The organism is Coleofasciculus sp. G2-EDA-02 (assembly GCF_040226375.1).
In the GTDB taxonomy this organism is placed as follows: Bacteria; Cyanobacteriota; Cyanobacteriia; order Cyanobacteriales; family Coleofasciculaceae; genus Coleofasciculus.
The window spans coordinates 1-57,671 of sequence record NZ_JAVKEW010000019.1; the positions used below are offsets into that span (position 1 = coordinate 1).

The following is a 57,671-nucleotide window of genomic DNA, read 5'->3' on the forward strand; positions in this document are numbered from 1 at the left end:
GAGACGTTGCAGCCGCTCAAGTAGTCTGTATTCGTGGACTTGCAGCCGTGGGACACACGGTCAAGATGCTTTCTGAGGGTAAATTCACTGGAATCCCTATGACGGAAGAATCCCCGCTCTTATAGGGCGGGGAGTGTCAAAAACACAGCATCACCTGTCCAATAGCCGTTAATATGGTCAAAGGTTTTTACCTGACGTCCATACAGAGGGTTGCCAAGTGTTACAGTTTGTGATTCAGGATTGATAGATAATAAGGCAACAGCGTGTAAAAAGATGACGCCATCCACATCTTCATTAACACTGAGAACAGCAGGTTGATTGATGGTTATCAGATCCGCTATAGTTAACTGACGCTGATAGTTTGGCGCGAATCCTAGCTGACGCATTGCCCGAATTTCTGCTAAAACAGTCGTTCCCAATCGATTGGTATGCGTCAGTTGAACCACATCCCGCTCTGATAAACTGGGATATAAGCCTACCCAACGAGCCAGAGTCGCAATGCTAGCAGGGGCGCAGGTGTGAGAGGTGGTTTGTCGCACCACGCCCTCAACCACAAAGGGTTCGCCCAGCATTCCTGTGACAGGGAGTAGGTAATAGCTAAATATAGCTAATGGCAGTATCATGCCAATAACGGTAGCTATTAATAAAGGTAAAGGTTGAGACGTTCCCCGACCAAATCCGACAAAAAACACAACCAATCCCAGAGCAAAACATCCTAATCCGAGAACAAATAGGTTTAGATATTCTGCAATATAAAGTAAAATAATTGTCGGAATCCAGTGGGGTAATGGCAGATTTGTGGCAAAAATGGCTAAATCTGTAACCTTGACACCTTGTAGCAGAATCAGTGAAGCCAAACTTGTCGCGATCGCAGCCATCCCAAATAGAATGATATGAACCAGTCGCTGATGATGTTTCAGGGCGTTGTCGATGGTATCTAAGGTGATGCCCCCCATTACCAAACGATAGGCTAAATTGGCACCAATAATGGAGGAGATGACGCAAATCAAGGCAATAAAGACAGTGTAGGAATCGGATTGGATTGCCCAAATCGTGAGAGATATCGCCATCCCATAAGCAGCGAGAAATAGGTGAGGGGGTTTGATCGAAGTGTTCATTATCTTTGAGAGAACAGCAGCTTGTCTTAAGCCCAATTTCACTCACCAAAGAAAGCGGCTGTATGGGTAGTAAATCTGTGGCGAGTGGAGTCTACTAACTTATATTTCTAACTGGGTTAGGCTTATGCAAGGCTGATGACTAGGAAACAGGGAACAGGGAAAAGTGACAAAGGACAAATGATAAATGACGAGTGACCAAACTGCGGTAGGCTAGAGTAGGTGACTCTTTATACTTGTTTGACGCGATCGCTCTATGTCCTCCACTGTTACCAGTCCTGCTCGCACGATTCGGATCGGTTCCCGCAAAAGCCAATTGGCTCTGGTGCAAACCTATTGGGTACAGGAACAACTACAAAAACACTACCCCGATCGGCACTTTGAAGTCCAGACCATGAGTACCCATGGGGATAAAATCTTGGATGTGGCACTCTCCAAGATTGGCGATAAGGGACTCTTTACCAAAGAATTAGAAGTAGGGATGCTGAATCAGGAGATTGATTTAGCCGTGCATTCCCTCAAGGATTTGCCCACCACGTTACCAGAAGGATTAGTCTTGGGGTGTGTGACACAACGAGAAAACCCAGCCGACGCTTTAGTGGTTCACGCCAAACACCAAGACAAGCAACTGGATACCCTTCCCGAAGGTGCGGTGATTGGCACATCATCCCTGCGGCGTTTGGCACAATTGCGCCACCATTTCCCCCATTTCGCGTTTAAAGATATTCGCGGAAATCTCAACACCCGACTCGCCAAACTCGATGCTGGGGAGTTTGACGCTTTGATTTTAGCCGCCGCCGGGTTAAAACGATTGGATATGAGCGATCGCATCCACCAAGTTATACCCTCCGATATTTCTCTACATGCCGTTGGACAAGGAGCCTTGGGCATAGAATGTCGAGGGGAGGATCAAGAAATCTTGAATTTACTCAAAGTCATTGAACATTCCCCCACCACGCAACGCTGTTATGCAGAACGGGCATTTTTACGGCAACTCGAAGGCGGTTGTCAAGCACCCATTGGCGTAGATACACAGATCACGGGGAATACCCTCATCCTCACAGGTATGGTTGCCAGTTTAGATGGGAAAACCCTGATCAAAGATACCATGACCGGCGATGGGACTCAGGCGGAAGCATTAGGGATTAAACTCGCTCAACATTTACGTCAGCAAGGAGCGCAAGAGATATTAGACGAAATCTTCGCTCAAACGCGGTAGGATAGTACGCCTCGTGCCCTCCCCCTCGTTCCCAGGCAAAGCCTGGGAATGCCCTTTGAGGCTCTGTTCCCCCTCGTTGTTCCCCCTCGTTCCCAGGCAAAGCCTGGGAATGCCCTTTTAGGCTCTGTTCCCCCTCGTTCCCAGGCAAAGCCTGGGAATGCCCTTTTAGGCTCTGTTCCCCTTTTAGTTCTCTAAGTAATTAATGGTTCATTCAACTAACAGAATACAATTAAAATCTTGGCAATATGATTAACCAAACCTTGAGATAGATGCATTTCAAGTTCTCCTTGGCTTATAGTAGAGTATTATCCCGACAAAAACCCGGTCAGAGCCATGTTTAAAAAATTTCTAGCCAGAGTAGGAATTGGCGCCGCCACCGTTGATACTCGCCTATCGACAGAATCCTTGCTTCCAGGCGAAATACTCAAGGGAGATGTTCATATTACCGGTGGAGATAGTTCCCAAGACATTGATGATATTTACCTCTACGTCGAGACTGAATACAAACGGGAATATGAAGAGACGACAGCGACAGAAACCTGCGAATTAGTCAAGTATCGCCTGAGTGAACGCTTCAAGTTGCAACCCAAAGAAACCAAAGTTATCCCCTTTTCCTTCCCACTTCCTTATGAAACGCCACTGACGCTGGGACATCAACCCGTTTATGTTCGGACTGGGTTGGATATTTCCCTGGCAATTGATCCGAAAGACACCGATTATATCGAGGTGCGTCCCCATCCCTTAATGGAACTGGTGCTAGAAGCCGGCAAAAATCTGGGGTTTCAACTTCATAAAGTAGATTGTGAATATAATCCTTACTTAGGCGGCAATGTTCCCTTTGTCCAAGAATTTGAATTTCGACCGATTGGTCGGTATCAGGGATATTTAGATGAACTGGAAATCGTGTTTTCCCTGCAATCAGACACCTTATTAAATGTTTTCCTAGAAATCGACAAACGGGCGCGGGGTTTTGGTGGTTTTCTGCAAGAAGCGTTTGATCTGGATGAACGCTATGCCCAGGTTCAGATTTCATCAGATTATCTGACAGGTCCGGTGACGGATGTTGAGGCTATTTTAGCGGGTACGATTCAAAGTTACTTAAGTTAATAGCCGAATGCAAAAACCTTCTAGAGACGCCAATCCATGTAGAGACGTTGCATGCAACGTCTTATTTTAAGTTAACGGGTTCGACAGGTTGGGAGGAAATCGTAGCAGTCATTACCCGAAATCTGCCAGAGTTAGACGGGCTAACGAAACCGGTTAAAGGATGACCGCGACTGTCAACTGTAGCGGATGGCGTATCAAGTGACGGTGTAATTGAGGTTGGGGTGGTTGAGGAATTGTATCGGTGAGGCTAAAAGACTCATTCACGAGGCTCACAGCGTTGTTCACCTAGGCTAAAAGACTCATTCACGAGGCTCACAGCGTCGTTTACCTAGACTCAGAGACTCATTCACGAGGCTCACAGCGTCGTTTACCTAGGCTTAGAATGTTGTTCACCCAGGCTCACAGCGTCGTTTACCCAGACTCAGAGACTCATTCACGAGGCTCACAGCGTCGTTCACCTAGGCTTAGAGCGTCGTTCACCCAGGCTTAGAGCGTCGTTCACCCAGACTCAGAGTGTTGTTCACCCAGGCTTAGAGCGTCGTTCACCCAGACTCAGAGACTCGCTGGTGAGGCTAATGGTGTTGGGCGCACGTCGGTTCTGGTTGGGCGCACGTCGGTCATGCGTGTCAACTTAAGCCACAACCCTTACCAATTATTGTTTCGAGCCGTTCGACACAAACTGGGGCGTTTTGCTTTCTCCCTAAGCTATTACAGGAAAAAGACCAATCCGCAAGAGCATTCTCTTGCTCCCCCTGCTTCCCCTGCTCCCCCTGCTCCCCCTGCTTCCCCTGCTTCCCCTGCTCCCCCTGCTTTTGGCGCTTAAGTTGACACCAATGCACGTCGGTGCGCCCCTACGCGCCAGGATAATTACGCTCCCACAGACGCCCCGGCAATGCCAATCTATTCTAGGAGTATGGGTACGGTAAGATAAAAGACTACCGATCGCACAAAGACCTCTCGATTCATGACCTACTACATCGCGCCCAGCTTCCGGGATAAACTGGCGGTTCACATTACCAAAAACTATCTAGAGTTAGAAGGGGTACGGGTTCCTCTAATTCTAGGCATTCATGGACGCAAGGGAGAAGGCAAATCCTTCCAATGCGAGTTAGTCTTTGAACAAATGGGGATTGGTGTCATCCATATCTCTGGCGGTGAATTGGAAAGTCCGGATGCAGGTGATCCGGCGCGTCTGATTCGCCTGCGTTATCGAGAAGCCGCCGAAATGATCAAGGTACAGGGGAAAATGTGCGCTTTAATGATTAATGACTTGGATGCAGGGGTAGGACGCTTTGACCGCACCACTCAATACACGGTCAATACTCAACTCGTCAGCGCCACATTAATGAATATTGCAGACCATCCCACCGACGTGCAACTCCCTGGTAGTTATGACGCCAATCCCCTGCATCGCGTCCCAATTATCGTAACTGGGAACGACTTCTCCACCCTCTATGCGCCTTTAATTCGAGAAGGTCGTATGGAAAAATATTACTGGGAACCGAATCGAGAGGAACGCATTGGTATTATTGGCGGGATTTTTGCCGCAGATGAACTATCCCGACGGGATATAGAACAACTGGTGGAGCATTTCCCCAATCAAGCCATTGACTTTTTTAGCGCCTTGCGATCGCGGATTTATGACCAACAGATTCTCCACTTCATCCATGATGTCGGACTCGATAAAGTTTCCTTTCGCGTAGTTCGCAGTACAGAAGCGCCTCCTGAATTTGAAAAGCCGAATTTTGATATCTCTCACTTAATCGAATTCGGTCAGGTGATGATCGGCGAACAAAAACAAGTCGAGGAGATGGGATTAGTTCGAGAATATAATAAAGCACTGCGCGAAAGCCCTGCCATAGAGATACCTCCAGCACGGCAATTAACAGGTCAAAATAACACCCAAACACACAGACAAGGAAACGGTTTAGCACAAGAACCCCGCACCCTTGAACGTCGGGACAGTTCAAGAGATGAAGCAATTGCCGAGACTAGAGTCAACCCCAAGACACCTCAACCCTCAGAACCCACCACACCCTTAGATTTAGGTATCCAGCAGCAGATTCGCGAACTCTTAGCCCAAGGCTATCGTCTCAGTTTAGAATATGCCAATGAGCGGCGCTTTCGCACCAATGCCTGGAAAAGTGATGGCACATTCCAAGGAGATGAAGCATCAGAGGTGATCCTGACTTTAGCCGAACGCCTTGCTGAGCATAATAATGAATATGTGCGGTTAATTGGTATTGACCCCAAAGCCAAGCGGCGAGTTCTGGAAACGGTTATTCAGAAACCAAGTTAGGATGAGGGAACCCTTTACGACCTTTGAGGGCATGATTTGTAGGGGCGGGTTTATGTGCTTTCGTTTCGCTATTGATGATCACCTTACTTCAAACCCGCCCTTTCTAAATGTAGGGGCGGGTTTCACTACTATCGTTTCTTCCCTCACAAGGGATGCGACTCGCGCCCGCCCCAACCTAGGTATAAGGGCGGGTTTTGTTGATCACTTATTGGTGACAAACCCATTGAATGGCTCGCGCCCGCCCCTACAATTGACAAACTCATTGAATGGCTAAACCCCCCCCAACCTAGGTATAAGGGCGGGTTTTGTTGATCACTTATCAGCGACAAACTCATTGAATGGCTAAACCCGCCCCTACAATTGACTTAATTCCCCAGCTTCCCTCAAACACGCTAAATTGTAATGTAGAAGTTCTCAGGCAACGTCATTCTCCCGAACAACCCGATGAACGATGAACAATGAACCATGAACGCTAAACCAGGCACAAGACACCCGATTTAATACCATCCACGAGGAAATGAATTCTCCCAAACCTCCCCAACCGCCGAAAACCATTCTAGGTCAGTTGACTCAGGCTGTTCAGACGATTCAAGCCAAAGTTAACTTTGAAGCACTGGCGCTAAAGCCGAATGCCAAAGTGCCAGAACTGTGGGTGCAAGATGCAGGTGCGGATAAGGCGGAAGTATACCCCCTACTCGGCGATCGCTATTTGCTGGGGCGCAGTTCTAAATCCTGCGATATTGTGGTGCGAAACCCAGTGGTGAGTCAGATTCATTTGTCATTGGAACGCTATGGGCGATCGGGTAGAACGTTTATTCTCAAAGATGAAAATTCCACTAATGGTATTTATCGCGGTAGACGCCGCCTACCGTGTTTAGCCTTGCGCCACGGGGATATTCTTACCATTGGTCCACCGGAATTAGCCGCCTCGGTGAAACTACAATATGTTGATCCGCCGCCTTGGTATATTCTCGGTATTCGTTACAGCCTCTATGGGGTGGGTGGATTAACCGCGTTAATTGCCTTAATTATTGGGATTGAATGGTTAAAAGTCCCGGTGCGCCCCCTACCCAGTGGGGTTCAAGGACCCGTTGTCGTCTATTCTCGTGATCAGGTTCCCTTGCGTCAACCGCGTACTGAGGTTCACCGAGAACTAAAACGGTTATCGGATTTTTCACCCTATCTACCCAAAGCTTTAGTGGCTTCGGAAGATAGCCGTTATTATTGGCATTTTGGTGTCGATCCTTATGGAATTTTGCGGGCGTTAGTCCGGAATATTCGCGGGGGTGGAATCAAAGAAGGGGCGAGTACGATTAGTCAACAGGTTGCTCGCAGTTTGTTTACCGAATATGTGGGACGAGATAATAGTGCTGCCCGGAAACTCCGGGAAGCGATTGTGGCACTGAAGCTGGAGACATTTTACAGTAAGGATGAGATTTTAAGGACCTATTTAAACCGCATCTATCTAGGGGTAGAAGCTTATGGGTTTGAAGATGCTGCCCAATTTTATTTCGATAAATCGGCAAAAGATGTAACCCTTTCCGAAGCCGCCACGCTGGTGGCGATTTTGCCAGCACCGAATAGTTATAATCCGGTTCAGGATTATGATACGGCGTTGGGGTTGCGAAATCGGGTAATTAGCCGGATGCGGGGAATGGGAATGATTAGTGATGAGGAAGCACAACGGGCAAGGCGATCGCGAATTGAGGTAAGCCCTCAAGCCCGTGAATTCCTCAATAGCACCAAAGCCCCCTATTTCTATAATTATGTGTTTGAGGAACTGCGGGATTTACTGGGTACGGAGTTGGCGCAAGAAGGGAACTTTATTGTGGAAACAACGCTAAACTTGCAGACTCAGGCAAAGGCAGAATCAGCGCTGCGTAGTTTTGTTAGTACCACGGGTTCGCAATTACGCTTTTCTCAAGGGGCGATGGTGACTCTAGATACCACAGATAGCTCGATTCGGGCGATGGTGGGGGGTGTTGATTACCAACAAAGCCAGTTTAATCGAGCAACTCAAGCCCAACGACAACCGGGTTCGACATTTAAACTGTTTGAGTACACCGCCGCCTTAGCCCAAGGGATTCCACCGGGAAAAACCTACTCCTGCGCCCCAGCTTATGGTTTACGTGGGTGTGAACGTTCCGGGGGTGCGGTGAATATGTACACGGGTTTGGCGCAATCAGAGAATGTGATTGCGGTGCGGGTGGCAATGGATGCTGGATTAGGGAATGTGGTAGATACGGCGCGACGATTAGGAATTCGCTCAAAGCTTGAGCCGGTTCCCCGGTTGGCAATTGGACAAAGTGAAGTGAATGTGTTAGAGATTACTGGATCGTATAGCGCGATCGCGAATGATGGGGTGTGGAATCCTCCCCATGGGATTAAACGGATTCTCGATAGTGGGGATTGTGCCGATCAGAATGATCCGAACACCTGTCGGGTAATCTATGAATTTGAGGAAAATGGGGAAGGGGGGGTTAAAGCGGTAGCCCCTGCGGTTGCCCAGACAATGACCACGATGTTGCGGGGGGTGGTGCAAAATGGCACAGGCGGTTCCGCCGCGATCGGTTTAGGAGAAGCGGGGAAAACCGGAACCACGGATCGGTATGTAGATTTATGGTTTATTGGTTTTATACCCAGTCGGGAGTTAGTCACCGGGATTTGGTTAGGCAATGACGATAACTCACCCACACGGGGAAGTAGCGCCCAAGCCGCACAATTATGGAATCGGTATATGCGGGAAGTGGTGCAGTAATTGTTCGTAGTAGGCACTTTAGTGCCTTAATTGTAGTAGTGTGGCACACCTAAAATGGTGGATTAGTATTGTAGGGGCGCACGGTGTGCGCCCAATTTCACCGTCAAATCTATTCCACAATTTTAGCTGTGTCAGTCCAGTAGGTTCGTAGTAGGGGATGGGATCACCTAATCTTATAAGTTTTCTGGGTATAAGGCTAATCCACTAAATTAGGTGTGCCACGCCAGTAATGCGAGCATCTTGGTTCTCATGTAGGGGCAATCCGCTTGCACAAATTGATAACTCCAGAAACAGGGCGGGTTTACATACGTTACCAGTTTTTGAAGGCATGTTATCGGTAAAACCCGCCCCTACAGATGTTCGGGTCGATATTTATTCAATGTAGAGACGTTGCATGCAACGTCTCTACAGGGTTTTATTCTGTTGGGTAACGCTTACGCTCTACCCAACCTACTGGAGGAGGATACAACTTTTATTCCATTTTAATGGACTTGAGCTATGAGCCAAGAATTTGAATTCTTGGCGGAGGCTGGGGCTGACTGAAAATGGTGCAATAGGTGAATTTTAACAGGTTTCAATTGGATAATGTAAATTGATTTTACTGCTAATATTATATTCTATCTAGCTCCTTTTATTCTCTAATTGTGCCAATTTATTCTGAGCAAACTCCCTAACTTTATCATCAGGATCATCTTCGGCTCTGTCGCGCAGCAAGGGTAGAGTCTGGGGATGTGTGGGATATTGTTTGATAATGATTTCAATTGCTAATTGCCGAGGATTTATTTGCCTGTCTTTCTCTCGCACAAAGGGATCATTAATTTGATAAATGCTTGTGGTTATATCCCTTCGGATAAACGATTATGGGCGAAGCATTTGGGGAGTAACCTGATCCGACACATCCTCAAATTTTGCACCCTACATTTCTACGCCCCTACATTTCTACGCCCCTACACCCCTACATTTCTACGCCCCTACGCCCCTACGCCCCTACATCCCTACATTTTCGGCTAAATAACGCCCGATAAACGGGTTTTCCGCAGGATATTGTATAGGTTTCTCGTTCGGTGGGAACGGGTAGAGGATTCGTGGCTAACCATTCGCTTCCTTGAGGTTGAAAGGCGGGATTCTCGGTAAAGCGATCGCGCATTTCTTTGGCTACGGTTTCCACGTCAGATTGAATCAGGGTTTCGCCCCCTTCTTTTAAGTATTTTGCCAACGTATTCACCAATTCTGGCTTAACCACACGGCGTTTTTCATGGCGTTTTTTGAACCACGGATCAGGAAATTGAATCGTCACCCGCTTTAATACTCCCTGGGGTAAAGATTCTAAAATCGGTACTAATGAGTTATCGACATTGCAAAATATAAAATGAACATTACTTAATCTTAACTCAGCCACGGATTCTTGGGCTTGCTCAACTAAAGGTTCCCGAATTTCTAATCCCAGAAAATTCCAATCCGGTTGCCGGGTTGCCATTTCTAGCAAAAACTCACCCCTAGCACTTCCTATATCCAGATGCAGCGGTTGCATGGGTTGATTGTAAACCTTTTCCCAGTGGGGAGGCGTTATCGGAGTTAGGTATTTTTTACTCAATGGATTGACATGTTGGCGCACGCGAATTCTCGGCAATTGTTTCACCTCCTTTTTTGACATTTTAGATCAGGGGATTGGGGATTGATTTTTTCGGGGCGGGTTTGATGATTCCCAAAGGCAAATATACCCGCACAACGCCAATTGTAGAGACGTTCCATGGAACGTCTCTACATTTATTAACCAACGGGAAGTTCAATAATAAACTCGGCGCCCTTTCCCGGTTGGGACATACAACGTAATTTCCCCCCGTGTTTTTCCACTACAATCTCATGACTAATCGATAATCCTAACCCGGTTCCTTTGCCAAAGGGTTTTGTCGTGAAAAAGGCTTGGAATAGCTTTTCTTGAATCTGTTCAGGGATACCGGGTCCATTGTCAGAAATACAGATTTCTACTCGCTGGTGATCAATCACTCCGGTACGAATCCAGATAGTGGGAGGAGTTGAGGTTTTGTCCCTATCTGAAATTCCCGCTGAATTTTGCTTTCTAAATTCTGCTTCCTCTAACGCATCAATCGCATTCGCCAAAATATTCATAAATACTTGACTCAGGCGTCCAGGATAGCATTCAATGGGCGGTAATTTGCCGTATTCTTTAATCACTTGAATCCCTAAATGTTTCCCGGAGGGTTTGATTCTATGTTGCAAGAGAACCAGGGTACTATCTAACCCCTCGTGCAAATCAATCATCATCATTTCACCCGCGTCGAGGCGGGAGATATTCCGCAAGCTTTTAATGATTTGGCAAATGCGTTCGATGCCCAATTCCATCGATTGAAATGTTTTGGGAAAGTCTTTGATCAGAAAATTTAGGTCAATTTCTTTCGATTTAGCTTGAATTTCTGGAACTGGATTCGGATAATGTTGAGTATAGAGGTGCAGGAGTTGGAGTAAGTCTCTGCTATATTCACCCGCACAGCTTAAATTACCATGAATCGAACTAATGGGATTATTAATTTCATGGGCAACGCCGGTGATCATTTGTCCCAAACTAGACATTTTTTCACTTTGAACCAGCATGGCTTGGGCTTGTTGCCAATTGTTTAGGGCTTGGGCAAGTTGATTCGTCCGTTCTTCCACCCGTTGTTCCAATTCCTGAGTTAATGTTTGCAAGTCGGCTTCTGCTTTAGCTCGTTGTTCAACTTCCTGGATCAGTCGTGTATTTTGTTCTTCTAGGGTTTTAGTTAAGGTTCGCAGTTTCAAATGCACCTTAACTCGTGCTAATACTTCTTCCTGCTGAAAGGGTTTGGTGATATAGTCTACTGCGCCTAAATTTAAACCCTTAACTTTATCAATTGTATCCGTCAGAGCCGTCATAAAAACGATGGGAATCTCTTGAGTGGCGGGATTAGCTTTCAGGCGACGGCAGGTTTCAAATCCGTCCATTCCTGGCATCATCACATCTAGCAAAATTAAGGTTGGTGGATCGTAGGCAATCTGTTCAAGTGCGGTTTCTCCATCAAGGGCAACGGCAATTTCAAAACCAGCGCTGGTCAGGGTTTCTGATATGATTTCTAGATTGTTGGGACTGTCGTCAACAATTAAAATAATCGTTTTAGTTAAGTTGTCTATTGGGTTGTTGGGTTTTTCTATCCGGTTTAACGTCATCGAATTAGAGTTAATCATGGATATAATTTATGATGGCTAGCGACTTGTGGACTTGGCTTAGTGAATGCACCTATTTTTGGCGATAAAATCCCTTATTTTTTTGAGCTGAAACCCTTTAGCGAGTTGGCGAATATATTGAGCAAATGGAGCAAACTTCTGATCTGATTGTTCGATACGATCAATTTTTTCCAGTATAAGATTAATGCGACCTTTCATGGCTAAATCCCAGAGGATATCTAGTTCCTCTTCAGGAAAAATAATCGCTTCGGGTTTGCCCATTTTTTTGGACTCAGTTGTTGTTATATTAACAGCCACTGACTGACTACCATTCCCTGATGCGGACTCGTAAATCCATGTCAGTCCCAAATGTCGCTGTAACGTCCGCAGCAACTCATCAAGTTGAACGGGTTTGGGCAGAAAATCATTGCCCCCGGCTGCCAAACTGTGATGCCGATCCATTTCAAAAACACTGGCTGACGATACTACAATTAGCATATTTTCCCCGTTTTGGGACTGGCGAATGTGTCGCATCATCTCAAAGCCGTCCATAATCGGCATGAGTAAGTCGGTAATGATCAGATCTGGCGATGCTGTCATGGCGATATCCAATCCTTCTTTACCGTTATTCGCCTCAATCACCTCAAATCCTAAAGGTTCGAGTAAATTGACGAGAACTGAACGATTTTCCCACCGATCATCGACGACGAGAACTGTGCGTGATTTGCCCTGATAGCTAATAATTCTACCCTGAGTGGGGGTGGTGGTTACCTGCATCCATTCTTTGGCTTCTCTTAAGGCTAGATCTACGGTAAATACACTCCCTTTGCCTAATTCACTTTGGACTTGAATTGTACTTTCCATTAGCTGTACAATTTTTAGGCTAATTGCTAAACCTAGTCCAGTTCCCTCTGCCTGAAGTTTGCGATCGCTCACTTGCTCAAAGGGTAAAAAGATGCGCTGCAACTGTTCGGGACTCATACCCACTCCTGTATCTTCGATTTGAAACCGAATTCGGTGATGGGGATTGGTGAATTTTTTGGCTTGACTAGATAATAAGTCTGTGCTAATTTCATCCTTTAACCCAATGCCTGGATTGTCTTGACTCTCTACATATCCGACTTTAAAGGTAACGCCTCCGGTATCGGTAAACTTAATCGCGTTGCTGAGTAAGTTAATCAGAACTTGTCTCAGTCGCTTTTCGTCTACGTGCACACCGGCGGGGAGGGGTGAAGTCGGTTGATAGATAAAGGAAATGCCTTTCCCATCCGCCCGGATACGGCAAATTTCCACAACACCACGCAGGAACGAGGGAAAATAAATATCGCTATGATGAAGTTCCATCTTCCTGGCTTCAATTTTCGCTAAGTCGAGAATATCATTAATCAGCATCAAGAGATGAGAACCGCACTGATGGATGATGCGAATACCATCAAGTTCGCGATCGCTCATTGTTTTTGAACGTTGAAGAATTTGGGCATATCCTAACACCCCATTCAGTGGCGTTCGCAATTCATGACTCATATTTGCCAGAAATTCACTCTTAGCTTTATTCGCCGTATCCGCATCTTCTTTTGCCATTTTCAGTTCTGCTGTGCGTTGTTCGACGCGCAATTCTAGTTCCGCTTTGGCATTTTCTAGGGCGGTAAAAGATTCTTGCAACTGCTGCGCCATTTGGTTAAAGGATTTGGATAAAATCCGCAGTTCATAAATCCCTTCAACTTTTACTTTTTGATCAAGTTCCCCAGTCGCGATCGCGTAAGACGCCGCACTTAATCGTAAAATGGGTTGACTAATCCAACGAGAGGTAAATAATCCCAACAGGGTGGCGAAAATCAACGCCCCCACACAGAGCCGAATTGTCAGGCGTGTGTTGGCGTGGATACGTGCCATAAATTCATCTTCTGGCACCACGACAACAATTAACCAATTCAGTCCTTTATTATCTTGAAAAGGCAAAACTTGCACGAATTGCTTCTTATTATCTAGCTTAAAATCTAACTGATACTCCCCTTTTATATTCTCAAAGCTGCCAAATTTACCCACCAAAAAGTCAGCCGTCGCCTTAATCAGCGGGTTTTCACTGGTAATCGAGTCATTCCGCTCTGATTTATGATGATCACTAGATACAACCGTATCCTCACTCATTGATGTGGCGACTAATGTTCCCTTCCCCTTGGGTTCTAAAATAAACGTCTGTCCAAATTGACTACTTTTCAAACTTTTTAGGAATTCCCCAATATGAGACAGAGACAGAATCGTACTGGTTACCCCCAGCAACGTATCATCCTCGTGGTACAGGGGCATACTCGCCGCAATTGCTAATGTATCTTCATGTTCATAGCGGAAAACCTTACTCCAGGTTGGCTGACCGGCTTTTACCGCCTCTTTGTACCAAGGTCGATTTCGGTGATCATAATAGATACTCTTTCCTAATAACGTTGTCCGATTTCCTTGCCGATCCACCTGATAAATATCTTTGGTATAATTAATAGACTGGTGAATTTGAAATTCCTCCTTCTCTTGCCGCACCACTTCAATATATTTACCATCTTCTGTCGCGATGGCAGTAGCACTGACGGGAAAAACTTGCATCTGATGCCAAAACATTTTCTGGCAATAGATTAAACTGCCGAATTCTAACTGAGTCAAACAAGTCTGATTGGCATTCAGTTGATTGAACCCATGGGGTATTTGCAAATAACTGTCGAGTTTCTGTTGAATCCGGGCAGCAATTTCTTGGCGTAAATTACTGGCAAGTTCATTAACCGCTTCTTCTCCATTGCGTAAGGAAAGCCAGCCCGTTAATCCTACAGCAGCAGTAATTTGCACTAGGAAAGGAACGACAAGGACGAGGCGCAGGGGCATTTTGAAAGAGGGTTTTGGCAAAAAATTGGGTAACATCCGTCACTGTTAGTTTATGAGCAATGAGTGGATTGATGACTCAGATGCTACCCTAACCTGTCAAGATAATCTTTTTACCAGCTCCCCGACTTCTTGAAGAAGTCGGGGAGCTACTTTAATGAATTTTCATCAGCTTAATCTACTCCTTCAATTGGGGCAAACCCCTGACGCTGGATATTTTCGGTAATCGTGCGCGGTTCTAAAAATTGGAGTAAATAATCTGGTCCTCCCGCCTTAGAACCTACCCCTGATAGTTTAAACCCGCCAAAGGGTTGGCGCGAAACAATTGCCCCCGTAATTGTGCGGTTAATATAGAGATTGCCCACTTCAAACTCTGTAGATGCTTGGTCAATATGAGACGGTGTGCGGGAATATAATCCTCCCGTCAGGGCATATTTTGTCCCATTTGCCACAGCCAGGGCGTCTTGAAAATCTTTGACTCGAATCACCGCTACAACCGGACCAAAGATTTCTTCTTGGGCAATTTTGGCATCGGGTGAAACGTTAGTAAAAATAGTTGGACTAACAAAATAACCCGTTTCCGGGACTTCACATTCCACCGCAATTTCTGCCTCTTGCCGCCCTTTTTCAATATAGTCCTGAATTCGATTTCTGGCAGTAGCATCAATCACCGGTCCGACTTGTGTACTGGCTAATTCAGCCGCACCAATATTGAGCGATCGCGTGGCTTCGATTAATCGTTCCACTACGGTATCATGGATAGGGTCGAGGACGATTACCCGTGAACAGGCAGAGCATTTTTGACCACTATACCCAAATGCCGACTTCACCACTCCTGCCACGGCTTGATCCAGATCCGCACTCTCATCCACAATAATGGCATTCTTACCCCCCATCTCCGCAATCACCCGTTTCAGGTGAGTTTGACCCGGTTGTACAATCGCAGCATCGGCATAAATCCGACATCCCACCTCTTGAGAACCGGTAAAGGCGATTAAATGAGTATCTGGATGCTTCACCATATAAGCCCCCACCTGGGAACCCTTACCGGGAACATATTGAAACACTCCCTGGGGAATTCCAGCTTCGACTAATATTTCTGCCAGTTTCGCTGCAATCACGGATGAGGTTTCGGCGGGTTTAAGCAGGGTACAATTTCCCGTGACTAACGCCGCTACCGTCATTCCTGTCGCAATTGCCAAGGGGAAATTCCAGGGAGAAATAACGACTGCAATTCCTCTGGGTTGGTAGACATAGCGATTGGTTTCCCCAGCCACATCATAGATATACCCTTGGTTCAGCCGTTCCATTTCATCCCCATAGTAACGGCAAAAGTCGATGGCTTCTGAGACTTCCGCATCGGCTTCTCGTAAGGCTTTGCCGACTTCTAAGCATATCCAAGCAGAGAGTTCTTCCCGGCGCCCTTCCATTAACTTAGCCGCTTGACGCAGAATATCCGCCCGTTGTTTTACCGGGGTGCGACGCCATCCGGGAAAGGCGGCTTTGGCGGCGTTTAATGCCGTTTCGGCTTGTTCAATGGAGAGTAACCCAACTTTACCGATAATTTCACTAGGATTGGCGGGATTAACGGAGTCAACGGTTTCGGTTGTGGGTTGATAGTCGCCGTTAATTAAGGGATAGTAGGTTTTTCCTAGTTGTTGGCGCACAGTTTCCAGGGCGGTTTGGGCTTTTTCCCTGGCTTCGGCTTGGGCATAATCGGTATCGGGGGCGTTGGGGAATTGTAGAGACGCGCCAGGGAATTGTAGAGACGTTGCATGCAACGTCTCTACAGGTTCCTCGGCGATAACCGGGGGTGCGATTAATTCTTCAACGGGGCGTTCTTCTAAACTTTGGCGGAGGAAGGAACTATTGGCGGTATTTTCTAGTAAGCGACGAATTAGATATGCCATTCCGGGTAAGAGTTCCCCGTAGGGCGCATAAACCCGCACCCGATGACCCCGTTGCACTAAGGCTTTTGCTAGTTGATCCCCCATTCCGTAGAGGACTTGCATTTCAAAGTTGCGACGGGGGATATTTAATTGTTCAGCAATGGCGATGGCTTTGGCTTGCGATCGCACGTTATGTGATCCTATGGCAGCATAGAGATACTGGTGATTTTCTAGCAACAGTTGGGTCATTTCCTCGAAATTGGCATCGGTGGCGCTTTTTTGGTTATATACGGGTTGTTGCCAATGGTTTTGTAAGGATTTAATCGTTTCTTGATCCCAATATGCCCCTTTGACTAGACGCACGGTGAGGGGGTTGCCACGTTGTTTTGCCCAGGTGATAATATCGTTTAGATCCCTTTTACTATCTTGTAGATAGGCTTGCAGGGTGATGCCTAAGTCGGTGCGATCGCGGAATTCCTCTTCTATCAACAATTCCTTGAGAATGCCCAGAGTCATGTCTTTATAGACATACTGTTCCATATCAAAGTGAACCGCCGCCCCCAATTCCTTTGCACGACGTAACAGAATCCGGATGCGATCGCACACCCGTTTTTTGCTACCCTCTGGATCTAGGGGGTCAAATTGGGAATAGAATGCGGTTAACTTAACCGAGACTTGAACTCGTGATAATTCTTCCCCATCCGCTTCGTCAATTTCCGACACCGTTGACCAATTTTTCGCTTCCTGGGTAAGTTGTTCCATCAAATCCAGATAGCGTTCCAGATAAGACTGGGCTTCGGCTTCGGTAATCACGGCTTCCCCTAGTAAATCTAGGGTAAATGCCATCTTATCCTTCCGCAGGCGTTCAATTGTTTTAATTGCCTGCTTAATTGTTGCCCCAGCGATATACTTATTTGCCAGGGTTTCCACGGCGGTGGATACTGTTGAAGCCGCCAACTGTCCCGGCATGGAGTCAGGATTAGCAAAATTGAGTAAATTTTTCAGTGCGGCGGGGAGTTCTACAGATTCATCCCCCAAATATTCTTGCAAATGACGGGCAACTTCTGTCTTACTTCCCAGGGCGGGTAAGGCATCAATGAAGCGAAAAAGCTGCACCCGCAAACCTGGATTACTCATCGCCCAGGCTAGGAGTTTATCATCCCAGCGCATTTGATCACGCATTTGGGCAAAAAAGGAGCGTTTTTGCCGAGTGGCGTCTAGGAGGTGTTTGGCGATTTCGGTGGTTTGGGTTTCGTAGATGCTATTGGCGACTTGTACAACCACGGGCGGGTAGACTCCTAATTCTGGGCTAAAGCATTTATCTGGAACTCTTTATTATATCCGGCTAGAGCCAATCGTGCACGGACTCTCTTGCTCCCCTCTCCCCTCATTCCCCCCTTTCAAAGGGGGGCTAGGGGGGATGGAGAGGGGCTGGGGGTGAGGGGTTTAGCTTAAGTTGACACTGATGGGTTACCAAGCCCGTACAACGTTTTGTTTTAATCCCTGATAGGGATTATAGAGGATTGCGACTCCAAAATTTCCTCCCTCCGGCTTGGGGGGACAAGGTTTCAATCCCTGATAGGGATTATAGAGGATTGCGACTCTAGCTCATACCCAGCTAAAACGAATGAGATTGGTTTCAATCCCTGATAGGGATTATAGAGGATTGCGACTATTGTATTAGGGAAAGCGACGGGGTTCTTGATTCGTTTCAATCCCTGATAGGGATTATAGAGGATTGCGACGTCGGTTTTTACGTCCAGCAGCCACGGATTGATAGATGTTTCAATCCCTGATAGGGATTATAGAGGATTGCGACGGGATTAGCCCGGTCATGTCTTGTACGAATAATTGTTTCAATCCCTGATAGGGATTATAGAGGATTGCGACAGTCATTGTCGGAAACGCTTTTGTCAAGTCGCAACTCGTTTCAATCCCTGATAGGGATTATAGAGGATTGCTACGGGGGGGAGAATCATCCCACTCCCCATCCTTTTGGTTTCAATCCCTGATAGGGATTATAGAGGATTGCGACCAAAATATTGACGAAGAGGATGGCTTGGATTGAAGCTGAGTTTCAATCCCTGATAGGGATTATAGAGGATTGCGACGATCTTTAGACCATACAGTAGAAATTCGGCAAATGTTTCAATCCCTGATAGGGATTATAGAGGATTGCGACTAGGAATAGTGTTATACCCATTCGGTTTGAAGCTGGTGTTTCAATCCCTGATAGGGATTATAGAGGATTGCGACGTTTAATTTTTTCAGGTTTTTTGATTTATCAAGACAAAGTTTCAATCCCTGATAGGGATTATAGAGGATTGCGACTTCCAAATTGCAGATTCAAAAATTGTTGTGCGAGGTTTCAATCCCTGATAGGGATTATAGAGGATTGCGACGCAAATAGAGGAGATACAGCGATCGCGGGCTGAAAGTTTCAATCCCTGATAGGGATTATAGAGGATTGCGACTCATTAACGGAGGAATGCAATGGAAGACATATTGAGTTTCAATCCCTGATAGGGATTATAGAGGATTGCGACTTCTTGAGTTCGCCGCTAGTAGGATCTAAAAATTCGTTTCAATCCCTGATAGGGATTATAGAGGATTGCGACGAATTTATGGAAATCTTGCTTAAAAGTTGATTATGTTTCAATCCCTGATAGGGATTATAGAGGATTGCGACACTCTGCGGTTATTTTTGTAATGTGTTTAAGTTTAGTTTCAATCCCTGATAGGGATTATAGAGGATTGCGACTGCAGACCTCTGAAACGCTTGCGGTATTTAGTTTTCAAGGTTCGATGGCGACTACCTCCTCTAAATATAGCATTTCAGCCCTCGGTTTTGGCAACCCCTCTCCCACAAAAACGCCTCAAATCCTTTCTGAATAAGCCTTTCAGCCATGGCGACCACCCCCTGATCCGCGAAAAAGGCTGTATCCCTTACCCCATAAGGATTACAGCCTCAAATTTTGACTCCTCAAAAAAAACACCTACTGGTAGTCGCATCAGACAAAGAAAATCGAATTATCCTGAAGCGGTTCGCCGCCGATGCGCTCAACCTTTCCTTGACAACAGCCACAGAGGAAATAAAAGCAAATACTGTCCTAGTCTAGCTTAATCACCTGTCAGACACCAGACGCGATCGCAACTTAGCCTACTCGGTATCACTCAAACTGCACTCCAACACACTCTACTGCATCCACTGCCCCATACCCACCACTTGACAAAAAAACGTAGGGGCGCATGGCGTGCGCCCATAAAATCGACATGTTAGTGTAAAGCCAATCAATTTAAAGTCAGCTTAGTTAACCCCTTTAGTTCAGTGATATTCAACTCCTCTTACTTGTGCAAAATAGCCTCTTTCAATGTTGAGATGCGCTCAAGTACGCTGTTGATTTCCTCTTGTGTGAGTCCATATTCAGCCAGTGATTCAGCCAAGTGATTGGCTATTGCTTCAAAGTGTTCGGCTTGTAAGTCTAATCCAGCGTGAGCTCTTTCCATTGAGCGTCCACTGTATTGATTTGGCCCCCCCAACGCATGGGAAACAAAAGCGGTTTGATGACGCCGTTGCTTTTCCATATCGGTGTGAGCAAAAAAGTCATTAACGATGTCGTCTGCTAAAACGCGCTTATAAAAATCATCCACAATTTGAGCAACAACTGGCTGTCCACCTAGCTTTTCGTATAAGTTGAGGGTTGGTGATGTAGGCATATTCGTTTCTAAAACTTAGCAATTTACACTTAGTATTTTATCACGGTGTTGAATGACTTTACATCTCTCTAGGGTACAGCAATAGCGGAGTGACGTATCTTGCTGTAAGTTGGATTAAAACAACTATTCTTATATTAATTTAAAAGAATAAAAAAGTCCAGATTATAGAGACATGCATATCATGTCTCTATAATCTGGAAATAAAAGGCTTTCCTAATGCTGTCTTGGGTATCATTCCCCCCGAAAGACCCAAAGTAATGCTTTATCCGTTGGCTGAGTTTTGATGAGGAAGAACTAACTCGGAGTTAGAATTACCAGACTGAGAATTTCCGGTTGTATCCGTTGGTAGAGGAGAATTGCGGAACATTAATGTATAGATATCAGTGGGCATTTCGATATTTGCCTGTTGCAGTGCTTCTTTTATACTTTGACTGACTTGAGATGTCATCGTCAAAAACCCTAATCGCCGCGAATCCACCCAAAAGCGTACTTCCAGATTCACCGTACTCGCCGCTAACTCCATTACTAAAATTTCGGGAGGCGGTTCTTTTTCTAACCCTGGAAGTGCAGACAGAGTAGTTTTAATTACTTGTTTAGCATGGCTAATATCGGCATCATAGTCAATACCAACCATAATCGAACTACGACGGCGTGGCGAAGCCGTATTATTAATAATACTGGCAGAAAATACTTCTTGATTCGGAATATACACTAACCGCCCATCATAGGTTCTCATCGTGGTTGCCCGGAGGTCAATCTGAGTAATCGTACCCTCATAATCACCAATAACCACCTGATCATTAATACCAAAAGGTCGGGCAGCGAGTAAAATTACCCCAGAGATATAATTACTCAAAACATCTTTGAGACTGAAACCAATCGCCACACTGGTGAGTCCCAACGCCCCTAATAAGGCACCAAAGTCTAGTCCCAAAACCCCTAGGGCAATGACTGAACCCAGTACCCAGACTCCACCATAGCCCAAGCGTCCAATCAGAATTTCTGTACTGCGATCGCCTTCCGTTTGTTGCGCCCAACTAAAGCCAATAAACCGCACCCCTTTCGCCACTCCCCAGGTAATCCCAACCACAACCAGCGCCCCTAATAAAGAGGGGAGATTCGTTATAATATCCCGTAAAAGTTGCCGTACTGTTCCATAAAGACGCTGTCCCACATCAATTGCTAGAGGCGGTTTTTTAATTGCCTGCTCCAGTTGTTCTGCCCATCTTTCGGCTAAGGCTTCCACAGACAAACCAAAATCTTGGGCATCTTGCTGAGTAACAGTCATTAATACTCGATTATTCAATCGCAACGTTGCCACTTGGCGAGGGTCATCTGGATTCACTGTCACCTGTCCCAAAGTTTCCGATTGTGCCAAAAGACTATTAATCCGCCGATTGATAATTTTTGCCCGTTCTCTTGCACCCAAATCCGCAAGGCTACCCACTTGGAAAACAGGTTTACCTCGAACTAAAATATCGGAAAAATAGACTTCACTATCAGGATTACCCAGGGGTGAATTCGCGGACGCTGGTATAGGAACCATCTCGTCTTGGGCGACACTCCGGTGAGGACTAGCCAAGAAAAGAAATCCAGTAGCAAAGACGACAAGGGTGAATCGACGTGAACCGTTAAGTAGGATTTTCATAAGAAGGTCAGTTTTCAGCCAAAACAGATTACATGACCCATCCCTCGTTTGACTTCTAGCTACAGACAGGTTATAACTCAGTCCGCGCAGGCGGACGAAAGTTTGTGTAGCAGCGATTTCAATCGCCTCTTGCTCGTTGGGTTTCGTTCCTCAACCCAACCTACAAATGTGACATGCTTCCCTGTTCACAAATTGACAATGGATAATGAACAATGGATAATGACCCCTCCTTAAAAGAAGAGGATTGAAATTCAGGAAAATCTTTTTTAATTTCTTCGTAAACGAAGAGGTCTTAGACCCAATTAATCAATTGTCAATTATCAATTATTAATTATCCATTGATAAGGATTCAATTCCGATGCCAACGAGTGACACCACCGGGTTGATCAATCAGCGTAATCCCTTGGGCTTTCAGTTCATCCCGGATGCGATCGCCTTCCCCAAAATCCTTCCGTTTCCGCGCCTCAGTACGTTGCTGAATCAGCGCCTCAACCTCCGTATCACTTAACCCACTCGTCGATTCCTGACTGATTTCCTCCCCTTGCGCCTCAAGTCCAAACACCTGCGCCAGTTCCACCAATGTATGCCATTGAGCCTCTAATTCCTGGGGCGATGTCCGGGTTTTCCCTTCATGCACCAAAATATTCCCCTCACGCCCCAACTCTTTTGCCAGTTCAAATAATACAGCTAACCCCTCCGCAAAATTAAAATCATCATCAACAGCGGCTTGGAAGCGTTCTAAAACAGAATTTTGCCGTTTATCAGAGTCTTGCCACCCCAGTTGTTTACCATACTGATCACCAAAGAGCAATCCATCTTTCAACGTATGCCAACCATTCGTCGCCGCCGCCAAAGCATCATCGGTAAAATCTAAAGGCTTGCGATACTGTGCCTGCAGGACAAACAGCCGCACCGCCATCGGATCAGTCGCGCGATCAAGTAAATCCCGAATGGTAATAAAATTACCCAAAGATTTAGACATCTTTTCACCATTCACAATCACCATCCCCGTATGTAACCAGTAACGCGCCAAAGGTTGACCTGTCACCGCTTCCGACTGGGCAATTTCATTCTCGTGGTGCGGAAAAATTAAATCAGATCCCCCCGCATGAATATCAATCGTTTCACCCAGATTGTCCCGAATCATCGCGGAACACTCAATATGCCAGCCAGGACGTCCCGCCCCCCAAGGGGATTCCCAGGCAGGTTCTCCGGGCTTAGAACCCTTCCACAGAGCAAAATCAAAAGCGTCTTTTTTCTTCGCCGCCTCTGAATCCTCTACCTCAACTCGCCCACTAGCCCCCGCTTGCAACTCATCTAACTTGCGTCCAGACAACTTACCATACTGATCAAAACGACGCACGGCATAATAAACATCTCCGGCGGCGGGGTAGGCGTAATTTTTTTGTTCTAAATCAGAAATTAGTCGTTTAATCCCATCCAGACAATGCGTCGCCCGGGGATAGGCATCCGCATCATTCACATTCAGCCGCGCCATATCCTCAAAATACGCCTGAATGAAGCGTTCAGAGACAGCCTCCATCGATGTCCCCTCTTGTCGCGCCCGATTAAGGATTTTATCGTCAATATCGGTAAAATTCTGCACGTAGTTCACATCATAGCCGCGCCATTGTAGATAACGACGGGCAGTATCCCAGATAATGCAGGTTCTAGCATGACCCAAATGGCAATAGTCATAGGTGGTGATGCCGCAGCAATACATCCGCACCTTATCAGTCTCTAAGGGGGCAAATGGTTCTTTGCGACGGGTGAGAGTATTGTACAGGGTTAAGGTCATGGCACAACAACAGTAAACTCAGTCGTGAGCAGATACGCGATAATGAGAAAGGATTGGCATATCCAGCGTACAGCTTGATGTCTTATTGAATCACACCTGTACGGTATCTTCCTATCGTAACGTGGGGGGGAGAGGGGGAGCTATAGAACCCCATCCTCAACGCAACGAAGTGGAGTAGGGTGGGGATGCCTTCACTCCCCCAAGTAAAAAGCAGATATTCAATATGCCTGCTTTTTACAATCTCTCCCGTCAGATGCTAGGATATCCGACATAGATTTTAAGTGACCATGCTAGTATTCGAGGCAAAATTACGAGGAACAGACGAGCAATACGCCATCTTAGACGAGATGATTCGTACTGCGCGTTTTGTGCGTAATTCCTGCCTTAGATACTGGATGGATAACATTGGGGTCAATAAGTACGACCTCAATAAATATTGCCGAGTACTCAGAGAACAATTTGAATGGTGCAAAAAACTTTCAGCTCAAGCTTGTCAAGGGTCTGCTGAAAGGGCTTGGAGTACCATAGCTCGGTTCTTTAATAATTGCAAAAAAAAGGTTCCAGGCAAGAAAGGATTCCCCAAATTCAAGAAACATCAAACTCACGGCTCAGTAGAGTACAAAGTTGATGGATGGGTATTATCGGATGACCGATTAACCATTACATTTAGGGATGGATTTAAAGCTGGAACTTTTAGGATGTGGGGAACTCGTGACTTGCACTTTTATCAAAAAGAGCAGATTAAACGAGTACGTGTTGTGCGTCGGGCTGATGGATATTATATCCAGTTTTCCATCAACCAAGAACGAACCGAAAAACACGAACCCACTAATCGGATGGTAGGGATAGATGTTGGTTTAAACCATTTCTACACTGACTCTGATGGCAACAAAGTAGAGAACCCTAAATTTTTGAGAAAGGCTTCAAAAACCTTAAAACGCGCACACAAGCGTGTTTCTCGTAAGACTAAGGGTTCCAAAAATCGTCTTAAAGCCATTAAGCGGTTAGGTAAAACGCATCTCAAGGTATCAAGGCGGCGTAAAGACTTTGCGGTAAAGACTGCAAGGGCGCTTGTCCAGTCGGCAGACTTGGTAGCCATTGAAGACCTAAAAGTACGCAATATGGTCAAAAATCACCATCTAGCCAAATCAATATCTGATGCTAGTTGGACATTGTTTAGGCAATGGTTGGAGTATTTTGGAAAAGTATTTGACGTACCAGTGATTGCTGTTGCGCCTGATTACACTTCTCAGGATTGCTCCAATTGCGGACAACTTGTCAAGAAAACCTTGTCCACTCGCACTCATCAATGCCCACATTGCGGATATATTAATGACCGAGACACCAACGCCGCCATTAACATTTTGATGAAAGCGTTGCGAGGTCTTGCACAACTACCGTCGGGCAGACGGAAAGTTACGCCTGGGGATGAGATGACCCCCTGCTCTTGTGGGGAAACCCAAAGGAGTAAGGTTGCTCGACGAGCCAGGAAACCCCATCAGTAATGATGGGAATCCCCACCCTCAGCAGATCCTTCGCAGGCTCAGGAGGGTGGGGAGGATGTCAAATTCTGACGTTTAAAGACAGTTCAACATAGTGCCTTATGCAATCAATCACAACTCAGTCTGCATCCGACCCAACCCTGGACGCTCCGAAACATGGCTTACCTGTGACGATTATTACAGGATTTCTCGGTAGCGGCAAAACTACGCTGCTTAATCATATCTTGAGCAACCAAGAAGGTGTCAAGACTGCCGTTTTAGTCAATGAGTTTGGGGAAATCGGCATTGATAATGAACTCATTGTTACCACCGGGGATGACATGGTGGAACTGAGTAATGGTTGTATTTGCTGCACCATTAATGAAGATTTAGTCAATGCCGTTTACAAGGTGCTCGAACGGGAAGACAAGGTGGATTATCTGGTGGTAGAAACCACAGGATTAGCAGATCCCCTGCCTGTAGCACTCACCTTTCTGGGAACAGAACTGCGAGACATGACTCGCCTAGATTCAATTGTCACAACGGTAGACTGTGAGAATTTTAGTTTGGATCTATTCAATAGCGAAGCGGCATATAGCCAAATTGCTTACGGCGATATCATTCTACTCAATAAAATCGACTTGGTTGATGAAGCCGATGTAGACGCATTGGAGGTGAGAATTCGCGAAATTAAAGAAGGGGCTAGGATTATTCGCACCACTCAATCCCAAGTGCCATTACCGCTGATTTTAAGTGTGGGGTTGTTTGAGTCAGATCGGTATTTTGATGAGTCATCGGAGCATGACCATGAGCATCACGATCATGAGCATCACCATGACCATGATTGTGAGCATGAGCATCACGATCATGAGCATCACCACGATCATGATCACTCCCATCACTTAGAAAATGATGGGTTTACCTCGATTTCCTTTCAGAGTGATAAACCTTTCAATATTCGGAAGTTTCAATATTTCCTGGACAATCAACTGACAACGAATATTTTTCGGGCTAAGGGAATTCTCTGGTTTGATGAAAGTCCAAATCGCCACATTTTCCACCTCAGTGGTAAGCGGTTTAACATTGAAGATGATCGGTGGAAAGGGGAGAAGAAAAATCAATTGGTGCTGATTGGTCAAGATTTAGACCATGATAAGTTGTACCAGCAGCTTGAAAATTGTCTCTGTTTACCCTCGGAAAATCGCGGTAAGGGATTTGGCAAATAGGGTGTTCTGTCGGGGTTGGTTGTGAAGTATCAGTAGAGGTAGGACAATTTAAGCTACAGCCCTCACCCCCAGCCCCTCTCCCAAGCTTGGGAGAGGGGAGTTAAGAGGGAAGCCGTGTCTGGTAAGTGGAATCATGCGATCGCGTTTCTGCTTGCCTTACCCAGAAGCAGTTGCATCTACTCAAAAAGCCCCCCTTTTGAAGGGGGGTTGGGGGGATCTAAACTGTCGCAACCCACGCAAAAATCCCCAATACCTCATCCAAATTCAAAAGGTTCAAAGGTAATCCAAAGATGTTAAGGTCGCGAGAGCCGTCAAATTTGTCCTAACCTTTATGGCGACAGCTATAACAATAGTGCTTCAAGTGATTATGGCAAATCCTCGCCAACTTGCATTCCTCGCCCTACGAGATGTCCACAGCCACGGTGCATTTACAGATATTGCATTAGATCGAGTGCTTCGTAACGCTACTCTCAACCGTGCCGATCGCGCTTTGTTAACTGATTTAGTCTATGGTACTACCAGACAAGCCCGCACCCTTGATGCCTTAATTGACCAACTGGGTAAGAAAAAAGCCCACCAGCAGCCCCCCGACTTGCGCCTAATTCTGCATCTGGGCTTATACCAATTACGCTATCTGCAACGCATTCCCCCTTACTCCGCCGTTAATACCAGCGTAGAGCTGGCTAAAGCCAATCAATTAAAAGGATTAGCTGGGGTAGTTAATGGGGTGCTGCGACAGTACACACGTCTGAAATCCAATCCCCAATCCCATGATCCCTTGCAGTTACCCCCCCACCCCATCCAGCGCCTGGGTACTCTCTATAGTTTTCCCGACTGGATAATCGAAGTGTGGTTAAATCAACTGGGAATCGAGGAAACAGAAGCCCTTTGCCAATGGTTCAACCAACCACCAACCCTTGACTTGCGGATCAATCCCTTGAAAGCTTCTATCGATACTGTAGAGACAGCGATGCAAGCCGCAGGTGTTCAAGTTCAGCGCCTTCCCCAGCTTCCCCAAGCCTTACGCCTAAAAGGAAGTACAGGTTCAATACAAAAACTTCCTGGATTCAACGAGGGATGGTGGACAATTCAAGATAGTAGCGCTCAACTCGTGAGTCATTTACTCAATCCCCAACCGAATCATGTTGTCATTGACGCCTGTGCTGCTCCGGGAGGGAAAACAACCCATCTGGCTGAACTTATGTGCGATCGCGGTACAATCTGGGCATGTGATCAAGCCGCTTCTCGCCTGAAAAAACTCCAAGCCAATACCCAACGGCTACAATTACAATCCATTCAAATCTGCACAGGCGATAGCCGCGATTTCCCCCAATTTACCCAGACAGCCGATGCTGTCTTACTCGACGCCCCCTGTTCTGGCTTAGGGACACTGCACCGTCGCCCCGATATCCGTTGGCGTTGTACTCCAGCCAGAGTTCAGGAACTTTCTGTACTGCAAGGCGAACTACTAACTCAGACAGCCACCTGGGTTAAACCTGGAGGCGTGCTAGTTTACGCCACCTGTACCTTGCATACCCAGGAAAATGAAGCCGTGATTCAAGCCTTCCTTGACCTTCATCCCCACTGGTGTACCGATGCACCCCCGCCGACACTCTCCGCTTTTTCTACCCCTCAAGGCTGGCTGAAAGTCTTACCCCATCAGCATCAGATGGATGGCTTTTTTATGGTGAGATTGAAGAATGTAGGAGATTAGCCTTATGTCTTATGTCCTTTGTCCTTTGTTATGGATAGCCATTCCCTTTTTCCTATTCCCTGTTCCCTGCTGATTAGTAAAGATTAGAACGTCTAAGCGCATTTTTGGGAACAGTTCTGATATAGATATAGCAGAAGTTCTTTGTAGAAAAACGTCATGGTTACAGACTCTCATGTCAAACAGCTTGTGAAGATTCTGATTGGTGCGGCTTGGATAGATGGTCGAATTCAGCCAGAGGAACGGGAGTATCTGCGCCGAGTCGCCCAGCAATCCGGTATGGCTGAAGATCCAGACATTCGACCCCTGTTGAATGAACTCAAATCGGTGTCCAGTAACCAGTGTTATAGATGGGTGCAAGAGTATTTGGGTGATCATCCTAGCCAAGAGGATTATCAGGGCTTGATTGAAGCGATTAGTGCCTTAATTTACAGCGATGGCGATGTGGATACTGAGGAAGCTAAACTTCTCACTCGCTTACAGCTTCTCGATCCCGCCCAGACTTCCCCCAAGTCCACTCAGAATAATGTGCTTAAAGCTATTCAAAAGCTCTACCACCGTTGGATTGACCAGCAAACTTAGTCCTTTGTCCTTTGTCATTCGTCCTTGGTTAGGGAACAGGGAATAGGGAACGGGGAATGGGGAACAGGATCAGGTAGAGTGTTGTCTCATGTCCTTCTGGTCACTCATCATTCCCTTTACCTTGCCCCCTTTTTCCCTTGGAGCCTTGGAGTCCTGGAGCCTTGTCTGCACCATCTCCCCCATATTTTCTCCTTTACCCTAAGAGTCGGTAGGGTTTTTTTTATCGGAAACTAATTGTCCTTAATGATCGTCATTATCTTTTAAAATGTTCCCAAATACAGAGACCACGGGAGCATTTTTTTGCTAAAGTTTATCCAATTAATAGGTTGGGAAATTTTAGGAACATCTGGAATCCTAAACTGTCTAGTTATTTAACAAGACGATTTGTGTTGGAGAACGCCTTTAATGTCTAACTTACTTCCCTGGCAATCTGGAACCGCTGCATTTTTAGCCTTTGGATTAACGGCTGGTGCGATCGCTCCCTTCGTCACAGGTGCATCAGCCCTTGCCCAAACCACAAGTTTCTCAGATGTTTCTTCTAGCTACTGGGCTGAAGACTTTATTACAGAATTAGCACAACGGGATATTATTTCCGGTTTTCCGGATGGCACATTCCGACCTGATGCTCCCGTAACTCGCGCCCAGTTTGCGGCTATGCTGCGTAAGGCAAATCAATCCTTTAATAAAGCCAATCAACGGGGAGCAACGAATTTTGTCGATGTTCCTTCAAGATACTGGGCGTATTCTGCGATCCAAGATGCTTATAAAACGGGATTTATAACGGGTTATCCGGGTAGTGTTTTTAGACCCGAACAAAATATTCCTCGTGAACAAGTCTTAGTTTCATTGGCAAATGGCTTAAATTATTCCGCGAATTCAACCAATGTATTAAGTTACTACAATGATGCGTCTAGCATTTCTAGTTGGGCGCGGACGCCAATAGCCGCAGCTACAGAAGAACGCTTGGTGGTGAATTATCCGAACGTTAAATCGTTAAATCCCCTGCGGAATGCTAGTCGTGCTGAAGTCGCTGCATTTATTTACCAAGCCCTAGTGAGTGAAGGGAAAGCGCAAGTTGTCAGTTCTCAGTACGTAGCTGATCCGACGCCTGTTGCTCAAAATTTCACGATTCCTGCGGGTACAACTATTCCAGTTAAGTACATCCGAGAGAAAATTTTAATTGCCCAAGAAGACGAACAATTACCCTTGACGTTAACAGTTGATGCTAATATCACAACCTCTGATGGCAAAGTGCTGATTCCTGCGGGTAGTGAGGTTGTGGGTACGTTGCGTTCAACCAATGGTGGCGCTCAATTTATCGCCGAGAAACTAGTGATGAATGGTAAGCAGATGACTCTTAATGCTTCGTCTGAAGTCGTTACCACAACAGAAACAATAAGTCAAGGTAGTAATACAGGTACTCTGGTCAAAAATGCTGCACTTGGTACAGCGGCGGCGGCGGCGATTTCGGCGGTAACAGGAGATCGAGCGATCGCGACGGAAGAACTGTTGATTGGTGCGGGCTCTGGTGTAGCGTTAAGCTTAATCCAGCGCTTCCTCGGTCGCAACAGTGTTGATCTGATTGTGATTCAACCGGATACCGATTTGGATCTCAAACTAGATGATAACTTAGTCATCAGCGCCAACTAGATCACCATAGTGTAGAGACGTAGCATGCTACGTCTCTACACGTTAACGATGTGTGGCTTTCCAGATAGGTGTTTTCGGTGTTTTTTTACTTCATGATTCAGTAGTTGGTAACCAAACCACAAAGGTTGTTCCCTTGCTTGAGTTCTCCCCCGAACTTTGAATCGCTGCGTCTAACTGAGATTGTGTCCACAGTGACTGCGCCGGACTAAATACCTCGATTTGACCCTGCATTTGTTCAATGAGTGCTTTGGCGATCGCTAGCCCTAAACCACTCCCTGGAATCCCTGTGTTGGCTTGTATTCCCCGATAACGCCGCTCAAATAAATGCTCGATGTCTTGGGGCGCAATCCCTAAACCCGTGTCAGTAATCGCAATTCCCACCATTGTCCTCGTCTCATCATCGGGTTGAGCCACACCTGCTTCCACATCAATTTGTCCCCCGGCTGGCGTGTATTTTAAGGCATTGTCAATTAAATTATTCAAGACTTCTCGTAACGCCTTAGCATTACCCCGAACAGGGGGTAAGTTTTGGGGAATTGAATAGCGTAATTCTAAACCACGTTCTCCTGCGATCGCTTGGGCACAAATGAGCAGGGGTTCTAATACTTCAGTGACAGTGAACGACTCGATAATTAGGGTTTTGCCCGGAAGCAGAGGAATGGCTGGTGCGTCTTTGTCCGGTTCTGAGTTAACGACAGAAGCTATTTTCCCATTCTCGTCGGGTTCGGGGAGTGGACAAGTCGCCGCGCTAGCTAACGCGGGTAAGGTTAGGGGTTCACTTGTCGGTGCATCCTGATCTAAGCACTCGTCAAAATCTTGCAATAAATCTTTCAAGCGATCGCTCTCCCGCACAATACTAGCTGCAACGTTATGATTTTGATCATCGGGTTGCAGTCGATTAAGTAGCAGCTTGCCAAAGGTTCGCAAGGCGGTTAAAGGATTGCGAAATTGATGCAGGATATCATCAAGCCGATCCCGTTGCTGTGCCTTTAGACGGCGTTGCTGAGTCCATTCCTGCTCAAACCAAGCCCGACGCCGATCCATTAAGTAGGCAAGTGTCAATGTCCCAGCTATGCGTTCAATCGCCGTTTGTTCTTTGTCATTCCACGGTCGATCCTCGCGACTTGTCACTAATAATCCCATGACTACTCCTTCATGGATCAGGGGCAAAACTATTTGCCGTCCTTGAGATAAGGTATAGTTGTCCTGATCAAGTGAGGTGGAATCTGGGATAGGGTGATCGTCACAGGGTAGAGGTAAAAGGCGAGGTACAGCTTCAGCCAGGCGGGGAATTGTGTCCAGTGAACTGACGCGATCGGGCAATGCTAACTCAGCATCGTCCTCTTCCCAGATTGCCGCTTCTGGATAGACTACTACCGGAATCAGTTTAGGTTGCGCGGCTTCGTCTAGCTCATCTGTTGTTAAATATACCGCACTCAACGCCGCGCCTAGACTTTGAGTGAGGACTCCGACCTGTGATTGACACAAGGCGACAAATTCTGAACTAGCAGGAATGAACATGAGGATTGCGTGATCACCACCAGAGGGCTTTTACAACAGAACTCACAAAAGGTTCCTCTTCTATAATGTCGAACAATTGACATAACTGGCTATCGCCCCAAGGATATAGGATGAAATGGGGAATAGGGAACTCTTAACAGGGAACAGGATCATGTATAGTGTTGGCTTGTGTGGTTAACTCACCACTTCCTCCTCTTTCTCATCTTTCTCATCTTTCTCATCTCCCTTGCCCCCTGCACCCCTGCACCCCTGCCTCTGGAGCCTCTCTAGTGCAAGAAGGCAGAAATAACGCCAACAGCTAACATCTCCCCCAGCTCCCTCAGCTCCCCCAGCTCCCCCAGCTCCCTCAGCTCCCCCTGCTTCATCGTATCTACGAAGCTGCTCAAGTATTTCCGCCGCGCCTCTCTAGGAGTTCTTTGTTAAGTTTTTTAACAAAAAATTAATTTTTATGGTAGTTATTGGGGCGGGATCATCGCTCAAACCCTTTTTCAAACTTAGCCTTGAGACATTTTAGGTATATCTATCAGATCATAAAAAGATATTGATATTTCAGACTCAAGCAGATATACTTACGACGGCTTTTGTAACTAGCATTACAACTGTCGGCAAAAAGAGGAGGTAAAGAGGTTGGCAAGAAGACGTAAGCGCAAGAGTCGCCGCCGCCAAGAGGGGCGCAAAATCCTAGAGCATGTGCCTCAGTATAATATAGAAAGCGGTGAAGATAAACCGGTTACAGCAGCACGTAAATATATTCAATCAGCCGGGATTATTCCGCCTGCTTTGCTACTAGTTAAGCGAAATGAGCATACGACAGACCGTTATTTCTGGGCAGAAAAAGGTTTATTTGGCGCTCAATATGTTGAGGAAAACCATTTTCTATTTCCCAGTCTGCGGGTGGTTGAGGCTCCCGTAGAAAAGGCTGTAGTTGCGGCTCAAAGTCTCTGACAGAGCCAAATCTTACGAATTGACCAGTGCTTTGACACTTGTCAAGAGGCAATTCATTTCATTCCTGCTAGGGGGGTGGGATGAATTGCCTAATTTTTTATGAAGGCAGATGAAAGGTGTCCTACCGGGTAGCTTGAATGTAGTGGGGCGCAGACGGATCGTCGATTTGACAGCGTTTTCTCAGGAAATAGTGCAGACGCGATCGCAAGTTTGGTGCATGTATTTTTGTAAAAATCAGAATATTTTTTTGACAAAGTATAGTAAAATACATACCCTGTGTAGGGGCGAGTCGCTGGACTAGGGTTCACGAGACAGCTTATTACTGTACTTGACTCGCCCTAAAGATGGTTCACATCAAGCACCTTGCCCTATCGAGAAGGGTGCAAGATTTAGGGTTTACCAATGCCAGATTTGATCGTAATTCCCAAATAACCCGGGCAAATCCTGACAGGCGACGTGAGTCAAACCGTCAATCATTTTTCCTTCAGGAATCCCACGAGATTTCACATCATCTACCACAATATACACCGTAATTCCCTTCTCGATTGCCCGCCGCAAATCTTGATCCAGTTTAGGTGGCTGGGTTTGTGGCTTATCCCCAAACATAAGTCCAGACGCATCTTGCCCACTCACGGCATAATTCACCGCATTTCCCCTCAACAAAATATCTAAATCAGCACCGGCAGCTCTCATCGCTTGGCAAATCCAAACCGAGGGATCATCTTGTTCTTCAATCGTACAGCGATAAGCGGATTCAACTATTTGTAACGCTTTCATCTTACTATCCCTAATCCTTCCTACTTCGTCGCAATAATTAACGTTCCATCCGACTCACTCGCCCATTTCCATAAATCACTCGGCGCACCACGACGACAGCCATCAATCGCATCTTCTACCCCTCGCTCATCCACACAAAGCCCGCAATTAATCCAATCTAATTGACACCCCTTTGCTTTCGCTTTTTCCTGGAGTGCGGCAATCCAATCTTTAGTTAAAGGATGATCTTCTTCCTCCACGCCTCTACCATGAACCGCATTCGCGTGGGGTTTTTGATGAGCAAAGGCTAAAGACACTGCCCCTTCATAAGCAAAAACATTCACATTATACCCTCGCTCAATTGCCTCATGAATCATCCGAAACGCCGTGGTAGTCCTTGCTTGTTCAAAAGGACCATCCATAATCGAAAAGGTTAAGGTTTTGGTACTCATTTTTTACTTATCTTCAGTTACAGCCAAATCGTTTTTTGTCCTTGAGCCATGGCATCAACCACAGCCGCAATGCTAGCCACTTGCACACCATCGCTTAGTTCTGTCTGTGAGATACCGCGTTCTCTCAGAGAAAAATCATCTGCCAATACGTTGACAGTGTTGAGATTGGCTAAACCATTCGCTACCGAAGCACGAGCGGCTAATACGCCATTTTCCACCAGAAACAAGGTGGTTTCATTTCCAGCATTGGCTAAATCTGATGCCAACTGATAATTTTGACTCACTTGGGTTGAATCAAAGGAACTCCTCGATTCAATTAAAAAATACTTTGCCATTCTGTTTGGCTCTCCAACCGATTGAATTAGTCAAATCAAGCACTAATAATGCCAGGACTCCCAACTATAATACAGGTTTAATCTATTGGCAAGATTGATTTTAATCCACGTTTTTACGCATTTGTCAATCTTTTAATTTTAAAAAATGTTTATTTTTTAATCGGTCATGTTCAATTATGTTTATTTTTGTGTAGAAGTGGTGATTCGTCATTAGACAGGGAACAGGGAACAGGGAATAGAAATTTTGTCGGCTATCTCCCTCATTTTCCCCATCTTCCCCCGCTCCCCCAGCTTTCTCTACACCTGTGCACCTCAGCACCCCTGCACAATTAGATTAGATGGCGAAGACAGCGCCTACTACGAACCGCGCACTTTCCCTGGAAGGAAAAACGGCAAACCGTCCTGATCACAACGTTTTGAGCCAGAAAAACAACCACAGAAATCAAAATGAAGGGAACATAATCCCTGTCCCCGGGGTTCTAAGATGTTCAGTGTTCAGGGATAATTCCTGGCAATTGATGGAGTGGTGTAGAAACGTAGACGGCTACGTCTATGTACCCTCACCTACAGAGCTGACTTATCGCGCCGCCATAACCCGCATCATGTTATCTTGCTCAATTAGCGATCGCGCTTTGCTCATGCTCTCTCACGATGCCCAGATTGTAAAGGCTTGCAGACGATGAAACAAATGAATCCTTGGCAGAAGCAATCCCTAGCCATGCTCACCATCGGTGTGATGGCGATGGGTAATGTCATGACTCCCAGCATCGCGAGGGCGACAACGGCGGCTAATTTAACCAAAAGCGCCGACTCGATTGAAATCTTTGTTCCGCCTCCAGAACGTCGAACAAGTGGCGTTTGCCCCGATTTTTTGGGATTTTATATCGACTCAATCATTAATCGCCCTAATTTAGCGGGGGGTAAATGGGGAATTATCGTGGAATCGGTATCGAATCCTGGGATTTCCTACAGCCACAACGCCAATCAATTTCTTATCCCCGCATCCAATAACAAACTCTTTACCACAGCCGCCGCTTTACAAAGGCTAGATTCGCAAGCCTTAATTCAATCGAAATCGTTAGATGAATGGGTGACAGTCACCAACCAGAGAAGCAGTAACAGCTATGCGGATAGCCTACTGCGTTACATTGGTGGACCTTCTGCCGTGAAGCAGATTTTAGCACCCTTAGGTGTTGACCCGAATAGTTTTCGTCAAGTTGATGGCTCAGGTTTATCCCGGCAGAATGTAGCCACACCGCAAGCATTAATCGCGACATTAAAAGCGATGATGTATGCCAAGGGAAATGATTTATTTTATCGTTCCTTACCCGTTGCCGGTGTGAATGGAACCCTGAGAAATCGCTTGCAGTTACCTGAAACTCAAGGCAGAATTCGGGCGAAAACGGGGACATTACGAGGAGTAAGAAGCCTGTCTGGGTATTTGGAACATCCCTATTATGGGACGATTTTGTTTAGCATTATGGTGAATCAACCGTCTCAATCGGGACAGGTATTAGTTGGGGCGATTGATGAAATTGCCTTGCGCTTGGCTCAGTTAACACCTTGTCAGTAATCTTTGCTGTCAGTAGTCAGACGAAATAGTCTTAGTCCGCGCAGGCGGACGAAAGTTTGTGTAGCTGCGACTTCCTCCTCGCCAAGGCAAAAAGGGGGTTTCCTTGCTGAAAAAGTTAGTTAGGCTAGAAACAGCACAATCTTTCATCCATTAATTTTATGGCAAGGGAACCGGTAATTAAAGTCGAAAAGCCTGTTTCATTCTGAAAAAAAGCGATAAAATCCAATCTTAAAGGAACAATTATTGAGGGTAAGGATATAAAAAAATTCACTTAAAGTGCGAACTGAAGACAGCGATAAATCTTAGCCCTGAACAACTCACAAATCTGATACTGTAACCCCTCCGCCCAACTAATACATTTGCTCAATAACACCTTAGAAAAGGGCGGGTTTACTAACATCCGGTAAAAAAAAGACGATAACCATAAAACCCGCCCCTACATTGATATCAGAAACTTTCCTCACCGCCAACCCCTCTGCGAACCTCTGCGCGAACCTCTGCGTTCCTCTGCGTTAAAAAAGCAAACCCTCCCACCTCTCAACCCTAAAAAAAAGCGCGATCGCAAGCAAATTCTATAATCAATCTAAACAGCACCAACCTTATATCTCCCACTCTCAACTATGAAACTATTTCCCCTTTCCCGAAATCACCGCCTAATTATCACTACCCTAATCAGCCTCTGTATCATCCTACTTAACTGTTTCAATTCTCCCCTCCATTCCACAGCAACCAACCCCCCAACTGAACTCTTTAACCAAGTCTGGCAAACCGTCAACGATAACTTTTATGACCCCAACTTTAACGGCATCAACTGGCAAACCATCAAAGACGAATATGAACCCCAAATCCGCCCAACCCAATCCAGGGAAGCCGCCGCCACCCTGATCAATCAAATGCTTTCTGAACTCAACACCTCTCACACCCACCTCTACATACCCAACCAACCCGCCTACTACCAAGTCTTAGGAATCTTTGCACCCAGAAACCGCGACTTACGCCAGCAACTCAAACCCTTCTTTCCCAATGGCAAAATAGAATATACTGGCATTGGTATCGTTACCAAAACTATCGACAACCAAACCTTTATCAGCGCCATTCTCGAAGGAAGCCCAGCCGCTAAAGCCGGATTAAAGGTAGGCGATCGCATCCTGAGTGTAGATAATCGCCCATTCCAACCCATTGAATCCTTTGCCGATCAAGCTGGTACTCCTGTACCAATCCTAATTCAGCGATCGCAAAATCCCAAAAGCCAGCAAAAAATCACCGTCACCCCTAAACTGCTGGATACAACCACCATGTATCTCGACGCCATGGACGCCAGCACAGAGATAATTGAACAACAAGGTAAAAAAATCGGTTATATTCATATCTGGTCTTACGCCAGTGATGACTATCAAGAAAAGCTTGAGGAACAACTCATCTATGGTCGTCTCAAACAAGCAGACACTCTAGTCGTAGACTTAAGAGACGGATGGGGAGGTTCACCCCTCACCGCCCTGAACATCTACACCGCTCCAAATCTCAGCTTAACCGCTATTTCCCGGGATGGCACGCCATATACTCACTACGCCGGCTGGAATAAACCCGTCGTCATGATTGTCAACGAAGGAAGCCGCAGCGCTAAAGAAATTCTGGCTTATGGTTTCCAGAAATTCGATATCGGACCCGTTGTCGGTACGCCAACCCCTGGCGCTGTAGTGGCGGGGCGTGCATTTCTCATGTCAGATGGTAGCTTGCTTTACGTCGCCGTCGCTGATGTCTACGTGAATGGAGACGAACGACTCGAAGGGAAAGGCGTAACACCGGATATCTTGGTTCCCTTCTCTCCAGAATACGCCCAAGGCGCTGATCCCCAAAAAGAACGGGCGCTAGAGGTGGCGCTGGAAGCCGTTACCTAATTAGGATCTGCTGAATAAGTCTGGTGGAGGGAGCTGGGGAAGCTGGGGAAGCTGGGGGAGCTGGGGAAGCTGGGGAAGCTGGGGAAGCTGGGGGAGCTGGGGAAGCCATAGTACATTTTCCCTGATAGCTAAGGGTTTGGGAGTTGTGCAGCAAGCCCTAATCACCAATCCCCAATATCTTCAAGCGCCTGTCGCAAATCATCCCCAATTTCTTCAGCACATCCTTTAACCGGTTTATGACAGTAATCCGCCACCGCTAATGGCGAACCAATACGAATATCAACATCGCACCCCCAGTGGGGTACAGGTTGACTGTAATGAATCCGAATCGGTACAACTTTAACCCCTAAACCCGGTTGCTCCTTTTCTGCATGGAGCGCTATTCGAGCCAATCCCGGTTCTAGGGGTTGAATTTCTTCTGTGCGAAAAATATCGCCTTCAGGGAAAATCACCAAAACTTTTCCCTGTTCTAATAACTCAATCCCATGACGCAAACTGGAAACTCCCGGACGCTTGGGATCAACTGGAAAACCGCCTAAACGACGAATAAACCAGCCTTGCACACCTTTCATTTCATCAACCGACACCATAAACTGCAACTCCCGTCCGATAATATCTCGACCTGCGGCGTAGGCTAACGTCAGCGCATCCCAGCGAGAACGATGGGTGGGTGCAAAGATAACTGGACTGTCTTTGGGTAAATTCTCCCGTCCTTTGACCTCAATTTTGCCAAAGTAAATGGGCAAAACCAGGTAACGTCCTAGGGGATAAACTAAGCGCACTAACCACGGTGAAATATGAGAGGTGATTGCATCTTGCTTGGTAGGTGGGGAATGCTCTTGAGTTTTGTCGGGAGATTCAGTCGGGCTCATTGTGGCAATCGATGATGTGTAAGCCAATAAAATTTTATTACAGCTTTACCTTAGGTGTTATGACCTAGCCTATCCTCTACCTAAAGGTTGATGAAGTTAGTTCGTAGTAAGGGCTTTAGCCCTTATCAAGGGAGGCAGAGACTGGACTAGGGCGGGTTTTGTTGTTCATTTATTGGTGGCTATCTTAATTTTGCGGCTAAATCCGCCCCAACAATCGACTGTAATTGATCAAAAATCTGCCTGTTGAATGGTGCAAGACTTTCTGCAACTATGCAACCTTCAAGTCAGGTACAGATACTTAAACAACAGTATGTCTTATAATTACGAACTCTTAGTCATTGGTGCAGGGTCTGGCGGTCTGGCGGCGGCGAAACGAGCCGCTGCTTACGGCATCAGCGTTGCTTTGGTTGAAAAAGAATCCATCGGTGGTACTTGTGTCAATCGTGGCTGCATTCCTAAAAAATTAATGGTCTATGCGGCTGATTTTGCTTTACAAGATAAACTGGCAATTAGCTATGGTTGGAGTGAATGTCAACGGCAGATCAATTGGTCACAATTTCTCAGCAAAGTCCACTACCATATCGATAAACTGAATCAATCTTATCTGCAAACCCTGGAGAAGGCGGGAATAGACCTAATTCGCGGTCAAGCCACATTTGTGGATGCTCATAGGATAACCGTAAACGATCGCCAAATTACCGCCAATAAAATTATTATTGCAGTGGGCGGACATCCCATCGTGCCAAACATCCCTGGTAAAGAGCATGGGATTACCTCCCGCGAAATGTTTCACCTGCAAGAGTTGCCCAAACGACTGGCAATTATTGGCGGCGGCTATATTGGTGTGGAATTTGCCAGTATGATGGATGCTTTGGGATGTGATGTCACGCTGATGGATGTGGAGGAGTCAATCTTATCAGGGTTTGATCAAGATATCCGCATGGCTGTGCAAAAGAGCTTAAGTCAACGGGGAATTCGGATTTTGACTCAAACGACTGCTAAAGAAATTACCCAAGGAACCGATGGAATCCAACTCAGCTTATCCGGGGACTATCAGGAAACCCTAAATGCTGATACCGTCTTAATTGCCACCAGTCGCGCCCCCAATACTAAAGACTTGGGTTTGGAAAATACTGAGGTTAACGTCACTGAAAAAGGTGTCATTGAGGTTGATGAGTACAGCCGCACGAGTCAGGATACTATTTTTGCCATTGGCGATTGCACCAATCGTATCCCCTTAACCCCCGTCGCCATCGCTGAAGGTCAAGCCGTTGTGGATACGGCGATTGGGAACCAACCTCAGTTTGTCAATTATGACTATGTTCCCTCTGCGGTTTTTACCCGCCCAGAAGCGGCGACTGTGGGAATGACTCAAAGCAAGGCGCGGGAGAAATTTGGTGAATCTGTGCGCTGCTACCACACTGAGTTTAAACCCATGCTTTACAGCCTGAGTGAACAGGAGGAAAAAACGATGATTAAATTAATCGTTGAGGGAGAAAATCAGCGCATCGTGGGCGCTCAGATGGTGGGTGAACATGCGGCGGATATTATTCAAACTCTCGCCGTGGCGATTCGTCAGGGCGTCACCAAGCAAGAGCTAAATGGGACGATTTGTATCCATCCGACTATCGCAGAAGAGGTTCTCACGCTGGAGTAATGGGGAAGCCAATTCAATTCGCAAAATGGTGTTCAAGTACACATTGGTACAGTCGGACAAATGATGTAGCTTGCTTCTGGCTTTGCAAGTATGACGAATGAGGAATGACGAATGACAAATGATAATACTCATCCCCCTATAATTGAGTAAAATCAAGAACAAAGTAGCCCAAATGAGTGCAGCAAATAGCGCTAATAAAATAAAATTCGGCACAGATGGCTGGCGGGGAATCATCGCTGATGATTTTACCTTTGCCAATGTCTGTAAGGTAACTCGCGCGATCGCAAGTTATTTAGATACAGCCTACGGCAAAGACCGCCCCGTTTTAGTCGCTTATGATACCCGATTCCTCGCTGATGAGTTTGCCCGCATGGCTGCTGAGGTGTTGGCAGACTTGGGTTGGACGGTGAAAATTGTCAACCGGGATTGTCCCACACCCGTGATTGCCTATCAAGCGCGTCAACTTAACTCAGCCGGAGCGCTGATGTTTACTGCCTCCCATAACCCCGCTGCCTATTGCGGGATTAAATATATCCCGGATTACGCAGGTCCTGCTACCCCGGAAATCACGGATACGATTGTTTCCAATATTGCTGGAGCAGATGATGCGCCACCTACGGGTAAGCATGGTGATAAGATTTCTACCTTTGACCCGAAACCGGATTACTTGGACTTTATTTACACGCTGCTAGATGTAGAACGGATTCGGCGGGCGCAACTTAATGTAAAATATGATGCCCTCTATTCTACCTCTCGCGGTTATCTGGATGATGTCTTAGAGCATTGCGGCTGTCAGACTGAGGCATTTAACACTACCCGCGATGTCTTATTTGGGGGCGGAATGCCTGAACCCAAAGGGGAGTATCTGGTGGGGTTAAGAGAAGCTGTGACGCGAGATAAGGCAGATTTAGGTCTAGCTACCGATGGAGATAGCGATCGCTTTGGTATCGTGGATGAACAGGGGACTGTGCTAACGCCCAATACGGTGCTGTTGTTACTGGCACGTCACTTGATTAAGAATAAAGGTAAAAAAGGTGCGATCGTCCGTACTGTTGCCACAACTCACCTGTTGGATAACTTTGCCCTGAAAAATGGTCTAGAAACTTACGAGACAGCCGTCGGCTTCAAATATATCGGTCAGAAAATGCGGGAAACTGAGGTGCTGATTGGGGGTGAAGAATCCGGGGGATTGAGCATTATTGGGCATATTCCCGAAAAAGATGGTATTTTAGCCAATATGCTGGTGGCTGAAGCTATTGCTTACGAAGGCAAACCCTTAAGTCAGTTAGTCGAAGAAGCGATTCAAGAAGCTGATGGTCCGGTTTACAACCAGCGCCTGGACTTGCATTTAAACGAGGATCACAAAGCTGCTGTTTTAGAGACTTGCACCAAAAATCCCCCCCAAGATGTGGCTGGGATTAAGGTTAAAGAAGTTGGGCGCAAAGATGGGATTAAACTCTATTTATCAGAAGGAAGTTGGGTGCTACTGCGTCCATCAGGTACAGAACCCCTGATGCGGGTGTATATGGAAACAGATTCTCCCGAAAAGCAAAGCCAAATTGCTGAGGCGATGAAGCAGATGATTCAGCAGATGGAACCTGCGACGGTATAACTAGGGCTTGCTGAATCAGGATTGTAGAGACGTTGCATGCAACGTCTCTACACAGCAAGAGGGGGCGATTGAAATCGCTGCTACACAAACAAAGTCCGCCTGCGCGGACTGAATTATAGAGGATTTCGACTATATATACTTTTAGGCTATTCCTGCCAAAACTGAGTTTCAATCCCTGATAGGGATTATAGAGGATTTTGACCGCCGACCTCTGAAATGCTTGATGTATTTAGCTTTCAATGTTCAGTTCCGAGAGACTGCATCTAATATACCATTTCAGACTTCGACAGACAAGAGACATCTTCAAGAAAAACTCCAAAACCCTCTACTAGCAAGCGTTTCAAGATTTCCGAGATTCTCATTTTCGGGATGGTGTCCTCAAACCCAGAACCAATAAGGGATACAGCCGAAAATTTACTACAGCCTTAAAAAACACCTACCCCTTCTCGGATTTAAGCCCAAAAAATTCAATCATCCCGAAGGGGTTCACCACCGATGCGCTTAACCTTGCATTGAGAACACCACGGAGGCGGTCAAACCGAATGCTATCCGGGTTTAGCTTAACCACTTCGCTCAGGTGGAATGGTACTGACTGGTATGCTGGTGGGCAATGCCCACCCTACGATATATCAAGGGTGGAGGTGAGCTCAAACAGTGCCACTTCGCTCAGGTGCGATCGCCACCCTACGGAGTATCGTCAAACTGGGATCAAATACACTATACTGCATCCACTGCCCTGAAGAGTTGAGCTTGAGATGAAAGCCTTAACTAATCTGCTTACATCTGTAATTGTCGCCGCGTGGATTGCGGCAATTGCTATCCTATCCGTACAAAATGCCACACTTGTATCCCTAAGATTCCTCAATATTGAGTCCATTAAACTCCCTGTGGGAATTGTCTTGGCGTTTAGTGTAGGCATAGGAGTGATTGCTGGGGCAATTATTCCGTGGGTATGGCAGATTCAAGGCAGAAGATAGAGGCGTTAACACCCACTTGATATATTGATTGTACCCCAACGATCGCACCGACAATAAGAACACGACTTCAGGGAGTGTGCCTCACATGACAGTTAGCCCAAACTACGCCTATATTTCTCCAGAAGACTATTTAGAAGGAGAGAGAATCTCCCCCATTAAGCACGAATATATTCGTGGGGAAGTCTATGCCATGGCAGGTGCAAGTAAAGCCCATGTGACTATTGCTCTTAACTTAGCCACCCGGCTAAGAAGCCATCTAAGGGGGAGTGGTTGTATCCCTTACATGGCAGATATGAAAGTCCAAATTGAAGCGGCTAATATTTATTACTATCCCGATGTCACTGTAACTTGTGATGAACGCGATAATTCTTCCTCCGATGAAGACTTTATTCGCTATCCCTGTTTAGTTGTTGAAGTCTTATCTCCCAAAACCGCCGCCTTTGATAGAGGGGATAAATTTGCCGACTACAGAACCATAGACACTCTAGCAGAATATGTCCTGATCAATCAAGAACGTATGAGTGTCGAGTGTTTTTGTCGTAATTCCGAAGGACTTTGGGTGCTCCATCCCTATAGCCAAGGGGAAGAAATTCACTTCGCTAGTGTTGATTTTCACTGTCCTATCGAAGCTTTGTATGAAGATGTTATGGGACTTTAGTGGGTTTAACGCTCAAAGTTTAGAGCACAAGGGCAGGTAGGTTCTTACTTTTGGTCGGGCTCTGGAAAACCTCTGTGGAAATAAACCCCTAACTTTCAGACTTCAGAAGGAGTTACTTAAGTACGCCAGGGATAACCATAGAGATAGGCGCATTGGCAGATAACGCAAATAAGAGCGCCTTCTAAAACTTTCAAGAGGAAAAAACGATGTTTCAAAGCGTGGGAATGATGGTGGGGTTGTACCACACACCTCCGTGGCTGGCTAAAGTTCCAGCAGCTCCAACCCTGTCTCCAGTCACTCATGCTCCAGAACCTGCGGCTTTGGTCTTTTCCGGACCGCAGTTTTTTATCGCCTTGATTGCTGGAGTCCTCATGGCGTTTGCCTTTCAATTTTTGTTAACCAATTTTACCCTTGCCGCAGGCATTTCAGCCGGGGATAATCTACCAGATGCAGATGAGTCTGAAACTTGGGGCAGCAAGATTAGCAAAGTTGAATCTAAGGTAGGGGTATGGGCTTTAGTCACCGTTAACATTGCCTTATTCATCGCCTGTTTTCTGGCGGTGAAACTGACCCTAATTAACAGCCTGACTCTGGGAGCCATTACAGGCGTTGTGATCTGGTCCGCATACTTCTTGCTGCTACTGTGGGTTAGTTCTACGGCAATGGGTTCTGTTGTGGGTTCCGTTGCCAATACAGCGGGTTCAGGCTGGCAAGGAGTCATGACTATAGCCACTACAGCTCTGGGTGGAAGTGCAGCAAACGCTCAGATTGTCAATACAGTTGAGGAATCTGTAGCTGCTGTTCGCCGCGAATTGAGTTCGGCGGTTGACCCTACCCGTGTCCAGGAGACAGTACAAGACTATGTGGCAGATCTGGCAATACCCAAGCTCAATCTCAAACAAATTCGCAATGATTTGGAAAATTTGCTCAGCGGTTCGGAGTTAAGATCTATCGCTGAGAGTGATATTCTGGAAAACGTGAACCGTCAGACGTTTGTCGATTTAGTCAGCAGTCGTACAGACTTATCCAAACAAGACATTAATGGGATTGCAGACCAACTAGAAGCCGCTTGGCAGCAAGTATTGGGTAAACAACAACAAACTGATCCACAGGCAAAACTGCTCAACTTCCTTCAGGAAGCCAGTCCAGAAGAGCTAACCTCAGGTCAGCTTGGCGATAAGCTCGGACAACTCGTGGGAGTGGGAGCGGGTAAATCCAATGGCGGTAATGGCAATGGTGGCTTCTCTGAGCAAGCTTTGCAACTGGGTGTCAGCGCTCTCATGAGTAGAGTCCTGTCGCGGACGGATTTGTCTGACATAGATGTGGAAAAAATTTCGGATCAGTTGCAACAGTTGAAAGAGAAAGCGACAGAGCAAGCTAAAAATCTTTCCTCTAAAGTTGCCGAGCGATTACCGGGACAACCTTTTAATACGATTAAGGCAGATGTAGAAAACTACCTGCTCGATTCCAAACCTTGGCACTTGAACCGAGAGACGATTAAGCAGGAATTTAAAGAGGTTATCTATGACCCAGAAGCAGCTCCCAAGGCAGTTCGGCAGCAATTAGAGCAACTGAATCGAGATGATTTTGTGAACCTGCTGGAATCACGGGATAATTTCACATCTGAGAAAATAGCGGATATTGCCGATCAGTTGGAAGGTATCCGCCAGGAGGTTCTGGAAAGCGTTCAAGGTGCTGAGTCTGAAGAATACTCCCAAGACATCCGCACTCGGGTGGAAAATTATCTACGCAATACCAACAAAGAAGAACTGAATCCTGAAGGGATTGAGCAGGATTTCCAAGCACTTCTGGATGACCCACAGGGGGGTATTGACGCAGTACGGCAACGGTTATCTCAGTTTGACCGCGATACTTTAGTGCAACTGCTCTCTCAACGGGACGACTTTAGTCAAGAGGAAGTCGAGCAACGGGTTGGTCAACTTGAGAGTACGCGCGATCGCGTCTTGTCACAAGCTCAGGAACTGCAAGACCAAGGGAAATCTAAAGCCGATGAGCTGCGCGGTAAGGTAGAAGAGTATCTACGCAATACCAACAAGGAAGAACTGAATCCCGACGCGATTGAGCAAGAGTTGCAAACTCTGTTGGATGACCCACAGGCGGGACTATCCGCACTCCGACAACGGTTATCTCAATTTGACCGGGATACCCTGGTGCAATTGCTCAATCAGCGCGAAGATCTCAGCCAAGAGGAGATTAATCAGGTCATTGACCAGTTCCTCAATGTACGGAATACTATCCTAAATGCACCGCGAGAATTAGCGGGTAGTGCGAAGGAGCAGTACGAGCAAATCAAAAATAAGATTGCTGAGTATCTGCGGAACACGAATCTGGAGGAACTTGACCCGGAAGGGATTAAGCAGGATTTAGGGAAAATCCTGGATGACCCGAAACAGGGCGCTTTATCTATGCGCGAACGTCTCTCTCAGGTTGATCGAGAAACCTTGGTCAAACTCCTCAGTCAACGGGAAGATTTAAGTGAGGAGGACGTTAATCGGATTATTGACCAAGTACAAGATGGGATTCAAAGCCTGGTGAAAGCACCGCGACGCTTGGCAAGTCGTGGGAAAGATAAGGTACAGGATGTACAATCCAATTTTGAAGAGTATCTGCGGAATACGGATAAGGAAGAACTTAATCCTGAAGCCATCAAGCGCGAGCTAAAACAGTTGTTTAATGATCCATCAGAAGGCTGGAAGAGTGTGAGCGATAGGCTCTCCCATTTCGATCGCTCAACCCTTGCGGCGCCGCTGTCGCAACGAGAGGATATTTCCGCCGAGGATGTGAACCGGATTGCGGATAATATTGATTCGGTCCGCAATCAGTTTGTTGAACAAGCACAAGCGGTTCAGCACAAACTGCAATCGACAATTGACAGCATTTTTGCCCGGATTCGGAATTACCTCAACTCCCTGGAGCTTCCCGAACCCAACTACGAGGGGACCAAGCGAGACATGCGTAAATTGTTTGATGATCCAGAAGCCGGGTTCGATGCGCTCCGCTCACGATTAAGTCAGTTTGACCGAGACACTCTGGTGGCTCCGTTGAGTTCCCGCGATGACCTCTCCCAAGCCGATGCCAACCGGCTGATTGAGCAAATTGAAGGGGCGCGCGATCGGGTACCCAGCCGCGCTGAACGCCTCCAAGAGGAAGCTCAAAAACGGGTTAAACAACTCAAACACAAGGCTAACCAACAAGTGAAAGAAACCCGAAAAGCTGCAGCAACAGCGGCTCGGTGGTTATTTGGTACGGCGCTTACTTCCGTCGGGGTTGCGGCTCTCGCTGGTGTGTTAGCTGCAGGCGGTTCAGCGATATTTGGTTAATACAGCAATCGCCACAGCGGTCAGGACGCATCTCATGGTACAGACCCCTCCGGCGGAACGTCTCTACAACATTTCGGAAAGTCCCAATCGATGTGTCTACTGCTACAGTTCGACAACTTCACCTATCAACAGAGGCTCCAGGGGAGGCAAAAGGGATATCCTTTCCCCTTTCGCCTCCCATCTCCTGCCTCGTTCACTGAATCATTTTGTAAACTACCCCACCTGATTAGCCGCGCCCAAAGGCTCGCTTGCTCCAGATGGGGCTTTTGGTAGCCCCGGTTCTATCCCACAAGACAATAGTTCCGTTCGCGCAGCGTGCGCGAAGCGCAAACCTCTAGGCCGGTTTACAGAACAGCTCCAAAGTTCAATCATTACTAACCCAACTCAACCGCTGCGGCAAAGAAAATATGAATCCCATCTTGATCTTCTCTGGGGGGAAACTGGAACGTAAATCGACCAAAACAAGCTTCCGGATCACTCGGTTGTACTACTGTCTTAGTTTGCCAACCACACCGGGCAAAAAAATCCTCTGGCACACCACAACCAAATTGCCACATACTCGCCCAATCATCTGATCCATTACACACCACATTATTAATCAGATCACACCCTAGGCGACTTTCTTTCGCCGATAACTCATCAATCTTTGCCATCAAAGATATTGCTTGTTCTTCCGTTAAATAATAAATAAAACCCTCTAAAATCCAGATTGTCGGTTCCTCTGGCTTAAATCCGGCAGCCAATAATAAATTAACCCATTCTGATGCGCCTAAATCCGCAACAATCGAACGGCGATCGCACCTCGGCTGTTCATTCGCCAAAATCTGATTCTTATAAACAATCACATCCTCTTGATCTACCTCATAAAAACGCAGATTATCCGGCAAGTTCAACCGATAAGCCCTTGTATCTAGACCAGCCCCCAATAACACTACCTGAAGACTATTCCCCAGATTATTTAATAAAAAATCATCTAAAAACCGAGTTCTTACTTGACTATAAGGTCGCCCTTGTTTCTCATAACTCTCAGTTAAGGTGATTGCCTTTTCAACTACCTCATCTCCGGCTAACTTTTGGGCAAATGGATCAACAAACAAAGCATCATCCCGCTTTGATTCACAAGCCCGAACTGCTGCCATTGCCCTGGCTGTATAACTAACCGTTACTTCTTGAGAATTTGCCATTTTTAAGCCACTCTATTTACAGTGCCTTGCCCGCTTCACTGCAAGTGCTTGAAATTCACAGTTTCAGCACAGGGCATCAGGGGTGCGATCGCTCCCCCCTTTCTGACTTCCGCTAGAATACTGAGGGGTAACAGCAGCGAATGTCGATGTTAACCCAGCAATGGCAACAGGGAATACACAATTTAAATGCGTTTTAGCTTATCTCAATAAAAATTAAGTATGACCCAGCAGCAAACCCAGCGCCCCTTACGTCGGGGCCGAATATTTCCTCAACATACAATACCGCCGCAAGAACTGGCAAGACGTAAAGCGGAACGAAACGCACGGTATCAACGCTGTTTCCCGGTTTTTGAACGAGTTCGAGATGAGTTAATGAGTGATTACTATAACTGGTTTATACTGATTGAGCCAAATAGTGGAGACTATTTCATTGACGCTGATGAAGATAAGGCGGTGGAAAAGGCACGTCAAAAGCATCCGACTGGCTGGCTAATGACATTCCGAATTAATGAGACTGGAGCCTGTGGCATGATATGATTTCTGGCAGATTTGGCAGTATGGGTGAGCTTTTTTTTGAGATTGATTTGATTACAGCCGAGGGAGAAGCGTTTCAAGTTGATGCGTTGTTGGATACGGGATTTACGACAGGTTGGTTAGCCGTTAATAGTCAAGATATTGATGGATTGGGGTGGCTGGTGATTGAACGAAATCGAGCCATGCGAACAGCACAAGGACAAGATGTGTTTGATTTGTATGAGGGAACGGTGAGTATTGATGGGGTTGAGTACAGGATTCCTGTTCATGTGGGCGAAGAAATTCCTGATGTTTTGCTGGGGTTACAGTGGCTGGGAATGATGCGGTTAGTCGTAGATGCGCCAGTGGGAGTGTTAACGTTAGAGCATCGGGGGAGTAATGGGAGTTAGAGTGATGTTGGGTATTGCTTTGTAAGCTTTATCCGGTGGGGGTTTAGCGTTCAAGTTCCATCTGGGCAAAGTGTTCAATCAGCATTCGGTGGATGAAGATGTAGCCGCCACCTACTTTTTGTAGGAAGATTCGTTCTGCGGCGTAGTCGAGGAAGCGAGCGTAGTTCCAGGGGATAGCACCACTTTGCCAAAGGACAAGGCGCAGAGATAGATGTTGGAGCAAAGGTAAATAACTAAAGCAAGCCAAAAAGCCAAGAATACAAGAAATGCCTCGATAGTATATAACTGGAATTTGGAAAGCTATGATATAAAAAATACAGAAAAGTATTGAAATTAAAAATGCAGTTTTTGAAGCCTCTCTTACTCGATAGTTGGGAGCTGGCGATTCTTCTATTTCTTCGGATGTCACAATGCAAAGGAAGCTTATACTCGAATAAATAATGAATAAAAATAATCCTATAATAAAGGTAAATAATCTGAAAAGTACATTGATTAACAAGCCTCCTTTTAATTTAATCATATGTACATACTGATACAGTATCGTATATAGAAAAATTATCGCATATAGAAAAATATCATTTGAGTTTTGATTGGAATCTATTGATTCGTTGACTTCATTAGTAACTGCTCTAGAGCTTTGAATTAGCAACTCAAAATATTCTTTTGAATTGCTGCCTAACTTTTCCATGCCGATTGCATAGGCTAATTTTCCGAAAAGTATATGAATTGGTATGATAATCGGCAATAGCAGTATCTGCCACATCAACTCGGATATCCGTAAAGTTTTTCCTAGCGAAGGTTTCAATACTTTATCTTTCAAATCTCTCAGTGAAGGGACTTTTAATCGAAATCTCGAAGAGAGATCAATGTCATGAAGAATAGGTATATTATCTTGGAACTCTCTTGGTAGCTTTTTCCTGAATAGAAAGCAAAAAACTTGAACGATGGGATACATTATTAATCGTATACCATCAGCTTTAGACCCAGTAGATAAAATAAATCCACCGTATGAGCCGAATAGTAATATGCTATTGGAAATAAATAACCATGAGAATGAATGATGATGCTGAAACCATTGCAAAACAACAATCGTAGCAATAGTTCCAGAAGTCACTAAATTCATTATGAAAAGTAACACCCAATATTGCCATTGACGGAATTTATTTTTTAGATAACGAGGCTGCATTTCCTCAATTAAAAATACTGTTGACGACTCCTGAACCATCTGCTGCGCCAACCAAATCAGCCAGCGCATTACTTGCCCCTTTGAGTATCGCTGATTAGCCTTCCGACGCTTAAACATTTTCTCGATATATGCATCAAATAGCTGCCTACGCCGTTCTTCCACCACATCAGTTTTGGGCAAGTCCTCAACCGCAACTCCCTGGTAAGCCAGAGTCATAATATTGAGCATTAGAGGTGAGGAAGCTAACTCTTGCAATACTGTATCTTTTGCCATTAATACCCTTAACCCCGCTAAGTCAGCACCGACACTATCCAAATAATTATAGATTTGCTCTAAAGTCAGCAATCTTATATAAACAGCACTTTGAAAATTCAGACGGTTAGATAAGAATTCATAGTCTTTAATCCGACTGCACACCACCAATTCTGCACCATACTCTTGCTTGAATTGGTTCAATGCTGCAATACAGTCGCCTCGATACTCCGCCTTTACTTCATCTAAACCATCCAGCAAAGGTAGAAGTTTCTGTTGTGTTACCCAGACTTGTCCAATATCCTTTGGAATATCATACCTAGTATAAAGTTCTTCCACTAACCAATTAGCTATTTTTTGCTGTTTATTAGTCCAAGCTGAAAGATTTAAAAAAGCGGGAATTAGGAGATTACTATTTTGTTTAGCACGGGCAATTAAATCGCGTGTGAGTTCCAATAACGTCGTGGTTTTTCCTGACCCAGGTTCCCCTAATATTAGTAGCGTCCGCCCTTCACCGATTTGGTCAAAGATATCAATTATTTTAGTTCCATCGGGGAGAGGTTGAGGCGAGGAGTCATCCGTCTCTATAATGAGGTTCCAAGGATTAGTAACCGCATCGGGGCGTTCCTCCAACCCCAACTCAATCCTCACCTGATTGTAGGGTGATTTTTCTAGAACACCTTTGACCCAAAAGTTGTTGACTTTATTGAGTAACGCCTGACGATTGCGGCATTCTTGTGGAGTTAATTGAGTTCCGCCAACAGCTTCCTGTCGATTAAAAAAATTCCAGACGTTGTTAATCTGACTGTTATTCCCTTGAATTGCTTGGTTTCCGTCTCCCTGAATTACACTATTTCTATCTCCCTGGATATTTCGGTTACTTTCTCGGTGAATAACGCGATTACTATCCCCTTGGACAGTTGATATATCCCCATCCACCTGAAAATTATCAGCCTGATGCTCAACTGATGAATTCACATCAGGCTGTTGTTCCTCGGAATTGTAATCAGGTAACTGGTTCATGAATTAGTTTATAAACCCAGGAGAGAAGAACCAGCAGCTGCACCTAACCAACCCGCAATTTTAGAGATAATTGGCTTGGCTGTATCCCAGAAATTTTTCCCGATGTCAACCGTCTTACTCGCGGTTTCAAGAGTTTCTGCAACACTTTCCAGGTTGGCGAGTGCGGTTTCTTTCTTCGGTTCCTCTTTTTCCGTTGCTTTTTTAGCAGCACCCAGATACATGGTGGCTTCTTCTTTAGTATCTTCCGGGAGTTCTGCTCCTCGAACCAGCTTGTCGAGTTCTGCTAATAGCTTAATAACATCAGCTTTCGTGAGCTGTTCCTCAGCCGTTGCAGAATTTTGACCGTAGGTTAATTGGTTATTGTTACCGTGAACACTTTGGTTATTGTCACCCTGAATGTTATTGTCACCTTCAAGGGTTCGGTTATTTTTGCCTTGAACTTGACGGTTACTGATATCGCCGCCGACAGAACCACCCACAGAAAATCCACCAGGATTGTTAGTCATGTTCGTTACCTCTTGTATTTGATTGCGTGTATAAAAGTTTGGACGCTGTAGCGCCGTCTCTACCATAGTCTCTAAACTGGAAATTCGGCTATCTTTCTCAGCGAGTAGTGCCTGTACCTCTGCCTCGGCTAAGGCTTTAATCTGGTTATAAGTCTTGAAATACTCAGTATTCAGCTTAGAATGATCAGCGCCAGGAGCCGTTGCTGCACGGAGTAAGAACTTATCTTTACCCCGTTTCTCCATCGCCACAATCTCTAACTCAGCCTCGGGATTATTTTCAGCTAACTGCTTAAAGGAAATTGCAATGGCGCGAGGATCAACCCCTTGATTGTGATAGAGATCAAGGGTATCAACTATAGGCTTGATAAAGTCAGCAAAATCCCCATCTTCAAACTCTTCTTCCCGGTTATCGGGTTTGCGGCGAGGTTCAGGGTCACCCTGCTGCATATCGTCTCAGAACCTCATCAGCTTTCATGCCATTCGCTTTCGGTGTCAGTATGACTAAAAATGTTGTCTAGGGTGAATTGTTAATCCTTTTTTTCAAAACTTTGCTAAACATTAGCCTCCTTTAACCAACCCCTCCAACACCATCATCTTCGCCTCCAGAGACGCCACCCGTTCATTCAGGGGAATCTCCTCACTACACCCCATATAAGACGCCAACGCATTAATCACCACCTCCGTCTTCGACAACCCCGTGCGTTCGATGTAGTCAGTCAGACGTTGGTTGAGATGAGTAGGAATGCGGATACCGAGTTGGACTGAGTTCATCGGGAAAACCGGAAAAAGATATTTTAATCTAGCCAATGCCTAGCGGAATTTGACAAGGGTGTCGTATCAAATCTTAAACGTTTCACCCTAACCCCTTCCCAATCAAAGCATCCCACCCCCTTTATAGCGCTACGCGCTATGCAATAGGCAATAGTGAAGAAAAACACTGACTCATCAAGGGATTGAGCGATTTAAATTTTTCTTTTTTTGTCCTAACCTTAGAGTATAGTGCTATATAATCTAGTCCGCGCAGGCGGACTTTGTTTGTGTAGCTGCGACTTCCAGTCGCCATTGCATCAAAAACGGATTCGGCTTACAGGTTGACAATCACCCCCTACAATAAAAGAACGCGCAGGCGTCGCCAACTCCCCCGATAAATCACCTATTTATCTCAAATCTACGCTATGCTCCAGGTTATTGGTGTTACCAAAGCGATTACAAACGGTTTACTTTTTTGACCCTAAGTATAAACTCTATAGTGAAACACAGGATAATTTAGGCAATCAAGGAAAGCCGAAAGCAGCAGATATCCAAAAAATGCATACCTATCATGACGCCATCCAAGATAGAACGGGTAATCAAGTTGTGCAATATGCGGCGATTCTTTATCCTGGTTCCTACAAGTCATATTCCGGAGGAGAAATTGAAGCGCTTCCAGCCTATCCTGGAAATGAGGCTAAACTACAGCAGCACCTGTATCCTGTGTTAGAGAACGCCCTCACGGTTGTGTAATCGCGTGAATTCATGAGTCTGGATGTAATTGTTATCGGTAGCGGGATTGGCGGATTGACGGCGGGTGCTTTACTCGCCCGTTATGGCAAGCGGGTGCTAGTCTGTGAAAGCCATGCTATTCCCGGCGGTGCGGCGCATAGTTTCCACCGACAGGGGTTTGAGTTTGATTCGGGTCCTTCGTTTTATTGTGGCTTGAGTCACCAACGCCCCAGTCTTAACCCCTTACGGCAAGTTTTGGATGTCCTGGGCGAGTCGTTAGAAACGGTTCCCTATGACCCCCTAGGACATTACCATTTTCCCGAAGCGACGTTACCTGTGTATAGTGACGCCCAACGGTATCGAGAAGCCGTGGCGGAGATTACGCCTCAAGGCGCGAAAGAATTGGCACAATTTGAAAAACGCCTGCTTTCTCTCTATGAGGGGTTGCGAGAGATTCCCACGATCGCATTACGATCGGATTTGCAAGTGATTCCAGTTTTAGTGGGACGTTATTTACCCTCGCTCTTAAAATTACTGCCTCACCTGGGACTTGTCCAGAATTCTGTGGGCAAAATCATGGATGAAACCGTGGGTGATCCCTGGGTGCGGCGGCTGATTGATGTGGAATGCTTTTTGTTATCGGGATTAAAGGCACAGGGAACGATCGCGCCTGAGGTAGCCTTTATGTTAGGGGAACGTTCCCGTGCGGGTGTGGAGTATCCCCTGGGTGGAAGTCGGGCGATTGTAGAGGCGTTGGTGCGTGGGTTAGAACGCTGGGGGGGTGAGTTGCGCCTAAATGCCCATGTTGACCAAATTTTAGTCCAAGGGGGGAAAGTGGTTGGGGTGCGGTTGCAACGGGGAGAGGTGTTGAACGCCCCGGTGGTGATCTCTAATGCCACAATTTGGGATACCTACAGTCAGTTATTGCGCCCAGAAGACTTACCCAAAGCGTACCGGAAACAGTCCCTAGAAACCCCAGCCGTAGAGAGTTTCATGCACCTACATTTAGGGATTCGGGCGGAGGGGTTAGAGGGATTGACAGGACATCATGTCGTGGTTCACGATGCTAATCGGGATATTACTGAACCGGGTAATACCTGCATGATTTCTATTCCCTCGGTATGGGATGCTAATCTTGCCCCGATGGGTCATCATGTGATTCATGCCTATACCTTAGAACCCTACCAGGGTTGGCAGCGTGATGATAAATATAAGGAGAAGAAAAAGGCGCGATCGCAATCCTTATTCCGGGCGTTAGAACGGGTGATTCCGGATATTCGAGAACGGATTACCTTAGAACTGATTGGTACACCCTTAACTCATTCTGATTATTTACGTCGCTATCAAGGAACTTATGGTCCCGCGATCGCAGCAGGTAAAGCCATGTTTCCCAGTTGTCACACGCCGATTCCCGGATTGTATCGGGTGGGGGATAGTACAATGCCAGGAATTGGGGTGCCTGCGGTGGCGGGTTCAGGTATTCTTTGCGCCAATACCTTAGTGACACCCTCGCAAACTGCCGAGTTATTGGCATATCTGGGTAACAAAGGGTGTAATTGAGGTTGGAGTTGAGGAATTGTATCGGTGAGGCTAAAAGCGTCATTGGCGAGGCTCTGAGCGTCCTTCCCCCACGCTCAGAGTGTCATTCCCCCACGCTCAGAGTGTCATTCCCCTACGCTCATAGCGTCATTGACGAGGCTTAGAGTGTCCTTACCCCACGCTCATAGCGTCATTGACGAGGCTCAGAGTGTCCTTCATCCAAGCTCATAGCGTCATTGGCGAGGCTCATAGCGTCATTTACTCAGGCTCAGAGTGTCATTCGCGAGACTCGGAGACTCACGGGTGAGATTTCGAGGCTGATGGTATTGGGAGCCGGGGGAGCCGGGTTTGTTCCAGACGTAGCATGCTACGTCTCTTAGCTGGGGTAGCCATAGTACATTTTCCCCTTTCTCCCCCCCTTTCAAAGGGGGGTTAGGGGGGATAGAGAGGGGCTGGGGGAGAGGTCAATCACCACCCTAACCAATTCCCGATTCCAACGCGCCGAAGGCACCCGCCGTTTGGGAGAAAGCATCGCCCAACGCTTCAAGAGCTCCCCCTGCTTCCTCCACCAGACTTATTCAGCAGACCCTCCTTACTTCTGGGGCGCTTGGATATGTCAGGGGGAGACGAAAGCGGTGAGGTTGAAAGGGTTAAATCCGTAGACTCAGATCTTACGACAAATTCCCAACTACGAACGTGAATTAAATTGCTGACAATATTTCAAAAAACGCCCAGGAATCTCTATTTTCCCCCCCCAATGCAAATGAATATAGGATGCATGTATCTGATACATTTTCCACCCCTCAATACTCACTTTCCCCTTCGGCTCATATCCTTGGATTTCAAATAAAGGATGCTCAGGAGTTGCGGTTAACTGGGAACGATGAAATTCATGTCCCCAAACTTTTTCACCGGCTAATACTAAGGGTGTATTTTGTAATGCTGTTGCTTGACGATATCCCAGGGTTAAACGTTTACCCATTACCGCCTTTGTGGGTAATATCCCTACCATCGACCAAGATTTCTCCTCAAAATCTGTAACCTCTTGACATAAATACATCAAACCGCCGCATTCAGCATAGGTGGGCATTCCTTGCACAATAGCATTCCATACCGCCTGACGCGCCTCGATATTATCCGCCAATTCCTGAGCAAATACTTCCGGGAAGCCGCCGCCAAAATAAAGTCCCTGCACACCTGCGGGTAACGTGGTATCCCCTAGGGGACTCCAGGGAACTAATTGGGCTCCCAATTTTTGCAATAAATCCAGATTATCTTGATAGTAGAAACTAAAGGCGCGATCGCGAGCGATGGCAATTCGGGTAATGGGTTGAGAGACACCAGGGGTTAAGGGTTGATGGTTGACCGTTGAATCGTGACGATCTGCCCTCAACAGCGGCAATAAATACTCCCAATTAAAGCAAGTTTCGCCAATATCAGCCAGTTGGTCAATTAACTGAAAAAGAAAAGTCAGTTCATCGGTGGGAACTAAACCCAGATGGCGATCAGGAATCCTCAGACTATCCTGACGCCGGAGTACACCGAGTATGGGTAATTGTAAGGGTTCTAGGGCATCTTGAAGTAATTCTAAATGGCGATCGCTCCCCACTCGATTCAACACCACCCCAGCCACTTGGATACTCTGATCAAAAGAACGATACCCCTGTGCGATCGCGGCGACGGAGCGAGATAAGCGACTACAATCTAAAACCAACAGCACAGGAACATGTAACAGTCGGGCAATATGCGCTGTACTGGCAACATCATCGCGTCCTGATGCCCCATCAAACAACCCCATTACCCCTTCAATCAGAGCATAGTCTACGCCGTCCAGATGACGGTTAAAACAGGCTTGAACATAGGATTCGGACGTTAACACCGGATCTAAATTACGACAGGGGCGCCCCGTCACCCGTTGATGAAACATCGGGTCAATGTAATCCGGACCCACTTTAAAGGATTGTACTCGACGATACCGCCGCGATAAACACGAAAGTAGGGCAAGCGTCACCGTTGTTTTGCCCACCCCACTTCGTTCACCAGCAATGATTAAAGCCATAGAAATGTAGGAACATTTTGGGCATTGCCCGTGAATGTGTAGGGGCGGGTTTTACTACTATCGTTTCTTACCTGACAAGGGATGCAACTAAACCCGCCCCGATTCCCCCATTTACCCTTCGCTTCGCTAGTCGGACATTGCCCGTGAATGTGTAGGGGCGGGTTTAGGGACTTTATGCTTGGTTGTGGATAATAACGTTTGTGCGAAACCCGCCCTCCTCTCCCCCTGATCCTAGACGTGCCATGGCAGACGTGCCATGGCACGTCTCTACAACCCCCACACCCTACACCATAAACCCATACCTAATCCCTAACTCCCAGCTTTCAGGATCTGCCCAGCCACCGCCAGAGTTTCTTCATACAGCAAATCGCGACCCCAACGTTGCAACTGCTGACTCAACAACTGCTCCGTTTTTTGGTCAAACATCGGAGTAACCTGCTGAATACGGCACGATTGCGCCCCGCCATGTGCCTCCATCCGCATACAACCGGTGGTTTCTGAACATAACACCGTGCAGCAGTCAGCGTCCATATTAGTTGAACCCAAACGTAGGCTAATCAAATCTCCCGCCACTTCTCCCACATCAACCGTGGGAATCCCGGCTAATTCAGCTTCTACAGTGCGATGTTCGGGAGTGGTGAATTTAACCCGTCGAAT

The 57,671-nt window shown here is 46.3% G+C and carries 40 protein-coding genes, 2 pseudogenes and 1 CRISPR repeat array (1 of these 43 running past the window's edge); of the genes and pseudogenes, 22 read left to right on the plus strand and 20 right to left on the minus strand.

Annotated features, from left to right (window positions below):
• Positions 1 to 125: pseudogene (locus RLO19_RS01460) on the plus strand (RNA-guided endonuclease InsQ/TnpB family protein); the annotation flags it as partial.
• On the opposite strand, the gene RLO19_RS01465 reads toward RLO19_RS01460, so the two are convergent.
• The gene (locus tag RLO19_RS01465) at positions 120 to 1,118 is read right to left on the minus strand and encodes a cysteine peptidase family C39 domain-containing protein (protein WP_446353181.1); all 999 of its coding nucleotides are present in this window, start codon (positions 1,116 to 1,118) and stop codon (positions 120 to 122) included. The pseudogene RLO19_RS01460 and the gene RLO19_RS01465 overlap by 6 nt on opposite strands.
• A gap of 253 nt (positions 1,119 to 1,371) precedes the next feature.
• On the opposite strand from RLO19_RS01465, the gene hemC reads away from it, so the two are divergent.
• The 4 genes from hemC to RLO19_RS01485 all read left to right on the plus strand — a co-directional run bounded on the left by hemC (position 1,372) and on the right by RLO19_RS01485 (position 8,498).
• Entirely contained in the window at positions 1,372 to 2,334 is a 963-nt protein-coding gene (gene hemC / locus RLO19_RS01470) for a hydroxymethylbilane synthase (protein ID WP_446353182.1), read from the plus strand.
• Between the two features lie 333 nt (positions 2,335 to 2,667).
• Positions 2,668 to 3,441 (plus strand): sporulation protein, encoded by a 774-nt coding sequence (locus RLO19_RS01475; protein WP_446353184.1) that lies wholly within the window; start codon positions 2,668 to 2,670, stop codon positions 3,439 to 3,441.
• Between the two features lie 964 nt (positions 3,442 to 4,405).
• The gene (locus tag RLO19_RS01480) at positions 4,406 to 5,740 is read left to right on the plus strand and encodes a ribulose bisphosphate carboxylase small subunit (protein WP_446353186.1); all 1,335 of its coding nucleotides are present in this window, start codon (positions 4,406 to 4,408) and stop codon (positions 5,738 to 5,740) included.
• Between the two features lie 517 nt (positions 5,741 to 6,257).
• Complete coding sequence (locus RLO19_RS01485; RefSeq protein WP_446353187.1) at positions 6,258 to 8,498, plus strand: transglycosylase domain-containing protein; 2,241 nt, start codon at positions 6,258 to 6,260, stop codon at positions 8,496 to 8,498.
• 979 nt (positions 8,499 to 9,477) lie between these two features.
• Here RLO19_RS01485 and trmB read toward each other — a convergent pair.
• From trmB to cysS, 8 genes and pseudogenes are all read right to left on the minus strand, one after another.
• The gene (gene trmB, locus RLO19_RS01490; RefSeq protein WP_446353189.1) at positions 9,478 to 10,128 is read right to left on the minus strand and encodes a tRNA (guanosine(46)-N7)-methyltransferase TrmB; all 651 of its coding nucleotides are present in this window, start codon (positions 10,126 to 10,128) and stop codon (positions 9,478 to 9,480) included.
• A 140-nt stretch (positions 10,129 to 10,268) separates the two neighbouring features.
• On the minus strand, positions 10,269 to 11,717 hold the full coding sequence (locus RLO19_RS01495) for a hybrid sensor histidine kinase/response regulator (protein ID WP_446353191.1): 1,449 nt from the start codon (positions 11,715 to 11,717) through the stop codon (positions 10,269 to 10,271).
• A 39-nt stretch (positions 11,718 to 11,756) separates the two neighbouring features.
• Positions 11,757 to 14,600 carry an ATP-binding protein gene (locus tag RLO19_RS01500; RefSeq protein ID WP_446353193.1) on the minus strand — a complete coding sequence of 948 codons (2,844 nt, stop codon included), beginning with the start codon at positions 14,598 to 14,600 and terminating at the stop codon, positions 11,757 to 11,759.
• Positions 14,601 to 14,734: 134 nt separating this feature from the next.
• A complete protein-coding gene (gene pruA / locus RLO19_RS01505) occupies positions 14,735 to 17,734 on the minus strand; it encodes an L-glutamate gamma-semialdehyde dehydrogenase (RefSeq protein ID WP_446353195.1) in 3,000 nt (999 codons plus the stop codon).
• Positions 17,735 to 17,943: 209 nt separating this feature from the next.
• A CRISPR array of direct repeats spans positions 17,944 to 19,211; the repeat unit is 37 nt; unit sequence GTTTCAATCCCTGATAGGGATTATAGAGGATTGCGAC.
• A gap of 250 nt (positions 19,212 to 19,461) precedes the next feature.
• Positions 19,462 to 19,560 (minus strand): annotated as a pseudogene (locus tag RLO19_RS01510) (CRISPR-associated endonuclease Cas2); the annotation flags it as partial.
• Positions 19,561 to 19,795: 235 nt separating this feature from the next.
• The gene (locus tag RLO19_RS01515; RefSeq protein WP_446336815.1) at positions 19,796 to 20,167 is read right to left on the minus strand and encodes a group I truncated hemoglobin; all 372 of its coding nucleotides are present in this window, start codon (positions 20,165 to 20,167) and stop codon (positions 19,796 to 19,798) included.
• Positions 20,168 to 20,429: 262 nt separating this feature from the next.
• A complete protein-coding gene (locus RLO19_RS01520; protein ID WP_446353197.1) occupies positions 20,430 to 21,815 on the minus strand; it encodes a mechanosensitive ion channel family protein in 1,386 nt (461 codons plus the stop codon).
• A gap of 349 nt (positions 21,816 to 22,164) precedes the next feature.
• Complete coding sequence (gene cysS / locus RLO19_RS01525) at positions 22,165 to 23,613, minus strand: cysteine--tRNA ligase (protein ID WP_446353199.1); 1,449 nt, start codon at positions 23,611 to 23,613, stop codon at positions 22,165 to 22,167.
• Between the two features lie 287 nt (positions 23,614 to 23,900).
• On the opposite strand from cysS, the gene RLO19_RS01530 reads away from it, so the two are divergent.
• From RLO19_RS01530 to RLO19_RS01550, 5 genes are all read left to right on the plus strand, one after another.
• Complete coding sequence (locus RLO19_RS01530) at positions 23,901 to 25,118, plus strand: RNA-guided endonuclease InsQ/TnpB family protein (RefSeq protein WP_446353201.1); 1,218 nt, start codon at positions 23,901 to 23,903, stop codon at positions 25,116 to 25,118.
• A gap of 98 nt (positions 25,119 to 25,216) precedes the next feature.
• Positions 25,217 to 26,320: a CobW family GTP-binding protein gene (locus RLO19_RS01535; protein ID WP_446353203.1), complete on the plus strand. Its 1,104-nt coding sequence runs from the start codon at positions 25,217 to 25,219 to the stop codon at positions 26,318 to 26,320.
• Positions 26,321 to 26,687: 367 nt separating this feature from the next.
• On the plus strand, positions 26,688 to 28,034 hold the full coding sequence (locus RLO19_RS01540) for a 16S rRNA (cytosine(967)-C(5))-methyltransferase (protein WP_446353280.1): 1,347 nt from the start codon (positions 26,688 to 26,690) through the stop codon (positions 28,032 to 28,034).
• A 156-nt stretch (positions 28,035 to 28,190) separates the two neighbouring features.
• On the plus strand, positions 28,191 to 28,613 hold the full coding sequence (locus RLO19_RS01545; RefSeq protein ID WP_446353205.1) for a tellurite resistance TerB family protein: 423 nt from the start codon (positions 28,191 to 28,193) through the stop codon (positions 28,611 to 28,613).
• 405 nt (positions 28,614 to 29,018) lie between these two features.
• A complete protein-coding gene (locus tag RLO19_RS01550) occupies positions 29,019 to 30,263 on the plus strand; it encodes an S-layer homology domain-containing protein (protein WP_446353207.1) in 1,245 nt (414 codons plus the stop codon).
• 90 nt (positions 30,264 to 30,353) lie between these two features.
• Here RLO19_RS01550 and RLO19_RS01555 read toward each other — a convergent pair whose 3' ends face one another.
• Positions 30,354 to 31,784 (minus strand): sensor histidine kinase, encoded by a 1,431-nt coding sequence (locus RLO19_RS01555; protein WP_446353209.1) that lies wholly within the window; start codon positions 31,782 to 31,784, stop codon positions 30,354 to 30,356.
• Positions 31,785 to 32,411: 627 nt separating this feature from the next.
• Here RLO19_RS01555 and RLO19_RS01560 point away from each other — a divergent pair.
• The gene (locus RLO19_RS01560; RefSeq protein WP_446353211.1) at positions 32,412 to 32,729 is read left to right on the plus strand and encodes a DUF3155 domain-containing protein; all 318 of its coding nucleotides are present in this window, start codon (positions 32,412 to 32,414) and stop codon (positions 32,727 to 32,729) included.
• A 396-nt stretch (positions 32,730 to 33,125) separates the two neighbouring features.
• Here the strand turns inward: RLO19_RS01560 and RLO19_RS01565 are convergent, their stop codons facing one another.
• Genes RLO19_RS01565 through RLO19_RS01575 form a run of 3 tightly spaced genes read right to left on the minus strand, consistent with a single transcriptional unit; the run spans position 33,126 to position 34,272 of the window.
• Positions 33,126 to 33,506 (minus strand): hypothetical protein, encoded by a 381-nt coding sequence (locus RLO19_RS01565; protein ID WP_446353213.1) that lies wholly within the window; start codon positions 33,504 to 33,506, stop codon positions 33,126 to 33,128.
• A gap of 20 nt (positions 33,507 to 33,526) precedes the next feature.
• Positions 33,527 to 33,937 (minus strand): DsrE/DsrF/TusD sulfur relay family protein, encoded by a 411-nt coding sequence (locus RLO19_RS01570; RefSeq protein WP_446353215.1) that lies wholly within the window; start codon positions 33,935 to 33,937, stop codon positions 33,527 to 33,529.
• 17 nt (positions 33,938 to 33,954) lie between these two features.
• Complete coding sequence (locus RLO19_RS01575) at positions 33,955 to 34,272, minus strand: DsrH/TusB family sulfur metabolism protein (RefSeq protein WP_446335166.1); 318 nt, start codon at positions 34,270 to 34,272, stop codon at positions 33,955 to 33,957.
• Positions 34,273 to 34,951: 679 nt separating this feature from the next.
• Here RLO19_RS01575 and RLO19_RS01580 point away from each other — a divergent pair.
• Positions 34,952 to 35,845, plus strand: coding sequence for a D-alanyl-D-alanine carboxypeptidase (locus tag RLO19_RS01580; protein WP_446353217.1), 894 nt, complete (start codon positions 34,952 to 34,954; stop codon positions 35,843 to 35,845).
• A gap of 620 nt (positions 35,846 to 36,465) precedes the next feature.
• Positions 36,466 to 37,743 carry a S41 family peptidase gene (locus RLO19_RS01585; RefSeq protein ID WP_446353219.1) on the plus strand — a complete coding sequence of 426 codons (1,278 nt, stop codon included), beginning with the start codon at positions 36,466 to 36,468 and terminating at the stop codon, positions 37,741 to 37,743.
• A gap of 161 nt (positions 37,744 to 37,904) precedes the next feature.
• Here the strand turns inward: RLO19_RS01585 and RLO19_RS01590 are convergent, their stop codons facing one another.
• Entirely contained in the window at positions 37,905 to 38,615 is a 711-nt protein-coding gene (locus tag RLO19_RS01590; RefSeq protein ID WP_446353221.1) for a lysophospholipid acyltransferase family protein, read from the minus strand.
• Positions 38,616 to 38,925: 310 nt separating this feature from the next.
• Here RLO19_RS01590 and gorA point away from each other — a divergent pair, with 310 nt between their 5' ends.
• The 5 genes from gorA to RLO19_RS01615 all read left to right on the plus strand — a co-directional run bounded on the left by gorA (position 38,926) and on the right by RLO19_RS01615 (position 46,860).
• On the plus strand, positions 38,926 to 40,272 hold the full coding sequence (gene gorA / locus RLO19_RS01595) for a glutathione-disulfide reductase (RefSeq protein ID WP_446353223.1): 1,347 nt from the start codon (positions 38,926 to 38,928) through the stop codon (positions 40,270 to 40,272).
• Between the two features lie 172 nt (positions 40,273 to 40,444).
• Positions 40,445 to 41,884: a phosphoglucomutase/phosphomannomutase family protein gene (locus RLO19_RS01600; protein WP_446353225.1), complete on the plus strand. Its 1,440-nt coding sequence runs from the start codon at positions 40,445 to 40,447 to the stop codon at positions 41,882 to 41,884.
• A 755-nt stretch (positions 41,885 to 42,639) separates the two neighbouring features.
• Positions 42,640 to 42,861: a LapA family protein gene (locus RLO19_RS01605; RefSeq protein ID WP_446353227.1), complete on the plus strand. Its 222-nt coding sequence runs from the start codon at positions 42,640 to 42,642 to the stop codon at positions 42,859 to 42,861.
• 85 nt (positions 42,862 to 42,946) lie between these two features.
• Positions 42,947 to 43,519, plus strand: a complete 573-nt coding sequence (locus RLO19_RS01610) for a Uma2 family endonuclease (RefSeq protein WP_446353229.1) — start codon at positions 42,947 to 42,949, stop codon at positions 43,517 to 43,519.
• A 206-nt stretch (positions 43,520 to 43,725) separates the two neighbouring features.
• A complete protein-coding gene (locus RLO19_RS01615; protein ID WP_446353230.1) occupies positions 43,726 to 46,860 on the plus strand; it encodes an MFS transporter in 3,135 nt (1,044 codons plus the stop codon).
• A gap of 374 nt (positions 46,861 to 47,234) precedes the next feature.
• On the opposite strand, the gene RLO19_RS01620 is transcribed toward RLO19_RS01615, so the two are convergent.
• Positions 47,235 to 48,044, minus strand: coding sequence for a class I SAM-dependent methyltransferase (locus tag RLO19_RS01620; RefSeq protein WP_446353232.1), 810 nt, complete (start codon positions 48,042 to 48,044; stop codon positions 47,235 to 47,237).
• A gap of 219 nt (positions 48,045 to 48,263) precedes the next feature.
• On the opposite strand from RLO19_RS01620, the gene RLO19_RS01625 reads away from it, so the two are divergent.
• Together RLO19_RS01625 and RLO19_RS01630 are read left to right on the plus strand one after the other, a co-directional pair.
• Positions 48,264 to 48,581, plus strand: a complete 318-nt coding sequence (locus RLO19_RS01625) for a hypothetical protein (protein WP_446336435.1) — start codon at positions 48,264 to 48,266, stop codon at positions 48,579 to 48,581.
• Entirely contained in the window at positions 48,578 to 48,967 is a 390-nt protein-coding gene (locus RLO19_RS01630; protein ID WP_446353234.1) for an aspartyl protease, read from the plus strand. The genes RLO19_RS01625 and RLO19_RS01630 overlap by 4 nt, the downstream gene beginning before the upstream one ends.
• A 43-nt stretch (positions 48,968 to 49,010) precedes the next feature.
• On the opposite strand, the gene RLO19_RS01635 is transcribed toward RLO19_RS01630, so the two are convergent.
• The 3 genes from RLO19_RS01635 to RLO19_RS01645 all read right to left on the minus strand — a co-directional run bounded on the left by RLO19_RS01635 (position 49,011) and on the right by RLO19_RS01645 (position 52,705).
• Positions 49,011 to 51,428 carry an NACHT domain-containing protein gene (locus tag RLO19_RS01635; RefSeq protein ID WP_446353236.1) on the minus strand — a complete coding sequence of 806 codons (2,418 nt, stop codon included), beginning with the start codon at positions 51,426 to 51,428 and terminating at the stop codon, positions 49,011 to 49,013.
• A gap of 8 nt (positions 51,429 to 51,436) precedes the next feature.
• Complete coding sequence (locus RLO19_RS01640; RefSeq protein ID WP_446353238.1) at positions 51,437 to 52,381, minus strand: hypothetical protein; 945 nt, start codon at positions 52,379 to 52,381, stop codon at positions 51,437 to 51,439.
• Between the two features lie 111 nt (positions 52,382 to 52,492).
• Positions 52,493 to 52,705, minus strand: coding sequence for a DNA-binding domain-containing protein (locus tag RLO19_RS01645; protein WP_446353240.1), 213 nt, complete (start codon positions 52,703 to 52,705; stop codon positions 52,493 to 52,495).
• Positions 52,706 to 53,125: 420 nt separating this feature from the next.
• Between RLO19_RS01645 and RLO19_RS01650 the strand changes: the two genes are divergently transcribed.
• Both RLO19_RS01650 and RLO19_RS01655 read left to right on the plus strand, forming a co-directional pair.
• Positions 53,126 to 53,437 carry a nuclease domain-containing protein gene (locus RLO19_RS01650; RefSeq protein ID WP_446353242.1) on the plus strand — a complete coding sequence of 104 codons (312 nt, stop codon included), beginning with the start codon at positions 53,126 to 53,128 and terminating at the stop codon, positions 53,435 to 53,437.
• A gap of 12 nt (positions 53,438 to 53,449) precedes the next feature.
• Positions 53,450 to 54,976 carry a phytoene desaturase family protein gene (locus tag RLO19_RS01655; RefSeq protein WP_446353244.1) on the plus strand — a complete coding sequence of 509 codons (1,527 nt, stop codon included), beginning with the start codon at positions 53,450 to 53,452 and terminating at the stop codon, positions 54,974 to 54,976.
• 667 nt (positions 54,977 to 55,643) lie between these two features.
• Here the strand turns inward: RLO19_RS01655 and RLO19_RS01660 are convergent.
• Together RLO19_RS01660 and opcA are read right to left on the minus strand one after the other, a co-directional pair.
• Positions 55,644 to 57,014 carry a cobyrinate a,c-diamide synthase gene (locus tag RLO19_RS01660; RefSeq protein ID WP_446353246.1) on the minus strand — a complete coding sequence of 457 codons (1,371 nt, stop codon included), beginning with the start codon at positions 57,012 to 57,014 and terminating at the stop codon, positions 55,644 to 55,646.
• 309 nt (positions 57,015 to 57,323) lie between these two features.
• Positions 57,324 to 57,671 carry the 3' end of a glucose-6-phosphate dehydrogenase assembly protein OpcA gene (opcA, locus tag RLO19_RS01665; RefSeq protein ID WP_446353248.1) on the minus strand. Its footprint extends 1,020 nt past the window's final position, so only the last 348 of its 1,368 coding nucleotides appear in the window; its start codon lies off the right edge, out of view; its stop codon occupies positions 57,324 to 57,326.

Excerpts from the sequence above, each read along its gene's own strand:
- RLO19_RS01465 (WP_446353181.1), bottom strand. The coding sequence starts at position 1,118 with ATGAACACTTCGATCAAACCCCCTCACCTATTTCTCGCTGCTTATGGG.
- hemC (WP_446353182.1), top strand. The coding sequence starts at position 1,372 with ATGTCCTCCACTGTTACCAGTCCTGCTCGCACGATTCGGATCGGTTCC.
- RLO19_RS01475 (WP_446353184.1), top strand. The coding sequence starts at position 2,668 with ATGTTTAAAAAATTTCTAGCCAGAGTAGGAATTGGCGCCGCCACCGTT.
- RLO19_RS01480 (WP_446353186.1), top strand. The coding sequence starts at position 4,406 with ATGACCTACTACATCGCGCCCAGCTTCCGGGATAAACTGGCGGTTCAC.
- RLO19_RS01485 (WP_446353187.1), top strand. The coding sequence starts at position 6,258 with ATGAATTCTCCCAAACCTCCCCAACCGCCGAAAACCATTCTAGGTCAG.
- RLO19_RS01495 (WP_446353191.1), bottom strand. The coding sequence starts at position 11,717 with ATGATTAACTCTAATTCGATGACGTTAAACCGGATAGAAAAACCCAAC.
- RLO19_RS01500 (WP_446353193.1), bottom strand. The coding sequence starts at position 14,600 with ATGTTACCCAATTTTTTGCCAAAACCCTCTTTCAAAATGCCCCTGCGC.
- RLO19_RS01515 (WP_446336815.1), bottom strand. The coding sequence starts at position 20,167 with ATGCCTACATCACCAACCCTCAACTTATACGAAAAGCTAGGTGGACAG.
- RLO19_RS01520 (WP_446353197.1), bottom strand. The coding sequence starts at position 21,815 with ATGAAAATCCTACTTAACGGTTCACGTCGATTCACCCTTGTCGTCTTT.
- cysS (WP_446353199.1), bottom strand. The coding sequence starts at position 23,613 with ATGACCTTAACCCTGTACAATACTCTCACCCGTCGCAAAGAACCATTT.
- RLO19_RS01530 (WP_446353201.1), top strand. The coding sequence starts at position 23,901 with ATGCTAGTATTCGAGGCAAAATTACGAGGAACAGACGAGCAATACGCC.
- RLO19_RS01535 (WP_446353203.1), top strand. The coding sequence starts at position 25,217 with ATGCAATCAATCACAACTCAGTCTGCATCCGACCCAACCCTGGACGCT.
- RLO19_RS01540 (WP_446353280.1), top strand. The coding sequence starts at position 26,688 with ATGGCAAATCCTCGCCAACTTGCATTCCTCGCCCTACGAGATGTCCAC.
- RLO19_RS01545 (WP_446353205.1), top strand. The coding sequence starts at position 28,191 with ATGGTTACAGACTCTCATGTCAAACAGCTTGTGAAGATTCTGATTGGT.
- RLO19_RS01550 (WP_446353207.1), top strand. The coding sequence starts at position 29,019 with ATGTCTAACTTACTTCCCTGGCAATCTGGAACCGCTGCATTTTTAGCC.
- RLO19_RS01555 (WP_446353209.1), bottom strand. The coding sequence starts at position 31,784 with ATGTTCATTCCTGCTAGTTCAGAATTTGTCGCCTTGTGTCAATCACAG.
- RLO19_RS01565 (WP_446353213.1), bottom strand. The coding sequence starts at position 33,506 with ATGAAAGCGTTACAAATAGTTGAATCCGCTTATCGCTGTACGATTGAA.
- RLO19_RS01570 (WP_446353215.1), bottom strand. The coding sequence starts at position 33,937 with ATGAGTACCAAAACCTTAACCTTTTCGATTATGGATGGTCCTTTTGAA.
- RLO19_RS01575 (WP_446335166.1), bottom strand. The coding sequence starts at position 34,272 with ATGGCAAAGTATTTTTTAATTGAATCGAGGAGTTCCTTTGATTCAACC.
- RLO19_RS01580 (WP_446353217.1), top strand. The coding sequence starts at position 34,952 with ATGAAACAAATGAATCCTTGGCAGAAGCAATCCCTAGCCATGCTCACC.
- RLO19_RS01585 (WP_446353219.1), top strand. The coding sequence starts at position 36,466 with ATGAAACTATTTCCCCTTTCCCGAAATCACCGCCTAATTATCACTACC.
- RLO19_RS01590 (WP_446353221.1), bottom strand. The coding sequence starts at position 38,615 with ATGAGCCCGACTGAATCTCCCGACAAAACTCAAGAGCATTCCCCACCT.
- gorA (WP_446353223.1), top strand. The coding sequence starts at position 38,926 with ATGTCTTATAATTACGAACTCTTAGTCATTGGTGCAGGGTCTGGCGGT.
- RLO19_RS01600 (WP_446353225.1), top strand. The coding sequence starts at position 40,445 with ATGAGTGCAGCAAATAGCGCTAATAAAATAAAATTCGGCACAGATGGC.
- RLO19_RS01605 (WP_446353227.1), top strand. The coding sequence starts at position 42,640 with ATGAAAGCCTTAACTAATCTGCTTACATCTGTAATTGTCGCCGCGTGG.
- RLO19_RS01610 (WP_446353229.1), top strand. The coding sequence starts at position 42,947 with ATGACAGTTAGCCCAAACTACGCCTATATTTCTCCAGAAGACTATTTA.
- RLO19_RS01615 (WP_446353230.1), top strand. The coding sequence starts at position 43,726 with ATGTTTCAAAGCGTGGGAATGATGGTGGGGTTGTACCACACACCTCCG.
- RLO19_RS01620 (WP_446353232.1), bottom strand. The coding sequence starts at position 48,044 with ATGGCAAATTCTCAAGAAGTAACGGTTAGTTATACAGCCAGGGCAATG.
- RLO19_RS01625 (WP_446336435.1), top strand. The coding sequence starts at position 48,264 with ATGACCCAGCAGCAAACCCAGCGCCCCTTACGTCGGGGCCGAATATTT.
- RLO19_RS01630 (WP_446353234.1), top strand. The coding sequence starts at position 48,578 with ATGATTTCTGGCAGATTTGGCAGTATGGGTGAGCTTTTTTTTGAGATT.
- RLO19_RS01635 (WP_446353236.1), bottom strand. The coding sequence starts at position 51,428 with ATGAACCAGTTACCTGATTACAATTCCGAGGAACAACAGCCTGATGTG.
- RLO19_RS01640 (WP_446353238.1), bottom strand. The coding sequence starts at position 52,381 with ATGCAGCAGGGTGACCCTGAACCTCGCCGCAAACCCGATAACCGGGAA.
- RLO19_RS01645 (WP_446353240.1), bottom strand. The coding sequence starts at position 52,705 with ATGAACTCAGTCCAACTCGGTATCCGCATTCCTACTCATCTCAACCAA.
- RLO19_RS01655 (WP_446353244.1), top strand. The coding sequence starts at position 53,450 with ATGAGTCTGGATGTAATTGTTATCGGTAGCGGGATTGGCGGATTGACG.
- RLO19_RS01660 (WP_446353246.1), bottom strand. The coding sequence starts at position 57,014 with ATGGCTTTAATCATTGCTGGTGAACGAAGTGGGGTGGGCAAAACAACG.